A 57,671-nucleotide genomic window follows, 5' to 3' on the forward strand; every position below is an offset into this window, starting at 1 on the left:
GACTTTGACTTGAATGGTAATTGTTGACGCAATACTCTTTGGATACTCAGCAGTTTCTCAGAGCTTTCCGGGTCTTGTTGAGCATTACGCCATGCACTACGAATAAAGACAAAGAGCAATAGTAAAAATCCAACGGCCAAGGTTGTCACGACTGCTATCAGAGCTTTTTTAGGTTTAGCCTTGAGCTCTGGTATTTCCGCAACGTCAACCTGGGCTAAGAATGGGTTTTCTTTTTTTTCATCTAAGCGGGCTGTCTCATACTCGCGAATGAGTGACTGAATAATCGCTTCACGAATAATCGGACTTTGATAAGATTTCTGAGTCGCTTCTGTAATTTGCTTCTCTAATAACTCTCGCTTGCTTCTCGCTTCTTTGAGGGTCATCTCACCAATCATATGACTCAGTGCCGCCACATAGGCATTGGCTAGATTGGCCGCAAACTCAGGATCCTTATCGCTCACTTCAATCGCAATCAAACCACTCTTTTTATCGGCTGTGATTTTCACGTTTTCTTTTAGGACTTTACGAGTTGTATCTTGATACTTCTGTTTATACCGCTCACGTAACTTAAACTTCTCAATCAATTCATCTCTAAGCGTATTGCTTTCTAAATAAGCAATGTATTGATCGGTCGGGGTTTTAATCCCTGCTGCTCCACCGGCAATCCCTGCCAAACCACCCAATTGCCCCAATAGCGCCGCCGCTCCACCACCTTGGGATTGACTTGGGGGAATCACTGTAGTCTTTGCCGTAAATGTGGGCGTAATGACAAAAGAAATACCAAGAGCTACCAGTCCAGCTGCTAATGGCCCCAGAATTAAGAGCTTGAGATTTTCAACAATGACCTGCAAGAGGTCTAGGAGAGAAATCTCATCTTCTTCTATAAGTGTCGGGTTTTCGTTTTGCATCATTAATCCCGTAATACTTTGATTGCAGCAGCGCCTAAGCCCAACTGATAAATAATAGCCGTCCAGTCTCTGAGCTCTTTGGTGAAGGTGGTTTTTTGTAGATTTTCAGGTACAAAAATCGCATCCCCTGGCATCACTTCAATACTGCCTGTGCCACTGAACCAACCACTGGCTGAGACAAACTCCCCTGATGCGCGCATCACGTAGACGTTTCTTTGATCAGCCCCACGTGAGTACCCCCCCGCCAACTGAATATAGTCTCTGACTGATTTATTGTTGTTATAGGCAATACCTACCTGGCCACCATTGATACTTCCCAAAACAGTAACGCTGTTGGGTTTCATTGGAATGGTGAGCACATCACCTGACTCAACCAGAATGTCAGGTAATTTTTTAGCCTGAGGCTTCATCGATAAAGCCATACGACCATCGGGTTTGAGTTCTTGCAAACTTCTCAGCAATGTTTGACCTTGCTCTTGTCTAGCTTTACCCAAAGCCGCATCTTCTGCAGTTGTGGTTTTTACCGATGCGGCACCTTCCACATCACGCTTGAACTCACGAATAAAACGCTTCAGATTTTCCTCTTGGGTTGTTCTGACAGTTACGCGCTCGAGTCTTGAGCCATACAAATAAGCACTATCACTCAAGCCACCTGCTGCTTGAATAGCATCTTGTAATGTAGAACCTGCTTTAAGAACGTATACGCCAGGTTTATTCACTTGACCATCCACCTTGATCATACGCATCTGCTTATCAGCAGGTTGCTTCATGGCCACCCCACTGGTTGCCATATAGATATCGCCATCTTCTAGTAATTTCGAGGCAAAGGCAGCTTGCGGTAGTGTTTTAAAACCATCACGGCGACCATTTAAACCCATGAAGTTAATTGCATCCGTTTGTGCGCCCGATAAAAAGCCACCGGAATACTTCAAGGCATCTTGCAGGGTTTCGCCTTTTTTGATTTCAAAAATGGAAGGCTTGTTGACGGCGCCCACGACAGCCACTTGCGCTCCAGCAGGGCCCACATGAATAACATCCTCAGCAGTCACTGCACGATCTTGTGATTTATCACCTTTGAGTAACAAGTCATACAAATCGAACTGACTAATGACTTTGCCATTGCGCTTGAGTTGTATATCTCTATAACTACCTGCTGCGGATGGCCCACCTGCTGCCATCACTACGTTCACCAAAGAAGAAAGGTTATTCACTGTATAAGCACCAGGGACCAATGCATAACCTGTCACATAAACCCGAATACCACGCATTTGACCAATCGATGCTGCCACGTTGGCGCCTGAGTAAGTTTTGCCAATCGCAGCTTGTATCGTGCCACTGAGTTTTCCATGAGGCACACCTGCAACAACAATAGCGCCGACTTTTGGTATGGTGATTTGACCTTGACGATCAACAATCAAGCGTAGATCGGCATCGACACTGCCCCAGACTCTGACAAAGATTTCATCACCGATGGCAATCACATAATCATTCGGTACTGCAGCCGTCGAGGATGGGCTAAATGTATGCTCACCGTCTTTCATGAGCTCAGAGCCGTAACGAGTTAACTGCTCACCCACCATATTTGACACATAGATTTCAAATTCTGTAGGTCTTGGAGGCTGGGCAGGAAAAATCGGTTTTTGTTGAACATAGGCCCCAGGCATGGTGGGCTGATTCGGGTTACCACCGCGGGCCTGAATCGCCGCTATTTGCTCTGGCGTTAACTGTTGGGCATTGGCTAAATTAGGATTAGAACCTGCGGGCGGGGACTGAGTTTGTAACTGGCTCAAGAACGTGGTTTGCGCGACACCCATAGTACTGCTCATCAATAAAGAGCCCGCTGTGATGCTAGCGATGAGTTGGCGAAGGCTGAATCGAACAAGTCTACTCATAGTTTTGGTATCCGTTTTTTGCAGTTTTTGCTAAATATGGGCAATCATAACAGTAGCTTATGTCTTGATTGGCTTTGGTAATCGTGTTCAACATAGCCGATCTACTGACCGATCGGCATAAGGAAGGTCACACCACCACGTACATCGTTTTTCTTATTAGCGCCTATGGTTTGCCCGTCTGAAAGATGGGTGTACATCAACTCCGGCGTAATCTGAATCTTTTTCCACTGAAAGCTTTGGGCAATTGAGGCGGCTTTTAAATCTGCATGGGGGGCATTCAGATCAGGATCATAGGCCCCGATGGAGCGACCTACATGTCCTTTATGCAACTTGATAACTCGCTTGGCCTCTAAATCCATCCAACCGATCGATAAGACTCTGGAACTGCCTCCAAAGCTCGAACCAATCCAACGCCCACCATTGGTGTAACCTTGATTATAAAAACCACCTCCTGATGTATAACCTGGCCCTTTAAAAAACTGGGGATTGCCGTTACGATTCCAAGGTAAGCTGTGGGTAAAAGTCTGGGTGTATTCCATGAAAAGACGATGCCGTCCTTCAGCTAACCAATGCTCAGCACCTCCCAGGGTCATGAATTGGTTGGGTAAACCACTTTGCCCAGAGCTGTCTTCACCAATCCACTGATAATAGCCGGCACAACGCCAACGACTGGGGCAACTCAAACGAATGTCATAACCCGCAATTTGATTACCAGGATCTGTAGCGTTCTGATTGGTGTGAGAACCTTGGCTTGTAAAGGCTCTCATAAAATTATTCCAACCCCCTGGTCTGCCAGTACCCGATGTTTGGACACCTCTTGAGAGTCCGACTTCAAGATATTTTGCAGGCTTTAAGGTCAGGCGCGAGCCAATGAAGAGAAAACCATCCGGTTGATTGGCTACCACAATCGGGTCTTGCGCTTGGGCTACAAAGAATTCTAAGTTCCAGGGCCCCATCCAAGAGAGCCACTTAGACTCTGAGGGTTTGACAGCACTACGTTGTACTCCAAAGCCGTGCCATGGCGGCACGTTATTACTGCTAATAAGGCTAGATTGCCATCCAGGTCCCCACCAATTATTGTGGGCAAATGCTTGGAGGTTAAAACTCCAAGCTTGAGCGACTAAAGCCGTTCCATCGAGCTTAACCTGGGTGCGACCTTCTTTACCAATGCCGTCAAATCGGGTTTGTAGTGAGTTGGGGCTTTCCTCTACCCGAATACCCAGCTTTGCAGCCACCGGGAAATCATTGGGACCAAATTCTGTGGCATTGGTTGTGAGCTTGAGTGAACTGCCGGGAGTGTAGTTTTCGCCAAATCCTACCGGAGCATCCGCACGCTCACGCAATTGCAATTGCGCCTCACCCTGCCAACGATGACGTCTTAGTTCTTGTTGAACTACATCTTTGGAGTTTTCTAAATAAGGAGGCAAGTTCTTGGGTAAATCATCCAACGCCTCTTGAACTGCCGCTAGTGGCAATGGCCAGTGTGTAGTTGTAATAGCCATTTGGGCATGGTCAGCGAGTAACTGGATGTGATGGCGCGCTTGCCAGGTGGGCATATAAGGCACTGATGGACCCAGCGCCTGCGCTGAGGCGACCGGTAGAAAACACAGCCATGGCAATAAGTATCTCAGCAATAGATTTTGACGAAGCGCCGTCCGAGTGATTGAGCTCTGCTGACTTTTTATTTTCTGAGTATAGGGTGATGTGTTGAGTTGCATCATTGATTGAGTGATCGTTTCTTTATGCTTAAATTTAAGTATTACTTAGTGATATCGAGTTTGCGCAAAGCACGCTACCGCCCTTCGATTATGCGTTATCTCGAAAAACGCACCCAGCGTTGCGGGTTACCCCATCAAAGCAATCACTGATAATCGTCGATGATCGCTATACCAGGACCTTCAGCTGTTCGGGCTCTAACTCTAATAGCTGTTGTTTACCCAATAATTCAATCAAAACCATGGCTCTAGCTTCACCATTGGGCAAGCTTCTTAATTTCTGAAATACCCCAGACAAGCCCTGAAAAGGACCTTGCTGCACCAAGACAGCATCTCCAGTATGAAATGGGTTTTTCACCGGCAATGTGCGCATAAACTCGCGCAGTTGGGCAATCAATGCCTCTGTCAATTTGACCGGCTCGCCAGCAAAGCGCACGATTTGGCTAACGCCCTTGGTGGAACGAATGGGACTCCAGTTATGCGTTGTCTGGTTTAAATGAATGAATAAATAACGACTGAATAAAGGCTCAATGACCATTTCGGTGCGGTTGGCTTTGATTTTTTGCGCTTCAATCACGGGCAAAAATACTTCATAGCCCTGATTTTCTAATTCTTGCGCAGCTTTGAATTCTGATCTTGGTTTACTTTGTAAGAGATACCATGAAGCGTCGCATGCACCCAATTGTGATTGTTTTACTTCCATGACCTGTAATAAAAATAAACACAGAATATATATTAAAACTATAAGAATATATCATGACACCATCATGACATACAAGATTTTTTCCTCAATAAATCAATAAGTTATTGATTTATTGAGGGAATAGATAGATAGATAGATAGATAGATAGATAGATAGATAGATAGATAGATAGATAGAAAAATTATATTTTATCTATAGGCATATTTAAATATTTAATTAAAAACAATAACTTATCGCTTCGTTTTATTTTTTTCTTGGACTACCAGACGCGTTGATAGGAGAGCATGACGGACTTTTGCGCCGGGATAAGGGCCAAGCGTGACTGCTTAGACTCCGTGAAATAGTACGTTGAACCAATCCCTAATGCGGCTCCACCAATCACATCGCGCCAACGATGTTCATTGGCGTGGACCCGGCTATAAGCTGTGACCGATGCCAGTACATAAGCTGGAATACCGTAATCCGAACCATAACGTTGTTGCAAGAACTGAGCCGCTGAAAAGGTCACACTGGCGTGCCCCGATGGAAAAGAATCATCACCCCTTTGATTAGGTCTTTGTGAATGAATACCGGCTTTGAGACCTTCAGTAAGCAGCGCCGTGCTTACTTCAGATTTTGCAAGTTGCCAAAAACCTTCCCGATCATTTTCTACATAAGTGATTCCCGCGGCTGTGACTGGCATTAAAACTTGCATAGCACTACCGAATTTTTCAAGGCCACTGGCATTAGCGATATTCGAATAGACAATAAGAGCGAAGCTTGTCAGCACAATTTTGTTATGTAGTTTTATTAGGAACATGCTTACTTTCAGTTAATAGTGATTGGATTGAGTGTTAATAACGAATGTAGTACCAAAACTGACCCAAGATCTCATGCCAAATTTGTCGGGTCTTTTCAATACTGCCTGGATAAAAGTCTAGTGGTGTGTAATGTTTCACAGGATTAAATCCGTGAGGCGCTGCCAAGACTTGCAGGCCGTATTGTTCAAAGATTTTTTTGGCGCGGGGCATGTGCCAAAAGTGTGTGACGAGCAAAATCTTTTGCATCTGATCTTGCTGTAAGAGTTTGGCAGAATAGGCTGCATTTTCTTGCGTCGTTGCCGATTGTCCTTCGACCCAACGGGCTTCTAGGCCATATTCTTTTTGTAGTATTTTTGCCATGACCACAGCTTCTGCCAAATCAGTAGGCTCAGTGCGATCTGGTGCGCCACCTGTGACCAGTATGGGTAATTTAGTTTTTTTCGCAAGCGTTGCAGCGTAGCGCAAGCGCTCCATCGACTCTTTGCTTAAATCCTGCTGGTCATAGTCATAAGACTCTAAGGCAGCCTTACGGCGTCCGCCACCCAAAACCACAATGGCTTGCGCATCACTTGCCAGAATATCTTGCTCGCTCAATGCCTGGGGCCACTGCATAAGTGGCTGACTGATGCGAACCAGTGTTTGTGCAAAGTAATTCGTGCTTACCAACCATAAGGCGAGACAAGCAAGAATGATGAGGCTATTTTTTAGCTTCGTTCTTCGAGTCAAGAAGAGTACAACCAAGATGGCCGCCAGCAAAATGCCTGGTGGCATGAATAATTCTGCGATGAAGTTTCTAAACGCCCACGTAAAAGTCCAATCAGTCATATGCTGATTGTATCGAGATACGCGAGGTGAAAAACTTAATAGCCCAAAGAGGAAATGTAGCTACCGACAACGACGAGAGCAATAATGGCCCAACCCATAATATCTTTCTGTTTTTTATAAACAGATTCAAGACTAACATTATTTTTAGAATTTATTATTAAATTTTATTAATATTTACAATAATGAATATCGGTGGCTCTGGGCTCCTCTAGGCTCAGTTCCACCTGTTTTGATGGACTATCCTGCTTGTGCGAACTTGAGTCTAGCTAGCGACTAGAGACATGACTGCCATTCTGATGGCAATCCCAAAGGTCACTTGCTGAAGGATGACAGCCTGTTTACCATCTGCAACCTCGCTAGCAATCTCGACTTCACGATTCATGGGGCCGGGATGCATGACGATAGCATCGGGCTTGGCCAGTTGGAGTCTTTCTTGGGTCAGACCCCAGTGTTTGAAGAATTCATCTCCCTGAGGGATTTGATGAGCTTCCATTCTTTCTTTTTGGATTCTGAGGGTCATGACTACATCAACATCTCTTAGACCTTCTTCGATATTGTTGTAGATCTTCACACCCATGACATTCAAATCTTGGGGTAACAGACTTTCTGGACCAATCGCTCTGATCTCTTGGCAGCCGAGAGTTTTGAGTGCTGCAATATTGGATTTAGCCACACGGCTATGCACAATGTCGCCAATAATGGCGACTTTGATTTTCGTGAAATCCTGTTTGTAGTGCCGCATGGTGTACATATCCAAAAGCCCCTGCGTGGGGTGCTGATTCGTGCCGTCTCCGGCATTGATGATGTGTACATGCTTAGGAACGTGAGCTGCAATTTCTGCAGGTGCGCCTGATTGGCTGTGTCTAACTGTAAAGATATCTGCTTGCATCGCAACCAGGTTATCAATCGTATCTAAGACGGTTTCGCCCTTGGCCGTCGATGAAGTCTGAATATCTAAATTGATGACATCGGCCGAAAGACGCTTAGCAGCAATCTCAAAGGTAGTTCTAGTTCGGGTAGAGTTTTCAAAAAAGAGGTTAAAGACGTTCTTACCTCTGAGGAGTGGCACTTTTTTGATTTCTCGGTCAGAGTCACTCACAGCCACGAACTGGCCTGCTGTATCTAAGATTTTGAGAATATGCTCTTTAGGTAATCCATCTAGCGTCAACAAATGAATCAACTCACCGTGATCGTTGAGTTGCAGTTGGCTAGCAGTTTTAGTCATCTTAGAAACGTATTGTAAATCTTTTTATGCGCCCATCAATTGATTAATGGGATTCTTTTATTTCTGTACTGAAGGCAAATGTAGTATCTGGGTTTTGTTCAAGAACTAGGATTTGATTGGCAGGGATATCTACTTTAGCCCCTTTAAAGGTTGCATCCACAGGCAACTGTCTTCTGTGGCGATCGGCCAAGACTGCCAAGTCGACTTTTGCAGGTCTACCATAATCAAATAACTCATTGAGCGCTGCTCTCACGGTTCTGCCAGTATCTAAGACGTCATCCACCATCACAATGTTGGCACCATTGACGTCAAAGGGGATCTTTGTGGCCATGCCTTCGGCACTTTTAAATGCCCTCACACCTTTGTCTTGATAGTCGTCGCGATGAAAAGATACGTTGATTACACCAAAATCTTTATGCCCCATGTCTTTGGCTAGTCGCTCAGCAATCCATGCACCGCCACTGGCTAATCCTGCTAACTGAAAAGCTTCTTTTGAGTAGTGTTCTTTGAGTTTCTTGAGTAACTCTTGATAGAGGTTTTCAGCATTGGGTAGGGACATGAGTCTGTTCTCAGTAATGATCTATTCAATAGTCTAACGTAGTTACTTGTAACACTTACTTCTCTTTATTTGAACTCTTAAAGTATGTAGAGATTTCAGTTTCGTTTCATCCTACATCTCCTGAAAAAACTGTTCTAGTATGAGTTGTGCCGCCAGTGCATCATCTCCTTCTTCCACACTGACTGAGGTATAGCGCTCATCAACTAAGTGAACGCTTAATTGATAGCGTCCCTGTAATTGATTGGCAAAGCGCTTTGCTTTAGCTGTCATTGCGTGAGGCTGCCCATCAGGATGGGTGGGTAAGCCCACAACCAAAGCTTCGGGTTGCCATTCCGTGAGAAGCTTTTCAATCTTTTCAAATAACTGGTCTTTATTGTTATAAGTCAGTATGGTGAGTGCTTGGGCTGTTTTAGTGAGAGTATTGCCTGTAGCCACACCCACACGTTTTTCGCCAAAATCAAACGCCAATAAGGTGTGCATAAATTGCGCTTTAGGCATGCCCGGCTTCGCCGGACAGAAAATGAGGGTCGATGCCTAGCAAACCCATGACTTTGTCATACTTATCTACATCAGGGGTCTCAAAAATAATGTCAGCAATCTTCTCGCTACTGGCGGGTACATTGAGCCAACCATTCAGAGACAACTCTTCTTCAAGCTGCCCGGCACTCCAGCCGGCATAGCCCAAAGTCATAATAAAACGCTTTGGTCCCTGCCCATGCGCGACTTGCTCCAAAACATCTTTGGAGGTCGTCATCGCTAAACCATTGGGTATCTTGAGGCTTGAGCTGTAATGGGATGCTTCCGTTTGTTCATGCAGCACAAAACCTCGATCAGTTTGCACGGGCCCACCAAAATAAACCGGCTCCTCTTGGAGGGTCTGAATCTCCAACTTCAGATCAATTTTTTCAAATAGACTGGCTAAATCGATATCAGTCGGGCGATTAATGACTAGACCCATAGCCCCCTGTTCGCCATGCTCACAAAGATAGATGACGCTACCCGCAAAATTAGGGTCGGCCATCCCTGGCATAGCAATCAAAAACTGATTAGTGAGCCTCGTGGTGTCTTCCAATAAAGACTGTTCATTCTCTTGGCTTTTGATTTTTGGAGATTGTGAATCTGTCATAACTTGATTCTACTCCGAGAGCATGAGGCTGGCTTTAGCAAAAAAATGGCGTCTAGCTTATAGTGAGACATTAAACCAATAATCGGAGACCGCCATGTATCCCATGGCCACATTACAAAACAAAGGCTTAGTCTGGCTGCGCCGTGATTTAAGGGTGCATGATCACCATGCATTACGCATGGCGATCAAACACTGCAAAGCGGTATTTGTATGTTTTGTGTTTGATACGGATATCTTGTCAGCTCTTTTGGAGCGAGGCTTATCGCATGACCGACGCATTGATTTTATTTGGCAGTCTTTAGTAGAAATTGATACAGAGCTTCGCTCTCATGGCGGAGGCTTAATCGTGCGTCATGGTCGTGCCGTTGATCTAATTCCAAAACTGGCTCAAGAACTCGGTGTTGATCATGTCTACTGTAACAAGGACTATGAGCCAGCGGCTATTGAGCGAGATCTAGCGGTCAAGAAACAAATCGCCAGTCACAAAATTGAATTTTCATCTCTCAAAGATCAAGTCATTTTTGAAGAACGCGAAGTATTGACCGGTAGTGGTGGTGTTTTTTCAGTATTTACTCCCTATAAAAACGCTTGGCTTAAAAAACTGACGCCAGGTGATTTAGATGCTCATGCAGTAGATTTAGATAGCGGACGCCTAGAAAAGATTCCTTCTCAATTAGATACAGGAATCCCATCTTTAGAGTCGATGGGTTTTCAGAAAACGGGGATTGAATCTTATTTACCCACTGGCATGTCTGGCGCTTCTCATTTTTTTGAAGAGTTTTTACATCGTATCGATCAGTATCACGCCACGCGTGATTTTCCGGCTGTCAAAGGCCCCAGCTATTTATCAATGCACTCACGCTTTGGCACGATTTCTATTCGAGCTTTGGTACGCGAAGCCCATACACGAATGCTAGCTGGCAGTATGGGGGCTACGATTTGGCTCTCAGAACTGATTTGGCGTGATTTTTATTTCATGATCCTAGCGAATCACCCTCGCTTAGCACCTGCTAGATCTTCATCACACCCCACCTCAGGGCATGAGTCCTTTAAAGCAGATTACGACAATATTCGTTGGGAAAGTGGCCCCAATGCCGAAAAGTTATTTAAAGCTTGGCGTGAGGGTAAAACCGGTTACCCATTAGTGGATGCAGCCATGCATCAACTGAACTCGTCAGGCTATATGCACAATCGTTTGAGAATGGTGGTCGCTTCATTTTTAGTGAAAGATTTAGGCATTGATTGGCGCTGGGGTGAACAGTATTTTGCTGACCATCTCAATGACTTTGACTTTGCAGCCAACAATGGGGGTTGGCAATGGGCCTCTTCCTCAGGTTGCGATGCACAACCTTACTTCCGTATTTTTAACCCCATCACTCAATCAGAGAAATTCGACCCTGAAGGTAAGTTCATACGTAAGTATTGCCCAGAATTAGCCAAGTTATCAAATAAGGTAATTCATGCGCCCTGGTTAGCAGGTAGTATTGAGTTAGAGATAGCTGGCATCGTTTTAGGAAAGAACTACCCTCACCCCATTATTGATCACGGTGAGGCACGCAAAAATACTTTGATTCGCTATGCGGTGGTGAAAAAAGCCGATAGCTCAGCGAGTCAATAGCATTTTTGGATTTCAAAGCCTAACTGGGCTAGTAATACCAGGGGCTTGAATCATTTTTCCGGTCCCCAATGAATAGGCTGTGAGTTGACCGCCCCAAACACATCCCGTGTCCAAGCCAATCACATTCTTCTCTTTGACGAGCCCCAAGGTAGACCAGTGGCCAAAAATGATACGGGTGTCTTTGGTTTTTCTTTGCGGGACTTTGAACCAGGGCATATAGCCTTTGGGGGCACTCGCTAAACCTTCCTTAGTCTCAAAATCCATTACTCCTTGGGCAGTGCAAAAACGCAAGCGCGTGAGTGTATTGATGATGGCTCGCAGGCGCTCAGACCCCTTCAATTTGTCATGCCAAGTATTGGGTTGATTACCGTACATTTCTACAAGATGAGTCTTGTAGTTTTTACTTCTGAGCGCCTGCTCTACTTCATGCGCCAGCTCTAATGTTTTTCCAACACTCCACTGGGGTAAAACACCAGCGTGTACTATAAGTGTGTTGCCATTCTCCTTACCACTGAATAAGGCTAAGGGTCGATGGCGTAACCAATGAATCAGTTCTTTTCTATCTCTGGCCTGCAAGATGTCATCGATTGTGTCGAGTGATTTGGGACCTCGAATATTAGCGTCTCTTGCAAGCAGATGTAAATCATGATTACCTAAGATACATTCAGCACGACCGGCCTCTTGCAGCTTTTTGAGTAGTCTTAATGTTTTTAGTGAATCCGGTCCACGGTTAACTAGATCACCGACACAAATAATCTTTGCTTTATTGGGTAATTTAGCTATGAGTTGCTGCAAGGGTGCATAGCACCCTTGTACATCACCGATCGCATAGATGTGATTATTCATGAGCACTAAACCCTAAAATTTTCCAAGATTGGATAGCTCATTAACATTTTGGCCAATCCTTTTTTTAATCGACCACTCCAACCCGGCCCTCTGACAATAGCATCTTCCCAAGCTTGATATAACTGATCTTCTTTATTCGATTGTAGGTAATACATAAAAAGTGCTGCTGCCTGCGCTATATCTTTATTTGATTTAACTACCTCATTGACTGGGCGCTCTCCAGCAACAATCAGCTTATGAATAGCATATCTCTCAGGAAGAGGAATATTTACCAGGCATGCTCCCTCATTGGAAATCAAAGCAAGCTCTAAAGAACTCTCTAGGGAGTACTCCATAAACTTCATAGGTTGTAGACTCAAGCCTAAATCTGGCATTGTGACTACTTCACCAGATCTATTTAAGCTAGTTAAAAAGTCTAGACGTAACTCTGGGTCACTGGGGTTTCTGTATTGAGCACCTGTCTTGCCCGAGAATTCAGTGATGGGTAATAGTCCCATTTCTAAAGATGTCAGAGCATCATGAACGGATAGTTTCATATTAGCGCCTAGAGCCAATGAAACATTTTTACCTGCATGTGCAAAATCAATGTCGTTAGTTCTATGAGCGGATGACCAAGCCACACCCAAAGCATTACCCATGCCTAAAAATGCATGGGTTCCAATTAATGTTGCACCCGCCATAAAAAAACCATACTGATTCAGGCGGTTAACCACACGGAAATGCTTCGATAGTGTTGATAAACATCCAAGTGCTATACAGGCTTTTGCTTGCGATCTGATGATATCTAAAGCAGGATTATTTTTCTCTTTTTGGACTTTTTGAATCAAGCGCTCTACTCGATCGCTCTCAGGCCCCACATAAGCCATTCTTTGGCTACCATCCATATCCCTGTAGTTGTAATACACATAGCGTCTACCTCTTTTGGTCATTCGCTGAAATGACCCCGGTAAATGACCGAGTAAATTAATTTTTTGTGCCGATAACTGATCGCACAACTCTGCATATGCAGTTTGTGCTGACAACGATAAGGAATTAAATAATCTGGGTGAATTCACCCAAGGAATGTTACTAGACAAAAAATATTTTGTCTAGTAACAGTATTACCGGTTTCAAGAACCCATAACTTGGAAGGACTGCTCGGCTGCCAACAGCATTTCATTCACCACCTGATCATCATGTGCGATCGATATAAAGCCAGCCTCATAGGCTGAAGGTGCGAGATAGACACCGCGATCTAACATCAGATGGAAGAATTTCTTAAAAGCTTCAATATCACTGGCTGTGACATCGGCGTATGTATGAGGAACTTCTTTAGAGAAATAAAAACCAAACATACCCCCAACACTATCTACAGAGAATGCAATGCCTGCTTGATCGGCTTTCTGTTTAAGCCCTGCCATGAGTTTTTGTGTTTGAGTACTTAAGCACTCATAAAAACCATTTTGCGTAATGATGTCGAGATTCGCCATACCGGCAGCCACTGCCAGCGGGTTCCCTGAGAGAGTGCCCGCTTGGTAAACATTACCGAGTGGGGCTAATTTAGCCATCACATCTTTTCTGCCACCAAAAGCAGCGATGGGCATACCGCCACCTAAGACTTTACCCAAGCAAGTCAGGTCAGGCTGAATCTGATGAATACTTTGTGCACCCCCTAAAGCAACTCTAAAACCTGTCATCACTTCGTCGTAGATCAAGAGTGCACCATCGGCTTGCGTGAGTTCACGCATGGCTCTAACAAACTCTTGGCTAGGCTGAATCAAGTTCATATTGCCAGCAATCGGTTCTACAATCACACAGGCAATCTTGTCTGCATGCTGTTCAAAGGCAACTTTCAGTGCTTCAGGATCGTTATAGGGTAAAACTAAGGTGTGCTTCACCAAGTCTTGAGGTACACCCCCTGACGAAGGTGCATTTTGGGTATTATCAGCAAAGGTCAACATGCCTGAACCCGCCTTCACTAAGAGGCTATCGGCGTGCCCATGGTAACAACCTTCGAATTTAATAATCATGTCACGACCCGTAAAACCTCGGGCGAGTCTTAAGGCACTCATCGTCGCTTCTGTACCGCTGGAGACTAAGCGTACTTGTTCAATGCTCGGTACTAGTTGGCAGATACGCTCTGCCATCTGAATTTCACCTTCGGTAGGTGCACCGTAACTGAAACTGTTTTCCGCAGCCTTCTGAATCGCTTGAACGACTTGTGGATGGGCATGCCCCACAATCATAGGACCCCAAGAACCGATGCAGTCGATGTAACGCTTATCATCGGCATCCCAGAAATAAGCACCCTTGGCTCTTTTAACAAAACGTGGAATGCCACCAACTTGGCGAAAGGCTCTCACCGGCGAATTCACGCCACCAGGGGTGGTGATTTGAGCGCGTTCAAATAGTTCTTGGTTTTTACTCATAGCGATCTTTAGATAGAAAAAGCCACCCTGCGGTGGCTTTAGTTATTTGGGGTGACTTAGATCACAGTTAATTCAAAGTCTTCTTTACGTGCACCGCACTCAGGGCATGTCCAGTTCATGGGCACATCAGCCCATAAAGTACCCGGTGCAATACCTTCATCGGGCAGGCCTGCCTCCTCATCGTAGACCCAACCACAAATTAGACACATATAAGTTTTGTATTCCATGATTTTTTCCTCGTTTTTGTCTATTTTACTGTGCGAAAGCTTTAAAAGTATTGAAGTGGGTCAAATACCATCATGGAGCCTCATAAGCCGCACCCAAGTGTAAAAATAACAAATGTTCAATGCATAAATTACTCAGGCAATATGAAAAATGCATTTTTTAGAATAGACTTAGTCCCATGACCGAATTTCAAAAAAATTTTGATGAAAATAAAGTTACTAATGAGACTTTTTTCACTCTTACTGAAAAAGAATTGACTGAATTTATCGAGGTAAAGCTCCCGGAAATTAAGCACGTACTTGACTACCTACGTGATCAATAAGTCTGAAGCTTATACCTTGTCTTGCTCTGCCCGTATTTCAAATCGAAACAAACGACACTCTAAGGGGCCGTTGAAGAGTGGCGTACGCTTAGACTCTTTCATACGTAACTGCCCTGGTAAACCCATATCGGCTGTGAGCACATCGATTTGCCAACCGGGGTAGTTATCTTTGAGGTGCTTACCAAATTGGTTTAAGAACTCAATAAATTCTGGTGCATTGTTGTTTTTGGGTAAGGCATCTCGAGCACCACGTTTATTGCCACCCTTGATATCAATACGCTCACCATAGGGCGGGTTAAAGAGCATAACCCCCGCTTGATTAAATAGGTTCTTGGCTTCTAAGGCATCGATTTGGCGCACATTGGAGAGCACCCCTGATTGGGCAGGCAGTCCTGCACGCTTCCAATTATTTTTTGTCGCTTGCACCATTTTTTCATTGATGTCACAGGCTGCAATTTTGAGCTCTTTGTGGCGCGCAAGACCCGATTTAATATCTTGCTTCGCTTGTTCTTTGAGATCCTGCCATTGCTTTTGTACTTCCGTCTTCTGAAACGGCTTTAAGCGCTCAAACCCAAAACCTTGGTCATCACGCACCATATCGACGCGTGTGGGTCTGTAACGAATAAACCTAGGCTTCTCTTCTGAAGGATTGTTTGAGATTTGCTCTTGACTTGCATTATTGGATTCATCAGTTGATGTAGCCTCAGGCTTTAACAACCCCGCTCTTATGGCGCCACTAGGGATATTGAGAGCTTTATAAGCCGCCTCAATCACAAAGGTGCCACTACCGCACATGGGGTCCATGAGAGGTTGCTCTATGCTCCATTGAGTTAATGCCAAGATGCCGGCAGCTAAGTTTTCTTTAAGAGGTGCAGCCCCCTTTTCATCACGCCAACCTCGCTTAAAGAGAGATTGGCCACTGGTATCTAGATAGATCGTGACATGGGTCGCTGTGAGATGAGCGTAGACGCGCACATCTGGCACGTCGGTATCAATGCTGGGGCGCTCGCCTTTGACTTCTCGAAGTCGATCGCATACTGCGTCTTTGATTCTGAGGGTGACAAAATTAAGGCTTGTGAGCGGTGAGCGGTGCGCAGTGACATCAACTCTTAATGTTTGCTTAGGCTCAAACCATTCCTCCCATGCGAGTGCGCGAGCGGCTTTATAGACATCGTCTTCTTTACGATATGTCGTATGTGTCAATTGCAAAATACAACGACTTGCAATTCTGGAATGTAGATTAATCGCCAGTGCCACTGCGAGCGGTCCTGCGACGGCTATACCGCCACTCGCATGATTAGGCACAGGATCAATCACCCAATCACCCTGGCTTTTGACTTCAGGCCTTGCTGCGATGGCTTGCAACTCAGCGACCAAAGGGGCTTCTAAGCCCCTTGGACAAATAACAAAAAATTTCATTCAGTACTTTGAAAATTAGAAGAACTTACCCACCACCAAGATGGCAATGATGGCGAAAACCACCACAGGGATTTCATTAAACCAGCGGTACCAAACATGAGAGCGTTGGTTTCTGCCTTCTTTGAACTTCGTCAAGATGATGGCTAGTGAATGGTGATAACCAATCAAGAAAACGATGAGCGCTAACTTCGCGTGCATCCAGCCGGAACCTGGCCCACGACCAATACCGTAGTAGATCCAAAGAATCATGCCCAACACAATCGCTGGAATCATCAAAATGCCAGAGAAACGATATAAACGCTGCGCCATACCAATGAGACGTTCGGTGGCTGCAGGATTCGTTTCTTCAGCGAGGTTCACGAAGATGCGAGGGATATAAAACAAACCCGCAAACCATGAGGCGACAAACAAAATATGAAAGGCCTTGATATAAGGAAACAAGGTAGACATCAATGGGCTAATTTCGTGTTGCATTTCTCAACCATCCTTTTCGGTTTAAAACAGTTCTTAGATCCTAATTTGACCAGAACCGAGCACAATGTACTTTTGTGAGGTTAATCCCTCGAGGCCAACAGGGCCTCTAGCGTGTAGTTTGTCATTCGAGATACCAATTTCGGCACCTAGACCATATTCAAAGCCATCGGCAAAGCGGGTACTCGCGTTAATCATGACACTGGCACTATCAACTTCTCTTAAAAAACGCATACCGGCTGAATAGTCTTCAGTGATGATGGCATCCGTGTGATGACTGCCATATTCATTGATATGAGTAATTGCTTCAGTCATATCTTGCACAGTCTTGATCGACAAAATAGGGGCCAGATATTCTGTAAGCCAATCTTCTTCCGTGGCATCGACAAGATTTTGAATACCCTGCTTTTCTAGCGCCGCTTTCGTGGTTTTACAAACACGCAGCTCGACCCCTTTGTCTTGGTAGATCTTCACCAAAGGCATCAGGCATGTGTCAATCACACTCTGGTGAACCAGGAGCGTTTCCATAGTGTTGCATGGCGCATAGCGCTGCGTCTTAGCGTTATCACAGACCTTGATGGCCTTCGCTGGATCGGCCTGCACATCAATATAGGTATGGCAAATACCATCTAGGTGTTTAATCATGGGCACACGAGCTTCGGCCATCAAGCGCTCGATTAGGCTCTTTCCACCCCTGGGCACAATCACATCAATATATTGGTTCATCGTGATCATAGCGCCCACTGCGGCGCGATCGGTCGTCTGTACAACCTGAACGGCATCAGACGGTAAACAGGCTGCTTGTAAACTTTCTTGAATGAGTTTAGCGAGCGCCGTATTGGAATCAATAGCTTCTGAGCCACCACGCAAGATGGTGGCATTACCCGATTTCAGGCAAAGGGCTGCGGCATCAATGGTCACATTAGGGCGTGACTCATAGATGATGCCAATCACACCTAAAGGCACTCTCATTTGCCCCACCTGAATGCCGCTTGGCATCGTTCTGATATTGGTCATCTCGCCAATCGGATCTGCTAATTTAGCAATTTGCTCTAAACCCTCTGCCATGGTGGCAATGGTTTTATCAGTCAGCGTTAAACGATCGATAAAGGCTGCATCTTGGCCATTAGTCTTGGCTCTGGCCACATCTTGTTGATTAATCTTTTTGAGAGATTCAGCGTTTTTACGGATCAGATCAGCCAAATGTAATAAAGCTTGATTTTTGAGAGCAGTACTAGCGCGAGCCATCTCACGAGAGGCTACCCTGGCTTTTTGACCAATCTGGGTCATTTGTTCGATAGGAGACATATTCTGTTGTGCTGTCATAAACAGTACTTTAACTGATTCGAACTCAATCTATCTAAATAAAAGTAGCTAGTATTTGAATCATTTAGGCAAATAAGCGGCCGAGCATCCGCAAGCTCTCCCATACATCGTGAGGTAGCTTCTCGGCAACCGGACCATCACTTTTTCTGGGGTGAAGCCCTTTGGATTGCTTATCCAATGCCGCAGTCACTTGAGTTGCTTTCTCAAGTCGATCTTGATTGAGTCGTTGCAGAGCTTGAGGAATGAGTTTTTCGCGATTACCCCAAATCCGATTCATCTTCATGAGCATGCCTAGGTTTTGACCTTGATTCATCTCATGCCTTAAGCGATTGAGTAATCTAACCTCTTCTGTGACGGTCCAGGCAATGAGAACAATCGGCTCACCCTCACCTTTGAGACCATCAATCATGCGGTTGTATCTTGCTAAATCACCAGCAAGCAGTGCTTCAGTGAGCTGAAAAACATCATATCGCGCTACATTCAGGACTGACTCTCGAATATTGTCTTCGGTGAGCGTGCCCGCTGGGTACAGTAGGGCTAGTTTTTGGATCTCTTGGTGGGCAGCAATCAAGTTACCTTCAACTTGATTGGCCATGAACTGCAAAGCCCTTTGCCCCGCTTCACCAGCTTCCACTTGTTGTTGGTTCTTCTTTAATCTTGCTGCTATCCATTGAGGCAGTAAAGATCGATCAATACTATCTACCTTGACCGCAACTCCTGTCTGATCGAGCGCTGTAAACCAAGCTGATTTTTGTGTTGCACCATCCAGTCTTGGCAAAAGAATACAAGTGACTGTGTCGACAGGGTCTTGATTCTTTTTTTGTTCAACGATTTGGTTACAAAATTGCTTGATCGCATCTGCCCCATCTCGACCTGGCTTACCCGTGGGAATCTTGAGTTCGACATAACGCTTATCACCAAACAAAGACATAGTTTGCCCAGCATTCATGAGCGCTGACCAGTCAAAGCCCTTCTCATGCATCATGATTTCTCGCTCAGTGTGGCCGTGAGCCATGACCATGGCTCTGAGCTGATCTTGTAACTCAATGACTAAAAGGGGTTCATCTCCGGTGATGATGTATAGCGGTTCAGGCCCATTTTTTTGAGCTTGCGCCAATTGCGCAGCAAAGGCATCCGCTTTGAGCATAGCTTATTTTGATGGACTAGTCGTGCCGTTATTCGGGCTGGTACTGGGTTTAATTGTGCGCGAATAACCCTGAGTATTCGTATTTGTGGGTTTTTCAATCGTTTTAATAGAAGACATGCGCCGCAACATTTGCACCACAATATCAGCGCGCATATTCTTCACCACCTCATTGACCATGTAGTCAAAGGATTGAATGTTGGCCGGGTTAAAGTCCAGATCACGAGTCAGGAAAATATCGGACTCAGGGAAAATTTCAATACCATTGGTGTTGAAAACTTTAAATGCAACTCTAGAGATAATTCGATAGGCTGTGATTTGCCCCGAAGCGTTATAAGAAAGTACTTGCTTGGCATTTTGCTCCGTGATGATCTCCAGCACTACTTCAGCATCTTTGACTTGATTGACGATCTGAACATCATTCGCCTTCAAAACCAATTGCAGATCATTCTTAAACTCTGGCGTCATCACGCCACTAATTAAAAGTTTGGAGTATGGCAAATCGACCTTACCACGCATACGCCAACCACAAGCCGATAGAAGACTTATGACTGTGAGGCCGGCAGTAGCCTGAATAAGTCTTCTTCTCTTGGTGTTAGCAATGGTCATGTGCGGATTCTACGCTAGGATCTAAGCAACAATATTAACTAAGCGACCAGGTACAACAACGATCTTTTTAGGCGTCGCACCTGCCAGTGCTTTTTGTGCTGCATCACTGTCTTTAGCCAATTGCTCAATCTGCTCTTTGCTAGCATCACTGGGCACCTGAATTTGACCTCTTAATTTGCCATTGACTTGCAACATGAGGGTGATCTCATTTTGCACCAAGGCTGTTTCATCAACTTCTGGCCAGTCTGTATCGAGTATAGGTCCTTGTGCTTTGCTGTAGCCCAACTCTTCCCATAACTGGTAAGTGATGTGAGGCACTACTGGATAAAGCACTCTTACAAGAATGCCAAAACATTCTTGCTTAGCTTTAGGGCTCGCCGTTTTGGCTTGCTCGATGGCGTTGAGCATTTTCATGGCGGCTGAGACCACCGTGTTGAATTGCTTTCTTTGATAGTCAAAGTTAGCTTGCTTCAAAATGGTATGAATTTCTCTTCTGATCTCAGCATCTTGCTCTTGTACCGTTGCTTGATGCCCCGCTTGAATAGCTTCAGCCTGCTGAGCGCCATAAGCCCATAGACGCCTTAAGAAGCGTGCTGCCCCCTCAACGCCTGAACCCGACCACTCTAGCTGCTGCTCAGGAGGAGCAGCAAACATCGTAAAGAGTCGGGCAGTATCTGCGCCATATTGATCAATCAAGGATTGTGGGTCGATACCATTGTTTTTACTCTTGGCCATCTTTTCCACACCACCAATTTGCACTTCTTGACCGGTAGCTTTGAGTTTGGCTTTGAGAGGTCTTCCTTTATCGTCTGTTTCTACCTCAACGTCTGCCGGATTGACCCAAGTTTTTCTGCCATTGGGCTCATCGATGTAGTAGGTGTCATTCAGCACCATACCCTGCGTGAGCAAGTTCTTAAAGGGCTCATCAAACTTAACTAAACCTAAGTCACGCATAACTTTAGTCCAGAATCGGGCATAGAGTAAATGCAAGATGGCATGCTCGATACCGCCAATGTACTGATCCATGGGCATCCAGTAGTCATTGCGGCTATCGACCATTTGACTACCATCTGCACAGGTATAGCGCATGAAATACCAACTCGAATCGACAAAGGTATCCATGGTATCGGTTTCGCGTTTGGCGGGTTTGCCACAAGTCGGGCAGGTGCACTTTAAAAAGTCTTCGCGCTTATTGAGCGGGTTGCCTGAACCATCCGGTACACAATCTTCAGGCAGCACCACCGGCAGATCTTTTTCTGGCACCGGTACTTCACCACAGCTCTCACAATGGATAATCGGTATCGGGGTTCCCCAATAACGCTGCCTTGAAATACCCCAATCTCTTAAGCGATAGGTGGTTTTCTTCTCACCCACACCCAGGTCTTGTAATTGCTGAGCTACCGCATCAACCGCTTGACTATGTGTCATACCATTGAAGGCTTGGCTATTGATCACCGTGACTTTTTCTTTATCGGCATACCAATCTTGCCACTGGGTGGGATCAAAGGTTTCACCATCGATATGCATCACAGGCTTAATCGGTAGTTGGTATTTGAGTGCAAAGGCAAAGTCACGCTCATCATGCGCCGGCACACCCATCACAGCTCCGTCACCATAGCTCATTAAGACATAGTTACCGACCCAGACCGGCACTGCTTCACCAGTGAGTGGGTGCTTGACCGTCAGACCCGTTGGCATACCCTCTTTTTCTTGGGTAGCTAAATCCGCTTCAATGACGCTACCTTGCTTACATTTTTCAATGAAGGCTTGTAGCTCAGGATTGTTTTGGGCAGCCGCTTGCGCTAAGGGATGCTCAGCAGCCACTGCACAGTAGGTCACCCCCATGATGGTATCAGCACGGGTCGTGAAGACATACAACTTGCCATCACCGATCAGAGTGTTTGTCTCATCTTTGATCGTGTGGCTAAATGCAAAACGTACCCCAAAGCTCTTACCAATCCAGTTTTGTTGCATGAGCTTGACGCGCTCAGGCCAACCCAAACCTTCTAAACCTGAAAGTAACTCATCTGCATAGGCAGTGATGTTGAGGTAGTAGCCAGGAATCTCGCGCTTTTCAACCAAGGCGCCCGAGCGCCAACCTCGACCATCGATGACCTGCTCATTAGCTAGAACCGTTTGATCAATCGGGTCCCAGTTGACCACTTGAGTTTTACGGTAGGCAATGCCCTTTTCCAGCATCTTGAGAAATAACCACTGGTTCCAGCGGTAGTAGTCCGGCTTACAGGTGGTAACTTCTCTAGACCAATCAATGGCCAGCCCCATCGCTTCCATCTGTTTTTTCATGTAAGCGATGTTGTCGTAAGTCCACTGCGCGGGTGGCACTTTGTTGTTCAGTGCAGCGTTCTCTGCAGGCATACCAAACGCATCCCAACCCATGGGCATGAGCACGTTATAGCCTTGCATACGCAATTGGCGCGTCATCACGTCATTGATAGTGTAGTTACGCACATGGCCCATGTGCAACTTACCTGAAGGGTAAGGCAACATCGAGCAAGCATAAAACTTGGGCTTAACTTGCCCGGCTTTATTTTTTGCGTTTTCAGTGACACGATAAACGTCTTGTGCTTGCCATGCACTTTGCGCACGTGCTTCGACCTGTTTTGGATCGTATTCTTTTGAAATAGAACTACCTGCTGAACTCAAAGCAAACCCTTTGTTATTTTTATTGAATCAATTAAATTTTGAGAGTCTTTAAACCTAAGACGTCTTGCATATCAAAGAGGCCCCTGCTTTGAGCCTCCAAAAAGCGTGCTGCTCTCACAGAGCCTTGGGCGTATGACATGCGACTGGCTGATTTGTGACTGATCTCAATGCGCTCACCATCCCCACAGAACATGACAGTGTGGTCTCCCACAATATCACCACCACGAATGGTGGCAAAGCCAATCGTGCCAGGCTTACGCTCACCGGTATGACCTTCTCTGGCATACACGGCGACATCTTGCAGGTTTTGACCTAAAGCTTTGGTAATGGCTTCGCCCATACCTAAGGCGGTGCCTGATGGTGCATCGACTTTATGTTTGTGGTGCGCTTCGACAATCTCAATGTCATAACCGCTATTGAGAATTTTGGCAGCCACTTCCAAAAGCTTGAAAGTAGCGTTCACACCGACGCTCATATTGGGCGCAAAAACGATGGCAATCTTCTCGCTGGCTTTTTTCAGTTCTTGCTTTTGCGCTTCAGTAAAGCCAGTAGTACCAATAATCATTTTGACACCCAACTCTTGAGCCATCTTCAAATGCTCTAAGGTTCCTTCAGGGCGTGTGAAATCAATCAAATAGTCCGCGTCTTGCATACCCGCTTTGAGATCGGCTGTAATCTTGATACCGGTTTGCTGACCTAAAAAAGCACCAGGGTCTTGGCCTATTTGGCTGCTGCTTGGCAGATCGAGTGCGCCAACGAGCTTGGCATCGGGTGTGGCCAATACCGTTTCTATCAACATGCGACCCATGCGACCGGAGGCTCCAGCAATCGCGAATTTCAATGTCATACGCTTCTTTCTTTTTATCTATTTCTGTTCTATCTTTTTAATTCCGTTGATCACCGGGTGGTATGCCAACACCTGAAGTCGGATTGGGAATCGTCTGTACAGTCGGTGCTCTATGATCACTTTCTAACTCTTTAGTCACAGCTTTGACATTCACCTGACGTTTTTGTGCACGAATACCATCGATCTCAGCGATTAACTCGTATTCGCTCGGTAGGTTATCGGCCTGAATCTTAGTGACCTTATCGTTTTCAAAGTAAATGGTCACCTGACGTTGCTCAATGGCTTGAGTAGCCCCACGTTTAAAAGCAAAGACATAATCCCAACGATTACTATGCATCGCACTGGTTAGCAATGGAGTTCCCAGTAAGACTCTCACTTCATCGCGATCCATGCCTGCTTGTATACGAGCGGCTTGTTCTCTAGAAATGAAGTTACCTTGCACCATATCAGGACGATAGGGTTTAAAGACAACGGGCAGTTTCGCCTTGACGGGATCAACGACGCTTGAGCAAGCAACTAAGCTCAGTGGCAAGCACAGCCCCAGGGTGATGCGCCCAAGAATCTGGGGCCATTGAATTTTTGTGGTTTTTGAGCAATTTTGCATAGTTAGCCGTATCATGTCGGAAATAGGATTTTAGCGCTATGCCAAACACTATATCGCCAAATAATTTAAGAGACATGGGTTTGAAGGTGACAGGCCCCAGAATGAAGATTCTGGAGTTCTTCCACCAGAACCGCCACAAGCACTTCAGCGCTGAGGATGTCTATTTGGCCATGGTCGCAGAGGGCATGGATGTGGGTCTGGCCACGGTTTACCGGGTTTTGACCCAATTTGAGCAAGCTGGCCTCTTATTACGTAATCATTTTGAGTCTGGCAAGGCTGAAGGTAAAGCGATTTTTGAGCTCAATGAAGGCGATCATCATGACCATTTGGTCTGTGTGGATTGCGGCCACGTTGAAGAATTTGTCGATACAGCCATTGAAAAACGCCAAACCGAGATTGCTAAAAACCTCGGTTTTGAGATTGCTGACCACTCTTTAGCGATTTACGGGACCTGCAGCAAGAAAAACTGCTCTCGCAAGAAAAAAGCTTCAAAATAAAGTCCTGGCTACGGCTGTTTTAGTTTGTTTTTGCAGTTAAATAAGCCTGACGCGATAGACGAATAATGTAAAGATGAATAAAAAAGCTCAGCCTAGGCTGAGCTTTTTGACTTCTGAGTAGCTCTTGATTACTTGGCAGCCATCAATGCTTTGGTTGCGTTCAACATCTGGCAGCTGTAACCCCATTCGTTGTCATACCAGGCCAAAATCTTGACGAGTTTGCCGTCTTTCGAGACACGAGTCTGGGTGCTATCAAAGATACTCGGTAATGGGTTGTGGTTAAAGTCGATCGAAACCAATGGCAGAGTGTTGTAGCCCAAGATTCCTTTGAGTGGACCTTCACTGGCTTTTTTAACGATCTCATTAACTTCTTCGAGGCTAGTGGCTTTGGTCGGTGTGAATGTCAAATCGACAACCGAGACGTTAATGGTAGGCACGCGCATCGCAAAACCATCAAACTTACCCTGTAACTCTGGCAAGACGAGGCCCACGGCCTTCGCTGCACCCGTTTTGGTTGGGATCATACTCATGGTCGCTGATCTCGCACGACGCATATCTTTGTGATAAACATCGGTCAGCACCTGATCGTTGGTGTAAGCGTGAATGGTAGTCATAAGACCTGATTCAATACCAATGCTCTCCAGAATCGGTTTGACTGCAGGCGCTAAGCAGTTCGTTGTGCAACTAGCGTTAGATACGACGAGGTCAGTCGCTTTAAGAATCTGGTGATTGACGCCATAAACAATGGTGGCATCTACATCTTTTTCACCGGGGGCAGAAATCAATACTTTTTTGGCGCCCTGCTGAATATGCACCATGGCTTTTTCTTTGGAAGTAAAAGCACCAGAACATTCGAGCACGACATCGACACCCAAATCACCCCACTTAGTCTCTAAAGGGTTACGGGTGGAGAACATTTTGATACGGTCACCGTTGATGACCATATAGTCACCATCTACCGTCACAGTACCTGGAAAACGACCATGGGCTGAATCATATTGAGTGAGGTGTGCATTGATATCAATACCTCCCAAACCGTTGATAGCGACGACTTGAATATCGTCACGCTTCTCTTCGTAAATCGCACGTACGACCATACGACCAATACGACCATAACCGTTGATTGCTACTTTAATTGCCATGATGCTTTCCCTTTAATTCAATAAGTATTCTTAATCTATTTCTTTATGTCTTAGATGCACTGACGCACGGTCTTGGCAATCTGATCCGCCGTTAAACCAAAGTGTTTGTAGAGCACACCGGCAGGGGCAGATTCCCCAAAAGTGTCTACGCCATGTACCGCTGCACAACCATACTTCCACCAGTAATCGGTGACACCCGCTTCAATCGCAATGCGTGGCAAGCCCGTAGGTAGAACGCTCGCTTTATATGCAGGACTTTGCTGATCAAAGGTGGTGGTTGATGGCATAGAGACAATACGAACTGCAATGCCTTGCTCTTTGAGTTGTTGTGCTGCATCAAGTGCCAGCGCCACTTCAGAGCCGGTGGCGATCAAAACCGCCTGAGCTGTAGGATCATCGCGCAAGACATAGCCACCCTTTTGAATATCAGCGACTTGCTTATCCGTTCTGGATACGAAAGGACAGTTCTGACGGCTAAAAATCAAACTACTTGGCCCATTTTTTCTCTGAATCGCTGCACCCCAAGCCACCGCAGATTCTGTGGTGTCACAGGGACGCCAGACTTGCATATTTGGTATCAAGCGTAAGCTCGCTACGTGTTCTACAGATTGGTGTGTGGGCCCATCTTCACCCAAACCAATTGAGTCATGGGTAAAGACAAAGATACTACGAATTCTCATGAGAGCGGCCATACGCAAGGCATTGCGGCTGTAATCTGAGAAAGTTAAGAAGGTGGCACCAAAGGGAATATAGCCCCCATGTAGTGCAATACCATTCATGATGGCGCTCATACCAAACTCGCGCACACCATAATTGATATGGTTACCCCATTGGTTGGCTCTAACTGCTTGGCAAGCTTTCCAATTAGTGAGGTTCGAACCAGTTAAGTCTGCTGAACCTCCCAAGAACTCAGGCAAAGCAGGTGCCAAGGCTTCAATAGCGTTTTGACTAGCTTTACGAGTCGCAATCGTTTCTGCTTTGTCGCTGCAGGTTTTTAAATAAGCTTTGAGCGTTGTCTCAAACTGGGGGGATAGCTCACCAGCCATACGACGCTCGAGTTCTTGGGCTTCCTGGGGATAGACAGCACGATAGGCGCCAAATTTCGAGTTCCAATCTGCTTCTTGTTGACTGCCGACTTTATGAGCATTCCAAGCCTTATAAACGTCTTGGGGAATCTCAAAGGGTGCGTGAGTCCAACCGAGTGCTGCGCGAGTCTTAGCAATTTCCTCAGCACCCAATGGTGCGCCGTGGACTTTATCGGTACCGGCTAGATTGGGCGAGCCTTGACCGATTGAGGTCTTGCAACAAATGAGTGTGGGCTTATCGGATTGTTTAGCTTTTGCAATCGCTTGTGAGACCGCTTCGACATTGTGCCCATCGACTTTACGAATCACATTCCAGCCATAAGCTTCAAAACGCTTGGCAGTATCTTCACTGAACCAAGGATCGACTTTGCCGTCAATGGAAATACCGTTGTCATCCCACAGTGCAATCAATTTGTTCAGTTTGAGTGTGCCCGCCAATGAGCAGGCTTCATGACTCACGCCCTCCATCAAACAGCCATCACCCATGAAGACGTAGGTATAGTGGTCAATGATGTCAAATTGAGGTTTATTGAATTCTTGTGCGAGTAATTTTTCTGCCAAGGCCATACCAACGGCATTGGTGATGCCTTGACCTAAGGGGCCGGTGGTAGTTTCAACACCGGGTGTAATCGCGTACTCAGGGTGGCCTGGGGTTTTGCTATGGAGTTGTCTAAAGTTTTTCAACTCAGACATGGGTAAGTCGTAACCAGTCAAATGCAAGAGCGCGTAGAGCAACATCGAGCCATGACCGTTTGATAAAACAAAACGGTCACGATCAAGCCATTGAGGATTTTGTGGGTTGTGCTTGAGATGCTGGCTCCAAAGCGCTACTGCGATTTCTGCCATACCCATCGGCATGCCCGGATGACCAGAATTGGCTTGTTGAACTGCGTCCATTGCCAAAGCGCGGATCGCATTGGCCATTGTGGTGTGCATTGACGACATTGATAGTTTTCCTGCGGCAAATTTGAACAAGCCCTGCGCCACTTGAGGCCTGTTTATCAAAAACGCTATTTTATCACCCGCCATTTGCTTGGCTTATGATTGTGCTATGTCACACTTTTACCTCCCCGGACCCTGGCCTGATGGCAACTCTTCTTTGTCTGATGAGTTCGTGATTGACACTAAAGTGGCCCATCATTTGAGAGTGCGCCGCATTGCGATTGGGGAGACTTTTAAAGTCTTTGACGGGCAAGGTTTAAGCGCGAATGCCACCCTCCTGGCACTGGATAAAAAACAGGCTGTGGTGCGTTTGGGAGATATTCAGCATTTTGTGCGTACCGAAACAAAATCACCCATTGTTCTCGCCCAAGGTATTGCTGGTGGCGACAAGATGGATTGGTTGATTGAAAAATGTGTTGAGTTAGGCGTAGCGCAGATACAGCCTTTACAAAGTGAACGCTCAGTAGTGCGCCTAGATGGTGAGCGCGCTCTCAAAAAGCGGGAGCATTGGCAAAATATAGCGATTGCAGCCTGTGAGCAGTCCGGTCGTACCGTCATTCCAGAAGTTTCTGGCACCCTGAACTTACCCCTCTGGTTAGCAAGTATTGATCCTAAGGCTGAGGCCCTCAAACTCATGCTGTCTCCACGCGCTGACTTAAGTCTTTTAAGTATTGCCAAGCGCAGCACGCCACAAAAGACAGTTCTTTTAATTGGCCCTGAAGGGGGCTTGAGCGATACAGAGGAAGAGCAGGCTATGCGGGCAGGCTTTGTATCAGTGTCAATGGGTCAACGCATTTTAAGAACAGAAACTGCCGGTATCGTTGCTTTGAGTGTGATTCATACGGCTTGGAATCAACTCTAGGGTTCTAGATAGCAAAACAGCCACTAAGTGGCTGTTGTTTAGATCAATAGAGATTTGTTCAATCTCTGAGCGACTGTTTATGCAAATGAATAGAACACGCGGCATGGCACGCGACGATCTGCCCAGAACTCTACTGCGTCGCGGAATACGTCGAGGAATGTCTCACGCACTTCTTTGTCAAATTTGTGTGTGCAAGGTAAACCTTCCAACACAATCACAAAGCCAGGTTGTGGACCTGCGCGATCGACTAAGGTTGTGAGCGAATCGAGCAAGTAATCAAAATTCTTTGCCTGTTGTCTTGGGAAGTGAAAACCATGAGCAATCGATTCCAAAACTTCAGACTTCGTTTGTGCATGCGCACAATTGGCGTAAATAAAGTGCTGACCAAGTTCAGTGGCCGCTTGTAGCAAATCATCCGTACGGAAAGCACGAATCGATTGCACGATATTGGAACGTACCGCGCGCAATGCAGCCGTAGGGCCTGCTTCGCGGGCCGCCAAGGCATCGCGCCAAGTGGATGTTGCTTTGGCGCTAACAGCTGTATTAGCGGCGAGTGATGCAGACGATGCGCCCAGAACTGACTGACCGTAGAGGTTGTTTTCTGAAATATTTATCGTCATGATGGGGTGTAGAGTACCTTTTTTACCCTAACGTGACAAGTATTCTCAGAGTACTTTATTGATAAGTTATTGTTTTTAAATGAAATAAAAATATGTGAGCACACGCTCACTAACTTATTTTATGGTCATTCAGGAGGTCTTTTGCACCATCATGGGGCCAAAATGAGCCTTCAGTTACGCTCAGTCATCTCTCAATGTCATCTCAACCTTGCATCCCTCAGCATCTCTGGCGATGAGCTGATTGTGCACTTGCAATAAAAAATCCCGACCTTTTTGAGAGATCGGGATTATTTTTGATGGGTAGCTGATACTAATCTTTGATCCTCGCTACCTTACTTTTGCTGACCCGCTTCTACCACTGCCAAGGTGGTCATGTTCACAATACGACGTGGGGTGGCTGATGGGGTCAGGATGTGCACAGGTTTAGCTGCGCCTAAAAGAATCGGTCCAATCGCAATACCATTACCCGCTGCTGTCTTGAGTAGGTTATAGGCAATATTTGCTGCATCGATATTAGGCATGACTAAGAGGTTGGCATCCCCAGTGAGTGTTGAATCAGGCATGATGCTCTTTCTGAGAGACTCATCCAAAGCACAATCTCCGTGCATCTCACCATCAACTTTCAATTCTGGTGCGCACTCGCGCAGTATCGCTAAGGTGTCGCGCATTTTTTGTGCCGAAGGAGCTTGGCTTGAACCAAAGTTAGAGTGCGAGAGCAAAGCCACTTTGGGTTCGATACCTAGAGCTCTGAGTTCTTTAGCGGCCAAGATCGTAATCTCAGCGAGCTCTTGGGCGCTTGGATCAATATTGATATGCGTATCGACAATAAAGACCTGACGACCAGGTAGTACGAGAGCATTCATAGCGCCATAAGTTTTGGCACCTGGCTCATGACCAATCACTTGATTGAGATAGTGTAAGTGCGCGCCTGTTTGTCCGATGGTGCCGCAAATCAAGCCATCTGCTTGACCTTTATGTACCATCAAAGCACCAATCAAGGTGTTACGACGTCTGACTTCTAGACGGGCGTAGGACTCAGTGACGCCTTTACGCTCGGTGAGCTTGTGATAAGTGGACCAATAGTCACGATAGCGCTCATCAAACTCTGGGTTACAGATCTCAATATCAACACCAGGGTTCATACGCAGACCAAAACGCTCAATGCGTCGTGCAATGACAGCGGGGCGACCAATCAAAATGGGATTGGCTAACTTCTCATCCATGATGACTTGTACCGCACGCAGTACGCGCTCGTCTTCACCTTCGCAGAAGACAATGCGTTTTTTAGCCATGGGCACTTTTTTAGCCACAGCAAAGAGCGGCTTCATCAATGTACCTGAGTGGTACACGAACTGCTGTAACTGATCCTTGTAGGCCACAAAGTCTTTAATCGGGCGCGTTGCCACCCCTGAATCCATCGCTGCTTTAGCCACAGCTGGCGCAATGATGGCAATCAAGCGCGGGTCAAAGGGTTTTGGAATGAGGTACTCTGGGCCAAAGGATAGATTGCTTGCACCATAGGCAGACGCCACCACATCACTTTGCTCAACCCGTGCAAGTTCTGCAACGGCATTAACCGCAGCGATTTCCATCTCACGAGTGATAGTCGTTGCCCCGACATCCAAAGCACCGCGGAAGATAAATGGGAAGCACAGTACGTTATTGACCTGATTGGGGTAGTCTGTGCGACCGGTTGCGATGATGGCATCATCACGCACGGCTTTAACTTCTTCTGGCAGAATTTCTGGGGTGGGGTTAGCTAGCGCAAAAACCAATGGCTTAGCGCTCATCTTCACAACCATCTCAGGCTTGAGCACACCACCGGCTGATAATCCTAAGAAGATATCTGCACCTTCAATCACCTCTGCCAGAGTACGCATTGGCGTATCTTTAGCAAAGGGCTCTTTATCTGGATCCATCAACTCTTTACGACCCTTGTAGACCACACCTGCAAGATCTGTGACCCAGATATTTTCAATAGGCATCCCCAAATCAACGAGGAGGTCTAAGCAAGCTAGGGCCGCAGCACCCGCGCCTGAGGTCACCAGCTTTACTTTTTTCAGATCCTTACCAACCACCTTCAGACCATTCATGATCGCTGCACCCACCACGATGGCAGTTCCATGCTGATCATCGTGGAAGACTGGAATCTTCATGCGCTCACGAAGTTTGCGCTCAATATAAAAACAGTCTGGTGCTTTAATGTCCTCGAGGTTAATGCCCCCAAAGGTAGGCTCCATGGAAGCAATGATCTCGATGAGCTTATCTGGGTCTTTTTCATTGATCTCAATGTCAAAGACATCAATACCCGCGAATTTCTTAAATAGGACTCCCTTACCTTCCATAACAGGCTTACTGGCCAAGGGACCGATATCGCCTAAGCCTAGTACAGCAGTACCGTTAGTGACAACACCCACCAGATTGCCGCGCGATGTATATCGCACTGCATTGGCTGGGTCTTTAACGATCTCTTCACAAGCCGCAGCCACACCTGGTGAATAGGCTAAAGCCAAGTCACGCTGATTGGTGAGTTGCTTAGTCGGTGTAACTGCAATCTTGCCCGGGGTGGGAAACTCGTGATACTCCAGGGCGGCTTTACGTAGGGCTTCTTTTTGTTTTTCTTGTTGGGTTTTTTGATCTGCACTCATTGAATAGGTCTCTAATTGTTCTTTTCAGATGAAATTGATTTGTCTCGTTATTCGTTATTAATTAATAGCTTTATTGTTAGTACCCCCGAAAATAGAATCTATTTATTGAGGGGTTTTGATAATTCTATTCCTCTTAGGGCTTAAGGGTGCAAATTTAGAAAAATCAGCAATAGCCCTACCCACCTCGCATATAAACGCATAGAATCTTCTTACTACGACACAGCTTAAGCTTTTATGAACAAATCTGAGCCTTTAGGCGAATTTGATTTAATTCGGAAATTCTTCGATCGCCCTAATCTACATAGGCAAACAGGTTCAGTCCTAAGTCCTATCAGCCCTAAGCATCAAGATCTTTTGCAACTCGGTATTGGTGATGATTGCGCCTTGCTAGATGCTGGTGATGGCTCGTCGTGGGCAATCAGTTCAGATATGTTGGTGGAAGGACGGCATTTTCTACGGAATGTTCATCCGGCTGATTTGGGTCACAAATCATTAGCAGTCAATCTTTCTGATTTAGCAGCCATGGGAGCCACCCCCGTAGGGTTTACCTTGTCACTGGCCCTCCCATCAGCCCAGGATGAATGGTTAGCAGAATTCTCAACAGGTCTTTTTACCCTAGCGGATGCACATCATTGTCAATTGATTGGTGGTGATACAACGGCTGGGCCACTGACGATTTCAATTACGATCTTTGGCAAAATCAATCCACAATTGGCACTCAAGCGCTCGAATGCGCAAGTCGGTGACGATATTTGGGTTTCGCATGTGGTGGGTGATGCACGCCTAGCCTTGGGCGGCTATCGTCATGAATGGCCGATGAGTTCCGCTGAGATGCAAATGGTTGCACCCCGTATGCATACACCCACGCCACGCGTCGCTTTAGGTGAAAAATTACTGGACATTGCGCACGCAGCGATTGATGTATCAGACGGCCTATTAGGTGATTTAAGACATATTCTGCAGCGCTCTCATGTCAATGCAGAAATCTGGATTGATGCAGTGCCTGCTTCAGCCACCCTTAGAGAAAAGTCATTAGAGTTACGTCGCTTATGTACCCTTTGCGGTGGCGATGATTATGAGCTGTGTTTTACTGCTCCTGTATCAAAGCGCGAAACAATACTGGCTATCGGTGCTAATCTTGGCTTACAAGTCACGCGTATTGGGCGCACGCTAGAGCGAAGTGCAGAACTAGAGATTCAACTACTCGATGCAGATTCGAGGCGCCTACCAGAGAATCTGGAGCAGCAATACCTGAAATCTTTTGACCACTTTAAGTAATCAAAAGATTTATTTCATATAGCCTTTTTTGCGGAAATACACGAGCGGTATCAAGGCGGATATCAACATAGCAGCAATGGCAATGGGGTAACCAATTTCTGAACGTAACTCCGGCATAAACTCAAAGTTCATACCCCAAATGCTCGCTAAGAGGGTGGGTGGCATTAAAGCCACAGAAACCACAGAGAAGATCTTGATGATCTTGTTCTGGTTAATGTTAATGAAACCCACCGTCGCATCCATTAAGAAGTTGATCTTATCGAATAAGAAAGCGGTATGGTTTTCTAATGAGTCGATATCACGCAGAATCTGGCGCGCTTCTTCTTGTTGCTCGTCAGATAGTAATTTGCTGCGCATCAAAAATGAAAGTGCTCTGCGAGTATCCATCACGTTACGACGAATACGACCATTCAAGTCTTCTTCTCGCGCTATGGTTTCCAAGACATCTGCCGCATCAGAATCTGAGACGTTGTCCGACAAGACGCGCTTACCGGCTTGTTCTAGGTTTTCATAAACCTCTTCTAGGGCATCAGCAGAGTACTCAGCATCCGTGGCGTAGAGATCCAATAGAACATCTTTAGCATTTCTGACAGATCCAGGGCGCAGGCGAGCTCTGAGTCTCACTAAGCGGAAAACTGGTAAATCTTGTTCGTGGATGGAAAAGAGAATGTTGTCAGTCAGCACGAACGCTACCCTGACGTTACGAGTATTCTCATCGTCATCCAAAATAAAATCAGTACGAATATGTAAATGACCATCATCGGCCTCGAAATAACGGGCAGATGCTTCTAAGTCACCTAAATCTTCTAGCTCGGGCAGCGAGACACCAAAAGCCTCTTTAATCCACTGAAGTTCTTCTTCCTCAGGGTCAACAACATCAATCCAAATGGGGTTGTGGTGTTCTAAAAGTTCTTTGCGGTCATCCACCTGCTCCTGGGCTAGGCGACCTTTTTGTAATACGAATAGGTTGATCATGCCAAGCCTCCAATCTTTATTTCAACATTTTCAGTTGAGGAGTTAGCCACAGGGGGTGGCGAGAGTTTATCCTATGGTCTGAAAAAACTAAAGCTTTAGATGCAATTTTGTCTTGAAAACATGAAAGTTCAGTGAAACGGATATGAAAAAACGCCCTTCTTTTACCGATCAGTTGGCTTACGCCTGGAAAACTCAAGACAGTATGCTGTGTGTGGGGCTTGATCCAGACCCGCAAAAGTTTCCTGCTTCCTTAAAGGCCAAGGGCGGCGCTATCCTGGCTTTTTGCCGAGAAATTGTGGATGCGACTGCTGATGTTGTATGTAGCTATAAGCCTCAGATCGCTTACTTCGCAGCCCATGGTGCTGAAGATCAATTGGAACAATTGATTGACTATATCCATAGCCAGTATCCCAATATTCCAGTGATTCTAGATGCCAAGCGAGGGGATATTGGCAGCACCGCTGAGCAATATGCCAAGGAAGCCTTTGAGCGTTATCAAGCGGATGCTATCACCGTCAATCCTTATATGGGCTTTGACTCGATAGAGCCTTATCTGAAGTACTCAGGACGAGGGGTGATTGTTTTGTGTCGCACCTCCAACCCTGGCGGCTCAGATTTACAGTTCTTACCTGTAAATGCCAGCTCCGAGAAATTATTTGAACATGTCGCCCGTATGGCTGCTACTTCTTGGAATCAGTCAGGTCAGATTGGTTTAGTGGTTGGCGCCACCTTCCCTGCTGAAATCGCTAAGGTGAGAGAACTCGTGGGTGATATGCCTCTACTCATCCCTGGGATTGGTGCCCAAGGCGGAGATATCGAAGCAACAGTGGCAGCAGGTCAAATCAAAGGCGCACCGGGTACGGGCATGATCATTAACTCATCACGCGCAATTTTGTATGCCAGCAAAGAAGGTGACTTTCAGCAAGCTGCGCGCCAAGCGGCGCTTCAGACGCGCGATGCGATTCGTGAAGCTGTGAAAAAGGCGCGGGCATGATCATACCCACCAAAGCTTGGGTGTGGTCACATCCTGCAAGGATTTTGGCTTTCGGTTTTGGCTCAGGCCTCTCACCTCGCGCTCCCGGCACAGTAGGCACTCTGTATGCTTGGGCAATCTATTTGGTGATGGATCTATTTCTAGATAGCACAGGTATTGCGTTAGTGGTCTCTCTGGGGGCTGTACTGGGTTGCTGGATTTGTGGCAAGGTCGGTGAAGAATTAGGAGTGCCGGATCATGGCGGCATTGTCTGGGATGAGTTCATCGCTTTTTGGCTCATTCTCTTGTTATGTATGCCGATGAGTGTTTGGGGGCAGCTTGGTACCTTTGCTCTGTTTCGTTTTTTTGATGCCGTAAAACCGGGCCCCATCAAAATGATTGATCAATACTTCAAGAACTACAACTTAGTCGATCGCATGGATCAACCCACACGCCTGCCACTGTGGTTCATCAAAGGTTTTGGCGTGATGATTGATGACTTAGCAGCAGCATTTGCCACACTGTTGGTAATTACGATCTTGGTAAGAATTTGGTAATTTCTATTGATCATGTCGTTGCTCGAAGATCTCGCTCAAATTTGTCTTCATCAACACTACAAGTTAGTGACCGTAGAGTCGTGCACTGGTGGGCTGGTAGCAGCAGCCATCACCAGCCTGGCAGGCAGTAGCCAGTGGTTTGAACGTGGTTATGTGACATACAGCAATGAAGCTAAGCATCAAGACCTAGGAGTCCCTCTGGAGCTGATTGAGCAATATGGAGCTGTGAGTCGTGAAGTTGCCTATGCCATGGCTAGCGGTGCTAAAGAAAAAGCACCGGCTCAGTTATCTTTAGCCATTACTGGTATTGCGGGCCCTGAGGGTGGCAGCACTGATAAACCTGTGGGTACAGTGTGGTTTGCCTGGGGTTTGGCTGATGGCTCGATACAGACTGAAAAAGCACTCTTTACTGGTGATCGTCAGAGTGTACGTACACAGGCAGTAAATTTTTCTCTCAGTCGACTTTTAAATCATCTTAATTAATTCTCAGACTCTTCTTCAATCAGAATCCTCTCATCTAACTCCACTGGTGCAGAGTTCTTTTGATTCTGACGGGCGAGCCATTCGAGAATGAATTCAATACGATTGGGGAAGTTAATTCTTGCTTTTGCGCAATACCGTTGTTGATCAAAACATTTTGGTGCCGGTAATGCAGCCGCTAGAGCGGCTGATTCTTGAACACCCAATTGATTCGGTTTGACGGCATAGTAGTATTGGCTTGCAGCGCCAATCCCAAAAATACCTTCACCCCACTCTACATGATTAAGATAAATTTCAAAGATACGGTCTTTACTCAGTAGTAATTCAAGCATGCCGGTGATGATGAACTCTTGACCCTTACGAATATAGTTTTTTTCGCCCGATAAAAAGAGATTTTTAGCAAGCTGTTGGGTAATGGTTGAACCACCTCTCAAGTGTTTACCCTTCTGTTGATTTCTTTGCCATGCCTCTTTCATGGCTTTGAGCTCAAAGCCATGGTGTCGATAAAAGTCACTATCTTCACTAATCATGACAGCTCTTCTTAGAGTCGGTGATATTTGCTTGAGCGGCACCCATTCTTTTTTAAGCTTGCAAACTTTAGAGGTGGTGCATAAGCGTTGTAGTTCAGCTCTCTGAAAAGCGGTGTTATCAGGATTGATCCAGCGCCAAGCCAAAATTTGTAGAAAGAAATACCCCTGCAAAATCAGAACGCTAGCCAGCAGCGTCCATAAGAGGTACTTCAGATATTTCATGACTGCAGGAGAGCTTGGCGCACGAGTTGTATGGCGCCTTGTTTTTGGTGACTCGTCAAATGAATACCACGCCATATCGCAAAAGCAGCTGCCGCTTGCTCAACCAACATCCCCAAACCATCTGCCACCTTGAGTCCTAACTCTTGACCATCTTGCATGAATTGCGTGTCTTTGCCGTAGACCATGTCATAAATGAGGGTCTGTGGGTGAGTGATTTTTTCTAATGTTTTCTTTTGCAGCGGCGAATTATTTTGTAGACCTGCGGCAGTGGCATTGACAATCAAATCATAAGACTCAGACTTCGCGAGATCATCAATGGCATGCACCTGTAAGCTTGGGAAAATCCGCTTTAGATCCAGTGCTTTTTGTAGGGTGCGATTGACTAGCGATAGTTGTGCACCGGCAGCTTGCAAAGGTTGAATGACACCTTGCGCAGCACCGCCTGCGCCGATGATCAATATTTTCTTTTGTTGGAGCAATGAACCCAGAATACGTTCCAGATCATTTTTAAGACCTAGCCCATCCGTATTATCAGCATGCAATCGACCGTCCTGCATCCAAAGGGTGTTCACCGCTTGCGCTTCTTGGGCCGCTACAGAATGTACTTCTGCCATCTCATAAGCTAAAAGCTTATGAGGCACAGTAACATTAAGGCCCTTACCTCCGGCCGCAAAGAAATCACTCACCACTTTTTTAAAGGTTTCAGGTGGTGTATCAATACGGCCATAAAACATGGCTTGGCCCGTTTCTTTGGCAAAGTACTCATGAATCATAGGTGAGCGGCTATGCGCGATCGGATGTCCAACAACTGCGTAGACATCAATATCTGGATGATCTTGGGGGCAAATAATATCGCTCATGATTTATCTTACTGCTTCATCACTGTTTGAGGTCAAGTCTTTGCTCGCCATCAGTGCGAGTGAAGTCAAAAGTAGAGACCCAATCTAAGACATCAATATTTTGTTTCATGGCCTCATTAAATCGCCCAAAGGGTGCTGCCGCACGAATAATGGCTTGAGCCTGTCGGTCTAACTCAGAGTTACCCGACGACTTGAGTAAGGTAATGCCATCTTTGATGACTTTTCCTTGCGCGTCCACACTGACCATCAAGACCAAACTACCATACAAGGGACGACCATTGGCACGGGGGAAATGGGTCGTGCCATAGGCCTCAATTTGTTTGCGCATGGCATCGTAGTATTGCGCAAATACGACCGCTTTAGCGCTAGTGGCAGTGAGTGCCATACGCCTTGGCTGCATACCCATCTCCTGAATTCTTTTGGCTAATTCGGCTTCGAGCGAATCTTTTTTACTTTGAGTTTGTGTTTGTTGTCCACGGGAAGTGGTCGATGCATTTTTTTTGCCATCTTGTAATTGCGACAGAAGACGTTGTTGCTCGACTTGCATTTTTTCAAGTTGCTCAGCCAACTGTGGATCGGCTCTACGAATCGCACTGGCATAAGTATTGGTAGACTGGCCACCGCCATTGAGGTCAGCTTGCGCAAGGCGCTTTGGATCGGCGGGGGCCTCCTGAGTTCTGGCATTGACTAATACAACACTCAAAGGGGTTTTGAGTCGTCGTTGCTCTTCAGTTTCATCATGCCAGCGAATCGCTAGAAAAATGATATGGCCAATGATAGATAGCACCAAGGTATAAAAAAGCGGTCTACGCCATGCGTGGGGCAAACGCTTTTCTATGCTCCGGGCAATCGGTTCATTGATACGCACAAAGCCATCCATCAGGTAAGTAAAGAGTTGGCGATTCCAATCGCTGACTCGATCCAAGATGCTGATGGGCTGTAAAGTCATAGGAGTCTATTTAAGGATTCGTGGTCTGAGAAGTTTTTACTGGCTCTTCGCTTACCGCTTCCTGATCTAAGGTAACTGTCAAATTGACTTCTACCTCATCTTCAATACCCACATCTTCGGTCGCAGCCTCACTCTCAATCAAGCCAAGATAACGGACGCTAGCTGTGAGCATAAGACCATCAATAGCCAAAATTTCGATTTCAGCACGTGCGCCACGCGCTTGGGTTAGCAACTCTGGTATCTGCAAATAAAGAGGAATCGATTCCACTCTGGCTCTGCCATCTTTTAAGTGACGCACATTTGTCTTCCAAGGCAAGCCCTGTTGCTGTGCATATTGCAAACACCAGTATTGCTCCAATCGCGCTTGATACTCGTTATAGGCTCCGTAAGTGGCATCAAAGTCAGCAGCAATTGCCATGAGTTGCGCATCTTTAGGTTTAAAGGGTGCCACTAATTTAGCCGTAACCCCATTTTTCACCATGGCAATCAATTGCCATTGATTCACTAAATCTGCGTAACGTCGCAAAGGTGAAGTACACCAGGTGTAGTCGTTAATCCCCAAACCCTCATGCGGTCCAGGCTGGGTCTGCATACGAGTTCGCTGCGGACCCCAGCCTTTTTGCACACGATAGATTGCGGGCACATCATGCACGGCCAACCATGCGCCCCAAGTGCTATTGGTATGAATCATCCACTCAGCCACAATCGTATCCAAAATAGAGCCGCGTTGTCGTGCACCAATGGTCACTACACCATCTTCGACTTTAAAACTAAAGTCACGCAAGAGTGCTTTTGCATCTTGTATACCCAGTACTTCACGCTTCAGACCATTTTGCTCACGAGCATCTTGGCGCCGTGCATGTAATGCCTGAGCACTTAGCCATAGCAAACGCAACTCATCCCGATAGGGTAAGTCGTCAGAGGTATCGAGTGACTCTTGTGTCACGCGTTCTTCAAGATCATCTAACCTTAAGTTATGTGCCATTGGCACTAACTCTATGACTGTTTTAGACGGTAGATCGAGTAACTGCCCTGCAGGATCGACTGTGACATATAAAGAGAGTGCCGGTCTGGGCGATGCAGTCTCTTTCTGCCCCTCATCTAGCGAGAAAATACTCACTAACTCATGTGGCAGCATAGTGATCTTGCCACCCGGGTAATACACGGTAGATAGTCGCTCGCGAGCAATCTGATCACACGCATCCTGCGGCTGAATCAATAGCCCAGGAGCAGCGATGTGCACGCCAACCTGGTAATTACCATCATCTTGTAAGGTGACCGAGAAAGCATCATCAATTTCTGTAGTGCTCGCATCATCAATCGAAAAAGCTTTGACCTGTGCAGTGGGTAAGCCCTCAAGAATCTGTTGGGCTTGCCGAGTCAAAATCTCATAATCGAGTGCGTAGTGCGCAAAATCAATGCCTTTTGGAAAATGCTCTTTATAAAAACGTCCCTCATGAAAATCTAGCGAACTCTCAATAGCCTGGCAACGAATAAATAGTTCTGGGATACCACCGGGTAAACCGTGAGCGGCTGCATGTACCGCTTTATAGGCCGCTGAGTTTTTATCTGGATGAAAGAGCAATGCCTTCACTTGTGGCTTCAGAGCTTCTGGGCAACGACCCTCTTTGAGTTCAGCAATCCACTGTTCCTGCAAAATAAGTTCTTGCTTTTTTCGCTCAACCGCTAGGAGTGCAGCTTTAAGTTGTTCAGCCGGCGCTCTTAAGAATTGCCCACGACCTTTGCGTCTAAAGTAAATAGGGGCTGCTTGTATACCGATGGCAAGCGCCATTTTTTGTAGATCGCTCGCAGCATCACCGTAATACTCTTTGGCTAAATCTAAAAAATGAAACTCCACCTCACCAGCGCACTCCCAAAGAAAATCTAGATCAAGGGTTTGAGCTTCGTCTTGTGCGCCTTTCAACAACTCTGGCAGTGCTTGAGTCACGTGAGCGAGCTGCAACCAAACATCTTTACTTTTAAGTTTGGCGCGCTTACCACTCATGGTCTCAATCGGCATAGGGTCTGCAGGCGCAGCCCCTGAAGCCGACATCAGAGTGGCTAACTTCAGATCACCTGACTCTTCATATAGAAAATGCATTAAAGCGACATCCCGCCACTCGCCTCTAGGGCAATACCATTGATGTAACTCGACTCATCACTGGCAAGAAATGCATAAATATTAGCCATCTCTTCTGGCTGCCCTAAACGTCTTAACCAAGAACGTTCACGCATGCCTTTGAGAACCTCTTCTGGGATGGTCGACAAAATACTCGTCTCCACAAAACCAGGGCATACAGCATTCACCCGAATACCTTTAGGACCCAACTCCCTAGCCCACGTTTTTGTAAAGCCAATCACCCCAAATTTAGTCGCTGCATAATTGGTTTGACCAAAGTTACCGTAGAGTCCCACCACACTCGAGGCCGTCACGATCGAACCTTTACCGGCTTTGAGCATATGCGGCACGACCGCTTGCGTGCAATTGAAAACCCCTTTGAGGTTGACATCAATCACGGCATCAAACTGCTCTTCAGTCATATTGACCAAACGTGCATCTTTAGTAATACCTGCATTATTGATGAGCACATCAATACGTCCGTATTGCGCAATCACTTGCTCAACGACTTGATCAATCGATGCTCGGTCGGTGACATTGAGTGCGTACCCTTCGGCTTGGCCGCTATTTTTTTTAATATCCGCCACCGCTTGGTTGACCGCATCGATTTTCATATCTGTGACGATAGCAATACCACCTTCTTTGGCAAATTTATGCGCTGTCGCTAAACCGATGCCATTAGCGGCGCCCGTAATGATGCAAACCTTATCTTTGAGTCGCTGGCTCATACATACCCCCTCATATTTTTTATGTTCTGCATGATGACTACTGCTTCGATTGAAGACGTTCGAGTAGTTTGCGATGCACACCACCAAAACCACCATTACTCATTACCAAGATGTGATCATGGGGTTGAGCTTCTTGAATAATCGCATCCATCAATTGCTCCAAATCATCAAATGCCTGTGCTTTAGATCCCATTGGACTGAGAGCCTCTTGTAAATCCCAACCCAAAGCATCCTTACCCGCGCGAGCACCATAAGCAAACACTCGATCAGCTTGTACTAAGCTGGCGGGTAACTGGGCTTTCATGACCCCTAACTTCATGGTGTTCGAACGTGGCTCGAGCACTGCCAATATGCGGCCGGCTTGATTCGCTAAACGTCTTTTTAAACCATCGACGGTTGTCGTGATCGCTGTTGGATGATGCGCAAAATCATCATAGATCGTAATATCGTTCACACGTCCCACAATCTCTAAACGGCGCTTCACGTTTTTAAAACGTCCCAGCGCTGCAGCAGCGTCTTTCGGATCGATGCCAATATGATGAGCTGCGGCAATGGCTGCTAATGCATTTTGCTGATTATGGCGCCCAGCCACTGATGCATCTGGATGCCAACTCACCTCTGCGACAGTTTGACCTTGATAGATGACCTCAAAACCATCATCTTGCGTATCTTTTAAATCCCAAATCTGTTGTGGCCCAAATTTTTCTACACTTGACCAAGCACCTCTTTGTAAGACGCGTTCCAAACTATCTTCCATACCATTAACAATCAGGCGCCCTGATTGCGGCACGGTTCTCACTAAGTGATGAAACTGGGTCTCAATCGCCTTGAGATCTGCAAAAATATCAGCGTGATCAAACTCGAGATTATTCAAAATCGCGGTCTTTGGGCGGTAGTGCACAAACTTACTACGCTTATCAAAAAAGGCTGTGTCGTATTCATCGGCTTCAATCACAAAATAATGAGCCGATTTTTCTTTTTGCGGATCTTGATAGGGTGAGCCTAAGCGTGCTGATACATCAAAGTTATTTGGCACCCCACCAATCAAATAACCGGGCTCTCTGTGGTTGTCTTGCAAGATCCAGGTGAGCATCGCGGTGGTCGTGGTCTTACCATGGGTGCCGGCAATCGCGAGTATATGCTTACCTTGCAAGACTTGCTCGCCCAACCATTGCGGACCTGACTGGTAAGGCAGACCAGCATCCAAAATAGCTTCCATCAGCGGGTTTCCACGAGAAACCACATTACCGATGATGAATAAATCCGGTTGAAGAGCGAGCTGCTCAGGACCAAAACCTTCAATCAGATCAATGCCCTGGGCTTCTAATTGAGTACTCATGGGAGGATAGACATTAGCGTCACAGCCCGTGACGCGGTGGCCCGCTTGCCTTGCGATGGCGGCAATACCGCCCATAAAGGTACCGCAAATACCTAGGATATGAAGATGCATGCCAAGATTTTATCCAAACATCAGTGCACAATAAGCTGAATTTCTAACTCTTCATGAAACTTCTATGCAAAAGAACCGCTCGTCTTGGATATTGATTTTGGCTGCCGCCGTGATTGCCACCGGTCTCGGGGCTGCATTGTCCTTATACACATTTAGGACCACCCCAGCGGCCGATGGAGCAGTGGAAGCTTTATGGACCAGCGAGTTACGCAGCCCCAGCGGTGAAATACACGCAACGGATGCCTGGCGGGGCAAAATCGTGGTAATTAACTTCTGGGCCTCTTGGTGCCCCCCTTGCGTAGAAGAAATGCCCGATTTGAACCGATCCTACGAGAAATATCGCTCTAAAAATGTGGTATTTGTTGGCATCGGCGTTGATTCCCCATCGAATATACGTGAATTTCTGTCAAAAACACCCGTTAGCTACCCCATCGCCCTAGGTGGTCTAGAGGGTGGAAATTGGGCAAAAAGTTTAGGAAATCCTAGTGGCGGACTACCTTTTACCGTCTTGATCGATGAAAAAGGCAGCATAAAAAAGACAAAATTAGGAAAAATAGACGAAGTTGAGCTCAATAGCTGGATAGATAGCGCTATACTCCCTGCTAAATAGAAAAAAGTACTTTTGAAAGGGAAATATGGATCTTCGCAAGCTAAAAACACTCATTGACCTCGTTGCTGAATCTGGCGTATCTGAACTAGAAGTCACTGAAGGCGAAGACAAAGTCCGAATTGTTAAGAATCCTGCTCCCGTCGCTGCCCAAACCCAAACCGTTTACGCACCCGCTCCTGTAGCTGCTGCCCCAGTTGCTCCCGCACCAGCGGCAGCACCCGCCCCTGCGGCAGAAGAAGTGCCGGCCGGTCATATTGTGAAATCCCCGATGGTGGGTACTTTCTACCGCTCACCGACGCCTGGCGCCGAATCTTTTGTGAAGATTGGCGACACCGTCAAAGAAGGTCAAACCCTGTGCATTATCGAAGCGATGAAGTTATTGAACGAAATCGAGTCTGATAAGTCAGGCGTTGTTAAAGAAATCCTCTGCGAAAACGGCCAAGGCGTTGAATTTGGTCAGCCTTTGTTTGTTATCGCTTAATTCCTCACCGATAAGAGTTCAATCATGTTTGAAAAAGTACTGATCGCGAACCGCGGTGAAATCGCCCTGCGTATTCAGCGAGCCTGTCGTGAAATGGGTATTAAAACTGTGGTGGTTTTCTCAGAAGCCGATCGCGAAGCGAAATATGTGAAGTTAGCCGACGAAGCGGTCTGTATTGGCCCTGCACCTTCGGCGCAAAGTTATTTGAATATGCCCGCCATTATTTCTGCGGCTGAAGTAACCGATGCCCAAGCGATTCATCCGGGTTATGGCTTCTTGTCAGAAAATGCCGATTTTGCAGAACGCGTTGAAAAATCTGGTTTTGCTTTTATTGGCCCCACCGCAGAATCTATTCGCTTAATGGGTGATAAGGTATCGGCCAAGCAAGCGATGATTCGCTCAGGGGTGCCTTGTGTTCCCGGTTCCGAAGGGGCTTTGCCAGACAATCCCAAAGAAATTATTGCGATTGCCAAGAAGATTGGCTATCCGGTGATTATCAAAGCCGCAGGTGGCGGTGGTGGTCGCGGCATGCGTGTTGTGCATACTGAAGCGCACCTTATCAATGCGGTGAATATGACGCGCGAAGAAGCGGGCCGTGCTTTTGGTAATCCTGAAGTCTATATGGAGAAGTTCTTGGAGAACCCACGCCACGTAGAAATTCAGGTACTGGCGGATACTTTTAAGAATGCAGTGTATTTAGGTGAGCGTGACTGCTCTATGCAGCGTCGCCACCAAAAAGTGATTGAAGAAGCCCCTGCACCAGGTATTGATCGGCGCCTGATCGCCAAGATTGGTGAGCGTTGTGCAGAAGCCTGTCGCAAGATTGGCTATCGTGGTGCGGGTACTTTTGAGTTCTTATACGAAGACGGTGAGTTCTACTTCATCGAGATGAATACGCGCGTTCAGGTCGAACACCCCGTAACAGAAATGATCACAGGCATTGATATCGTGCAGCAACAAATCCGTATTGCTGCCGGTGAAAAATTACCGTTTAAGCAAAAAGATATTGAATTCCGCGGTCATGCCATTGAATGCCGTATCAATGCAGAAGATCCCGTGAAGTTTATTCCTAGCCCAGGACGTATTCAGTCATGGCATGTACCAGGCGGTCCAGGCGTACGGGTTGATTCACATGCCTATGCCGGTTATTTAGTACCACCGACTTACGACTCGATGATTGGTAAATTGATTACCTACGGCACCACCCGTGAACAAGCGATGCGCAGAATGCGTATTGCACTCTCAGAGATGGTGGTCGACGGCATCCAAACCAATATTCCCCTGCATCGTGAACTGATGATTGACCCCAAGTTTGCTCAAGGTGGCACTAGTATTCATTACCTCGAACACCGCTTAGAAGAGCAGGCAGCGTCTCGGGGTGACTCACGTAAAGCTAAGTAAGTCTTTATCCGATGACTTATCGCGAGCTGGTTTTTCTAGTCAGTGAAGCAGAAGCGGATGCTGTCGGTGATGCTCTCATGGATATGGGGGCTTTATCGATCACTGTCAATGATGCAGCCGCTGATACCGAAGATGAAAAACCTCTTTATGGTGAGCCTGGCTTGGTTCCAGAAAAAAATGCCTGGGAAGAGTCTGAGCTGATAGCTTTATTCAATGAGCAAGGTCTGAGTACCGAGTACATCACTCAAAGTTTGCAAGATAGTGGCTTTAAGGTTCAAGCACCGCTTGAGCGCTATGTCGCTGAGCAAGATTGGGTACGCCTAACCCAGTCCCAATTTGATCCGATTCAAGTCGGTCAACGTTTATGGGTCGTACCCTCATGGCATGAAAGCCCACCTCAAGCCGATGCAGTCTGCTTAGCTGTCGATCCTGGTTTGGCTTTTGGTACTGGCAGCCACCCAACCACGAAGTTATGCATGCAATGGCTCGAGTCTTTTGCAGATGCGGGTCAATTACGCGACAAAACACTGCTTGATTACGGTTGTGGCTCGGGTATTTTGGCGATTGCCGCAAAAAAATTAGGCTGTGGCCCAGCCTTAGGCGTTGATATTGATGAGCAGGCTGTGATTTCGGCCAAAGACAACGCTCTGCGTAACGAAGTCGTGATTGACTTTCACTTACCTGAATCCGATCCGATTCATGAGCGCTATGACATTGTGGTTGCCAATATCTTGGCCAACCCCCTACAAGTCTTAGCCCCGGCTTTAGTCCAAAGAATGGTGATTGGCGGTCATATTGTTTTATCTGGCATCTTGGCTCGCCAAGCGGATGATGTGATCAAAACCTATAGCCCCTGGTTAGAACTATCGATTTGGGGTGAGGAAGATGGTTGGGTGTGTCTCACTGGGCAACTCAAACAAGCCGTCGCCGAGTCTCAAAAAAAAACACCTGAATCTTCAGCCGGGGACATTCAAGCTCAAGATCTGAGAAGTGAGCGAGGATGGCTAGCTTGCCCACCTTGGCTAGCGATTGTGCTGATTAGTACTTTGAGCCTAGTCTTTGTTGTACAAGTCCTATTTTTAGCTCGCAATACGATCTATCACCAACTTGCCAAACTACCAGAACCTTCACAAAAGACTTTTTTATCGACTTTTGCTCAAGTAGATAGCTGGATTTGCCAAGTTTTGCCCTGCCAGAATATTCCTTTAGCAGATTTCAGTGCCTGGGCCATTGAATATGCCCAGTTAGACATGGCACGTGGTCAGGGTCAACTCAAATTACAAATTCGCAATAAGCTTGCGGTGCCTGTGCAATGGCCAGACTTGGAATTAGTTTTAAGCAATGCAGAAAATCAAGATTTAGAAACGATTTACTTAAAACCGAGCCAATGGCTACCCCCGGGCTACCCTCTCTTAGAGAGCGGTCGCTTTGCTTCTCCCCGCGAAGAAGTGGCAAGTGACTTATCATTGCCAGTGCCGCGTGAAGCAGCCGGTTATCGGATTCGGGTTCTTTATCTAGAGAATCCTGCATCTCAACCATAATTTTTTACTTTTACTTTTTTAGGAATACTCATGGCCAGCCTGATTTGCGGTTCAATTGCTTATGACACCATCATGTCTTTTGAAGGACGTTTTCAGGATCAAATCCTGGCTGACCAGATTCATATTCTGAATGTAGCTTTCTTAGTTCCCAGTATGCGTCGCGAGTTTGGCGGCTGTGCCGGCAATATTGCCTACAATTTGCGCCTCTTAGGCGGTGAGCCTGTGATTATGGCTACTGTCGGTGGCGATGCGGGTCCTTACTATGACCAGTTGGCTAAATACCAAATTAGTGCAGATCATGTGCGCGAGATCCCGAATGCCTTCACAGCGCAAGCCATGATCACCACAGACCGTGACAATAATCAGATTACTGCCTTCCATCCTGGTGCGATGGGTGAATCCCACCTCAATCGTGTGGCTGATGTTTTAGAAAGTCGCGCTCAAAAGAAATTCAATCAACCTCAATTAGCGATCGTCGCTCCTGATGGTCGCCAAGGCATGGTTGAGCATTGCCAACAGTTAGCAGAAGCAGGTATCCCCTTTATCTTCGATCCAGGCCAAGGCTTACCGATGTTTAACGGTGAGGAACTGTTACGTTTTGTAGAGCAAGCTACTTATCTGGCCGTCAATGACTATGAAGGCGAAATGCTTAGCCAGAGAACTGGGCTGAGTTTGGAAAAAATCAGTGAGTCTGTAAAAGCACTGATTATGACGAAAGGGGCGCAAGGCGCCGAAATCCACACTGCCGGTAAAAAAATTGAGATACCTGTTGTTCCTACGCAACAGGCGATTGACCCCACCGGTTGCGGCGATGCCTTCCGTGGCGGTTTGCTGTTTGGTTTAGAGCAAGGTTTTGATTGGGAAACTACAGGACGTCTTGCGAGCTTGATGGGCTCCATCAAAATTGCCAGCCAAGGTCCACAAAATCACGAACCCTCTGCCGCTGAAATCGCTGAACGCTTCAAATCTGCGTTTGGCTATAGCTACTAACAAGCGCTACTAACAAGCTGTTCTGAGCTAGTTTAAAAATTCAGATCTCAAAAAGAAAAAACCCGCGAAGACCGAAGTCTTGGCGGGTTTGATTCCTTCTCAGGAACCAGTCCCGAATCTAAGATTAAGGACGAGATCCTGTTGGGAAAGGCCAAGCAGCTGCTGGATTCAAAGCTGTCTTTGCTGATGCAGCAGGGGCAGCTTTAGCGGCTGGCTTTTTTGCAGCTGGTTTCTTAGCTGCAGCCTTTTTAACTACTTTTTTTTTTGCAGCTGGCTTTTTGGCCGCTGCTTTTTTAGCTGGCTTCTTAGCCGCTGCTTTTTTAGCAGCAGGCTTTTTAGCAGCTGGTTTCTTCTTCGCTACTTTCTTAGCAGCTGGCTTTTTAGCAGCAGCTTTTTTAGCGGCTGGCTTCTTAGCAGCTGGCTTTTTCTTAGCAGCAGGCTTCTTAGCTGCAGCTTTCTTAGCAGCTGGTTTCTTAGCAGCTACTTTTTTAGCAGCTGGTTTCTTAGCGGCCGGTTTTTTGGCAGCTGGCTTCTTTGCAGCAGGTTTCTTCTTGGCTGTTGCCATATTAATCTCCTTCACGTGAGAATGATTTACTAAAACTACTGATTAAAGAGACCCGACCACCCCAACTACTGGCGAGCGAGCCATTCATCGGCGCACTACTCACTTCACGTCGCGCGCTAATGAATCCTGGAAAAAAAGCCGTGGCCCCTAGAGGCGACGGCTTTTTAAATAGAGACACGGAGTTCGTTGAATCATTTCGTAAGAGAGAAAATCGCTCTCTCTGACTACTCAGAATTTCGGTGTGCAACTGATATTGTTCGCAACTACCTATCAAACGTTTTTACTCCTATGTTTTGTAACTTTTCGTGATACTACAACTTCGGAGTTGAGTTGTCATCAAAAATTTGCAAAAAATGTCACTCCCAATTCAATGCTCCACCAGTTTGATATTCGATGACGCGTGTTTCGAAGAAGTTTCTCTCCTTCTTCAAGTCGATCATCTCACTCATCCAAGGGAACGGATTCTCTTCATTCGGGAATAGTTGTTCTAAACCAATCTGCATACAACGGCGGTTACAGATGTAACGCAAATAGCTCTTGAACATCGGCGCATTCAAGCCCAGCACGCCTCGCGGCATGGTGTCTTCAGCATAGCGATACTCCAACTCCACCGCTTTTTCAAACAAAGAACGAATCTCTTGCTTGAACTCTGGTGTCCACAAATGTGGATTCTCGAGCTTGATTTGGTTAATCATGTCGATACCAAAGTTGCAATGCAAGGATTCATCACGCAAGATGTACTGATACTGCTCAGCAGCACCGGTCATCTTGTTTTGGCGACCCATCGCCAAAATTTGGGTAAACCCTACGTAGAAGAACAAACCTTCCATGATGCAGGCAAACACAATCAAAGAACGCAAGAGCTTCTGATCATTCTCCATCGTGCCTGTTTCGAAAGAAGGATCTGTCAAAACGTCGATGAAAGGAATCAGGAACTCGTCTTTGTCACGAATCGATGGCACTTCGTGATAGGCATTGAAGATTTCTGCCTGGTCTAAGCCCAAAGATTCGACGATGTACTGGTAAGCGTGGGTATGAATCGCCTCTTCGAAGGCCTGACGCAATAAATATTGGCGGCATTCTGGGGCGGTAATCTGACGATAAGTACCCAAAACGATATTATTGGCCGCCAATGAGTCGGCCGTTACAAAGAAACCCAAGTTACGCTTAATGATGCGACGCTCATCTTCCGTAAGACCATTAGGGTCTTTCCAAAGCGCGATGTCGCGGTTCATATTGATCTCTTGTGGCATCCAGTGGTTAGCACAACCAGCGAGATACTTTTCCCAAGCCCACTTGTACTTAAAAGGCACGAGCTGGTTCACATCGGTCTGACCATTGATGATGCGCTTATCAGCGACGTTCACACGTCGCGCAGTCGCATCTTCTGGAATCTCAGCCGATGGGGCTGAAGCAGACGAGGTTGGCATGGGCATTGGGCGGTTAGGCAACAAACTGTTTTCCATGCTGTTCGCTGGGTTCATGGCAGGCACCGGTTTACTTTGTGGGGCTGCCGCTGCTTCTTCTTCCCAATTCAACATAATGATCTCCGTTTTTATCTGTAATACAACTTATCTTTAACAATCCAACTATACGACTTATTGGCAAGCTTCGCACTCATCAAAACCTGGATCACCGGGTCTCATGGTGCACACGGGGCCATCCGCTGCCGGAGCTGCGCTCACCGCTGGGGCATCACTCGATACAGCATTGAGTGAACCACTCTTCACTGTGGATTTCTCCACATGGGTCGCAGAAATCGTGCGCAGATAGTAAGTGGTCTTCAAACCACGCAACCAGGCCAACTTGTAGGTGTCGTCCAACTTCTTACCTGAAGCGCCAGCCATATAGATATTCAATGACTGGGCTTGGTCAATCCACTTTTGACGACGTGAAGCAGCTTCGACCAACCACTTAGGCTCAACTTCGAAGGCGGTGGCGTACAAATCTCTCAAATCTTGTGGAATACGATCGATTTTTGACAAAGAGCCATCGAAATACTTCAAATCGGCAATCATGACTTCATCCCACAGACCGCGAGCCTTCAAATCACGTACCAAGTAGTCATTCACGACAGTGAACTCGCCAGAGAGGTTCGATTTAACAAACAAGTTCTGGTAAGTCGGCTCAATACAGGCTGAAACACCAATGATGTTTGAAATCGTGGCTGTTGGCGCAATAGCGATACAGTTGGAATTACGCATACCAAACTGCTTAATACGCTCACGTAATGGCGTCCAATCCAACTTGGCTGATAAATCGACTTCCACATAGCCGCCACGTTGCTCAGCCAACATCTTGATAGTGTCTTGTGGCAGGATGCCACGATCCCACAGAGAACCTTTGTATGAGCTGTAGGTACCACGCTCTTCAGCCAACTCTGTAGAAGCCAAGTATGCGTAGTAGCAAACCGCTTCCATAGACTCATCTGCAAACTGCACTGCAGCATCACTTGCGTATGGAATACGCAACATGTGCAAGCAATCCTGGAAGCCCATGATGCCCATACCGACTGGACGATGCTTCAAGTTAGAGTTACGTGCCTTAGCAACTGCGTAATAGTTGATGTCAATCACGTTATCCAACATACGCATCGCTGTGCGAACAGTTCTTTGGAGTTTTTCATGATCCAAGACCAATTGACCATTGGCATCGGTCTTCATATGCGCTGCCATATTCACAGAACCGAGGTTACATACCGCGATTTCTGAATCGTTGGTATTCAAAGTAATCTCAGTACAGAGATTCGATGAGTGCACTACGCCAACGTGTTGCTGTGGGCTACGAATATTGCAAGGATCCTTGAATGTGATCCATGGATGGCCTGTTTCAAACAACATACCTAGCATCTTGCGCCAGAGTTGGAGTGCATTGACCTTCTTGAATGGCTTGATTTCGCCATTGGCTGCTTTTTGTTCGTAGGCCAAATAGGCTTTTTCAAACTCGCTACCAAACTTGTCATGCAAATCAGGGCATGTGGATGGTGTAAAGAGTGTCCACTCTGCGTTTTCCATGACACGCTTCATGAATAAGTCTGGAATCCAGTTCGCGGTGTTCATATCGTGCGTACGGCGACGATCGTCACCCGTGTTCTTGCGCAACTCCAAGAACTCTTCGACGTCTAAGTGCCATGTTTCCAAGTAAGCACATACGGCGCCCTTACGCTTACCACCTTGGTTAACGGCGACAGCGGTATCGTTGACGACTTTTAAGAATGGCACAACACCTTGTGATTTACCGTTGGTACCTTTGATATGGCTACCCAAGGCACGCACATTGGTCCAGTCATTGCCCAAACCACCGGCAAACTTAGATAAGAGAGCGTTTTCTTTTAAACCTTCGTAAATACCATCTAAGTCATCTGGAATCGTCGTCAAGTAGCAGCTAGAGAGCTGTGAACGAATCGTGCCAGAGTTAAAGAGTGTGGGCGTGCTGGACATGAAATCAAACGTAGAGAGGATTTCATAGAACTGGATCGCGCGCTCTTCACGATTAACTTCATTCAAAGCCAAGCCCATCGCCACGCGCATGAAGAATGCCTGCGGCATCTCAATGCGGTGATCTTCAATGTGCAAGAAATAACGGTCATACAAAGTCTGCAAACCGAGGTAATTGAACTGCAAGTCACGCTCAGCCTTGAGTGCTTTGGCCAATTTAGCCAAGTCAAAACCTAAGAGTTTCTGGTCTAGCAAATCCGCCTCAACACCTTGCTTGATGAACTGTGGGAAGTAGTTCACGTATTCAGCAGGCATCGCTGCTTGTGGTACTTCACGACCCAAGATCTCTTTACGAATCACGTGCATCAAAATACGAGCAGTCACTTGGCTGTACGCAGGATCTTTTTCGATCAAGGTACGTGAGGCCAAAATGGCAGAGTCGTATACCTGAGCCAAAGGCACACCTTCGTACAGGTTCTTGATGGTTTCTTTAATGATAGGCTCGGCATTGACTGCATTACCCAATCCTTCACAAGCAGACTGAATCACAGTTTGCAATGCAGCCATATCCAAAGGCTTCGTTACACCGTTATCAGTGACATTCAGACCAGGATGATCAATGGCCACTACAGGAGCGACTGCTTGAGTCGCTGCTTGTGCAGCACGCTCTTGATTACGCTTTTCACGATAAAGCACATAAGCACGAGCCACATTGTGCTCACCACTGCGCATCAAAGCCAATTCAACTTGGTCTTGCACATCTTCAATATGGAACGTGCCACCATTAGGGCGGCTACGCAAAAGTGCGCGCACCACGGTTTGTGTCAATTGCTCAACTTGTTCGCGCACGCGTGCTGATGCTGCGCCTTGTCCACCATTGACCGCCAAGAATGCCTTTGTCACCGCGATCGCAATTTTGGATGGCTCAAATGCCACCACTGAACCATTACGACGAATAATTTTGTAATCCGATAACTGAACCGCTTGCGCTGAACCAACACCGCCCGCTGTAAATGTTTGCGATGGACTTTGGCTCACTTGGCCAAGACTTTGGCCAGCAAAGGGTTGAGAAGCTTGGCCAGTAGCTTGTGGGTCGGCAAAGGTCATTGATTCTCCTAACTAATATATATGTTGTGACTTGTTGTTAATCTAAAAATGCTTAATTTTCTTGTAGTTATTGCTCTTTATTAAACCCCTCCCTAAACACTAGATATAGGACAAATCAAGAGCGATGGAACTAAGTATAGGGTATTGAAGTTACTTTTGATACATTTTTTTGCAGAAAAATGCTTATCGAAATCCCTAACTTTTACCTATTGTTTGCCCAGAATTGGGGCATATGAGATCGGGGCTAAAATACCCTATAAGTTAGTAAGCACCAACAAACCCTAAGGTCTTTTGACTAACAAGAATATGTGATTTTTGGCTTTTTGACGTTGAGCGTTATGGGTTTAGCGTTTCGTTAAACCATAGGGCAGTTGGCGTTCAGGAATACCGGCCATACGGGCAAACAATTCCCAATCGAAGTGAATTCCGGGATCTGTTTTTCTACCTGGTGCCACATCACTATGCCCCGCGTAAGCCGCAATTGGATATTTTGCTGACAGTGCACTCACTAAATCTTTGAGGCTAGCGTATTGCGCAGGCTGAAAAGGTAAATCATCAGTTCCTTCTAGCTCGATACCAATCGAAAAATCATTGCAACGTTCACGCCCAAAGAAATCAGAAACGCCCGCGTGCCAAGCTCTGTGCTCTGTAGAAACAAATTGCTGCACGCGGCCATCACGATAAATTAAAAAATGACTAGAAACCTCTCGATTGGCGATCTCTTTAAAGTAAGGGTGAGCATTAGGATCTAGGCGATTTTGGAAAAAATCAGCAATGTAGCCATGACCGAACTGGCCAGGAGGCAAGCTAATGTGATGAATCAAGACTAGCTCAACGGGCATATGCTCAGGACGCGCATCGAAGTTCGGAGATGAAACATGCTCTGCCATGCCCCACCAGCCCTTGGGGTCAATGGCTTGACGATGAGCTTTTGAGCAATAGGCCCCATCCCCTGAACCTTCTTCAAAACGAACTTGGCAATAAGGACATTGGATCATCGCCTTAGGTGATTGGGCTGCCTGTGTGGTTGAAGGATGGTTATTTGTCCCTGTGCTAGGACGATGACCCTGCTGGGTAGGATTCTTTTTCGGCTGAACTTGTTTTTTTATTTGGGTATGACGCCACCAAATGATGAGCCCAATCATGATGAGGGCAAACAGTAACCATTTCATCGTGCGATCAAGACCTCGAGAACAAAACGGCTACCTACATAAGCTAATAAGAGCACTCCAAATGAACCTAAGACCCAACGAATGGCACTCAAACCCCGTAGACCAATACGCCAACGGGCAATCAATAGACCGGCAAACATCAACCAAGACAAAATGCCAAAGACAGTTTTATGGTCCCAACGCAATGGCTGTCCGAATAAGGTCTGGCTAAAGAACACCCCAGAAAATACGGTGAGTGTGAGTAAGACAAAGCCGGCTATCAAGATACGGAACAAGATATGTTCCATACTGAGTAAGGGTGGCAAGCGGTCTACCCAACGTGTAAAGAAATTCGCTTGTCCTTGCATACGTAAATGCAAACGACGATCTTGCCAATGCATCAAGATCGCGTGTAGCGCCGCAAGGCTGAGTAGACCATAAGCAATATTCGCGACAATGAAATGCGCCCTAAACCAAGGATCGTGTACAGCACGCTCTGACAATAAATGCCCCTCAAAAAGACCGGGCAGCAGGCTACAGACAGCGGCAGCCAAAAGAATCAGAACACGCAGACCTTTCATTGGCAGATACCAACTCTCAAACCAGAAGAAAGTCACACCAATCCAAGCCATGGCCGATAAAGCTTGGGCAAAACCAAATATAAATCCTGCGGAAGTGAAAATAGATTCATGCAGAATGTAGCCATGCAAGAGAATCAGAGGCAATAAAACCCATTGTGAGAAACCTGCCGTAGCAGTCGTTGCGCCCACTGGCCCCTCGGTCTGACTTGCATAGATACGGGTTTCTTTCCAGAAAAACAGGAAATAAAGTAAAGCAGGTAACCAAGCGGCTCCGGAGTGGCCTAAAATATTCATATTCACAGTTTAATACCCCTATGTTCCAAAATCTAACAGATCGTTTAGGCCGCGTCATAAAAACCATGCGGGGTCAGGCCAGATTGACCGAAAGCAACACCGCAGAAATGTTGCGTGAGGTCCGCCTCGCTTTGCTCGAAGCCGATGTGGCCCTACCCGTTATCAAAGAACTGATTGGCCGTATTAAAGATAAAGCCCTCGGTGAGGAAGTGGTTGGCAGCCTCACACCAGGTCAAGCCTTGGTCGGTGTCGTACAAAAAGAACTGTGCGCCATCATGGGCGAAGGGGTGCAAGGACAGCTGAATCTCGCTGCGCAACCGCCTGCAGTGATTTTGATGGCTGGTCTTCAGGGTGCGGGTAAAACCACATCGGTCGCCAAACTGGCGAAGTGGTTAAAAGATACGCAAAAGAAAAAAGTGCTCACAGTGTCCTGTGACGTCTATCGTCCAGCGGCGATCGCTCAGCTCAAAACCGTTTCCGAACAAGTCGGGGTTGATTTTTTCCCCAGCTCAGAAAATGATCAGCCAACAGCCATTGCTCAAGGCGCTCTTGATTGGGCCAAACGCCACTACCACGATGTCCTGATCGTCGATACCGCGGGTCGTCTCGGTATAGACGAGGCGATGATGCAAGAAATTGCTCAACTGCATAAAACTCTCACACCGATTGAAACACTATTTGTAGTCGATGCCATGTTGGGTCAAGATGCCGTGAATACGGCAAAGGCTTTCCATGAAACCTTGCCATTGACCGGTGTGATTCTGACCAAGCTGGATGGCGATGCGCGTGGTGGTGCTGCTCTATCCGTGAAACACATCACGGGTGTACCGATTAAATTTGCTGGTGTTGCCGAAAAGCTCGATGGCCTAGAACCCTTTGATCCAGAACGGATGGCCAATCGCATCTTGGGCATGGGCGATATTCTGGCCTTGGTTGAGCAAGCACAAAAAACAGTAGATATCGAACAAGCTCAAAAGCTTGCCGAAAAAGTTAAAAAAGGTGGTTTTGATCTCAATGACTACCGCATGCAGATCAGTCAAATGCGCCAGATGGGTGGTTTAAGTAACCTCATTGATAAGCTACCCGCGCAAATGGCACAAGCCGCACAAAAAGCCGATATGGGTCTTGCTGAAAAACAAGTCCGTCGCACCCAAGGCATCATCGATAGCATGACACCAGAAGAGCGTCGTAAACCTGAACTCCTCAAAGCAAGCCGCAAGCGTCGCATCGCAGCGGGTGCCGGTGTACAAGTTCAAGAAGTCAATCGCATGTTGGCGCAATTTGAACAAATGCAAGGCATGATGAAACAGTTTAAAGGTGGCAAGATGGCTCGTATGATGAGTGGTTTTGCTGCCAAAGGCATGGGCGGGATGTTCAAGAAATAATCCCTGCAACTTATGCAGGGATTATTGAGTTTTTACTTCTGCGCTGAAGTAATCGTTGCTGTAATGATTTTGATTGCATCTGCAAGTGCAATACTTTGGGCCTCACTCGCCGTGCGTGCTTGGAATTCAATTTGCCCGTCTTTCAAGCCACGCTCACCCACCACGACTCGGTAAGGTACGCCAATCAGTTCCCAATCAGCAAACATCGCACCGGGTCGTAAATTACGATCATCCACAATCACTTCAATACCAGCCGCTGTTAGCTGATCATGTAATTGATCGACGGTTTTCTTGACTTCTTCGGAACGGTCGTAGGCCATGGGGCAGATAACCACTTGGAATGGCGCAATCGAGAGTGGCCAAATAATGCCCTTCTCATCAAAACATTGCTCAATCGCAGCACCCAATAAACGCGTCACACCAATTCCGTAACAACCCATCACCATCGGCTGGGTTTGGCCTTTTTCATCCAAGAAGACGCAGTTCATCGCCTCCGAATAACGTGTGCCCAACTGGAACACGTGACCGACTTCGATACCGCGACAGATTTCTAAAGTCCCTTGACCATCCGGCGAAGCATCCCCTGAAATCACATTACGAATATCCGCGACCAGTGGTTCTGGTAAATCACGTCCCCAGTTCACTCCCGTTATGTGATGGCCTTCTTGATTCGCACCACAGACAAAATCATGCATATTAGCCACAGTTCGATCAGCCACTACCGTGACTGGTTTTTTCAGATGAATCGGTCCAAGATAGCCAGGGGGCGTGCCAAAATGCTCAATGATTTCGGCTTCGGTCGCAAATCTGAATTCTGTAAGGCCGGGTACTTTTGAAGCTTTCACTTCATTGAGATCATGATCGCCTCTGACTAAGAGCAAGAAAATTTTCACACCAGCTTCTGACTCAACAGCCAAAACAATCGATTTAACTGTTTGTGTGAGCGACAGGCCCA

The 57,671-nt window shown here is 46.5% G+C and carries 52 protein-coding genes and 1 pseudogene (2 of these 53 cut by a window edge); 14 read left to right on the forward strand and 39 right to left on the reverse strand.

Going from position 1 to position 57,671, the window contains the following annotated elements:
* The 10 genes from ICE94_RS02900 to ICE94_RS02945 form a co-directional block, all read right to left on the reverse strand.
* Nucleotides 1-908, reverse strand: partial view of a Wzz/FepE/Etk N-terminal domain-containing protein gene (locus tag ICE94_RS02900; protein WP_216148595.1) — the 5' portion only. 4 nt of this gene lie to the left of the window's left edge; only the first 908 of its 912 coding nucleotides appear in the window; the start codon lies at nucleotides 906-908; its stop codon lies off the left edge, out of view.
* Between the two features lie 2 nt (nucleotides 909-910).
* Complete coding sequence (locus tag ICE94_RS02905) at nucleotides 911-2,800, reverse strand: SLBB domain-containing protein (protein WP_216148598.1); 1,890 nt, start codon at nucleotides 2,798-2,800, stop codon at nucleotides 911-913.
* 101 nt (nucleotides 2,801-2,901) lie between these two features.
* Nucleotides 2,902-4,521, reverse strand: coding sequence for a capsule assembly Wzi family protein (locus tag ICE94_RS02910; RefSeq protein ID WP_216148601.1), 1,620 nt, complete (start codon nucleotides 4,519-4,521; stop codon nucleotides 2,902-2,904).
* Between the two features lie 163 nt (nucleotides 4,522-4,684).
* Nucleotides 4,685-5,218, reverse strand: coding sequence for a transcription/translation regulatory transformer protein RfaH (rfaH, locus tag ICE94_RS02915; RefSeq protein ID WP_216148604.1), 534 nt, complete (start codon nucleotides 5,216-5,218; stop codon nucleotides 4,685-4,687).
* Between the two features lie 259 nt (nucleotides 5,219-5,477).
* On the reverse strand, nucleotides 5,478-5,987 hold the full coding sequence (locus ICE94_RS02920; protein ID WP_216148606.1) for a phosphatase PAP2 family protein: 510 nt from the start codon (nucleotides 5,985-5,987) through the stop codon (nucleotides 5,478-5,480).
* Between the two features lie 64 nt (nucleotides 5,988-6,051).
* Nucleotides 6,052-6,843 (reverse strand): YdcF family protein, encoded by a 792-nt coding sequence (locus tag ICE94_RS02925; RefSeq protein ID WP_216148608.1) that lies wholly within the window; start codon nucleotides 6,841-6,843, stop codon nucleotides 6,052-6,054.
* 262 nt (nucleotides 6,844-7,105) lie between these two features.
* The gene (locus ICE94_RS02930; RefSeq protein ID WP_216148611.1) at nucleotides 7,106-8,068 is read right to left on the reverse strand and encodes an aspartate carbamoyltransferase catalytic subunit; all 963 of its coding nucleotides are present in this window, start codon (nucleotides 8,066-8,068) and stop codon (nucleotides 7,106-7,108) included.
* 43 nt (nucleotides 8,069-8,111) lie between these two features.
* Nucleotides 8,112-8,627 carry a bifunctional pyr operon transcriptional regulator/uracil phosphoribosyltransferase PyrR gene (gene pyrR / locus ICE94_RS02935; protein ID WP_216148614.1) on the reverse strand — a complete coding sequence of 172 codons (516 nt, stop codon included), beginning with the start codon at nucleotides 8,625-8,627 and terminating at the stop codon, nucleotides 8,112-8,114.
* Between the two features lie 111 nt (nucleotides 8,628-8,738).
* Complete coding sequence (gene ruvX / locus ICE94_RS02940) at nucleotides 8,739-9,125, reverse strand: Holliday junction resolvase RuvX (protein ID WP_216148617.1); 387 nt, start codon at nucleotides 9,123-9,125, stop codon at nucleotides 8,739-8,741.
* On the reverse strand, nucleotides 9,118-9,657 hold the full coding sequence (locus ICE94_RS02945; RefSeq protein WP_255539130.1) for a YqgE/AlgH family protein: 540 nt from the start codon (nucleotides 9,655-9,657) through the stop codon (nucleotides 9,118-9,120). Before ICE94_RS02945 ends, ruvX begins: the two co-directional genes overlap by 8 nt.
* 199 nt (nucleotides 9,658-9,856) lie before the next feature.
* Between ICE94_RS02945 and ICE94_RS02950 the strand changes: the two genes are divergently transcribed.
* Nucleotides 9,857-11,371 (forward strand): deoxyribodipyrimidine photo-lyase, encoded by a 1,515-nt coding sequence (locus ICE94_RS02950; protein ID WP_216150868.1) that lies wholly within the window; start codon nucleotides 9,857-9,859, stop codon nucleotides 11,369-11,371.
* A 12-nt stretch (nucleotides 11,372-11,383) separates the two neighbouring features.
* Here ICE94_RS02950 and ICE94_RS02955 read toward each other — a convergent pair whose 3' ends face one another.
* The 12 genes from ICE94_RS02955 to ICE94_RS03010 all read right to left on the reverse strand — a co-directional run bounded on the left by ICE94_RS02955 (nucleotide 11,384) and on the right by ICE94_RS03010 (nucleotide 24,256).
* Entirely contained in the window at nucleotides 11,384-12,217 is an 834-nt protein-coding gene (locus ICE94_RS02955; RefSeq protein ID WP_216148622.1) for a symmetrical bis(5'-nucleosyl)-tetraphosphatase, read from the reverse strand.
* 5 nt (nucleotides 12,218-12,222) lie between these two features.
* Nucleotides 12,223-13,239 (reverse strand): nucleotidyltransferase domain-containing protein, encoded by a 1,017-nt coding sequence (locus ICE94_RS02960; RefSeq protein ID WP_255539066.1) that lies wholly within the window; start codon nucleotides 13,237-13,239, stop codon nucleotides 12,223-12,225.
* A gap of 87 nt (nucleotides 13,240-13,326) precedes the next feature.
* A complete protein-coding gene (gene hemL / locus ICE94_RS02965) occupies nucleotides 13,327-14,625 on the reverse strand; it encodes a glutamate-1-semialdehyde 2,1-aminomutase (RefSeq protein ID WP_216148627.1) in 1,299 nt (432 codons plus the stop codon).
* Between the two features lie 56 nt (nucleotides 14,626-14,681).
* Nucleotides 14,682-14,852: a rubredoxin gene (locus ICE94_RS02970; protein WP_216148630.1), complete on the reverse strand. Its 171-nt coding sequence runs from the start codon at nucleotides 14,850-14,852 to the stop codon at nucleotides 14,682-14,684.
* Nucleotides 14,853-15,181: 329 nt separating this feature from the next.
* Nucleotides 15,182-16,591 carry a class I SAM-dependent RNA methyltransferase gene (locus tag ICE94_RS02975; RefSeq protein ID WP_216148633.1) on the reverse strand — a complete coding sequence of 470 codons (1,410 nt, stop codon included), beginning with the start codon at nucleotides 16,589-16,591 and terminating at the stop codon, nucleotides 15,182-15,184.
* Between the two features lie 15 nt (nucleotides 16,592-16,606).
* Nucleotides 16,607-17,065, reverse strand: coding sequence for a CopD family protein (locus ICE94_RS02980; protein WP_255539067.1), 459 nt, complete (start codon nucleotides 17,063-17,065; stop codon nucleotides 16,607-16,609).
* Nucleotides 17,066-17,098: 33 nt separating this feature from the next.
* Nucleotides 17,099-18,388, reverse strand: a complete 1,290-nt coding sequence (locus ICE94_RS02985) for a glutamate-5-semialdehyde dehydrogenase (protein ID WP_370623769.1) — start codon at nucleotides 18,386-18,388, stop codon at nucleotides 17,099-17,101.
* Between the two features lie 64 nt (nucleotides 18,389-18,452).
* A complete protein-coding gene (gene holA, locus ICE94_RS02990) occupies nucleotides 18,453-19,535 on the reverse strand; it encodes a DNA polymerase III subunit delta (protein WP_216148636.1) in 1,083 nt (360 codons plus the stop codon).
* A gap of 3 nt (nucleotides 19,536-19,538) precedes the next feature.
* Entirely contained in the window at nucleotides 19,539-20,141 is a 603-nt protein-coding gene (lptE, locus tag ICE94_RS02995) for an LPS assembly lipoprotein LptE (protein ID WP_216148639.1), read from the reverse strand.
* Between the two features lie 21 nt (nucleotides 20,142-20,162).
* A complete protein-coding gene (gene leuS / locus ICE94_RS03000) occupies nucleotides 20,163-22,784 on the reverse strand; it encodes a leucine--tRNA ligase (RefSeq protein ID WP_216150874.1) in 2,622 nt (873 codons plus the stop codon).
* Nucleotides 22,785-22,836: 52 nt separating this feature from the next.
* The gene (gene dapB / locus ICE94_RS03005; protein ID WP_216150881.1) at nucleotides 22,837-23,646 is read right to left on the reverse strand and encodes a 4-hydroxy-tetrahydrodipicolinate reductase; all 810 of its coding nucleotides are present in this window, start codon (nucleotides 23,644-23,646) and stop codon (nucleotides 22,837-22,839) included.
* 43 nt (nucleotides 23,647-23,689) lie between these two features.
* Nucleotides 23,690-24,256: an outer membrane protein assembly factor BamE gene (locus ICE94_RS03010; RefSeq protein ID WP_216148642.1), complete on the reverse strand. Its 567-nt coding sequence runs from the start codon at nucleotides 24,254-24,256 to the stop codon at nucleotides 23,690-23,692.
* Between the two features lie 38 nt (nucleotides 24,257-24,294).
* On the opposite strand from ICE94_RS03010, the gene fur reads away from it, so the two are divergent.
* The gene (gene fur / locus ICE94_RS03015) at nucleotides 24,295-24,753 is read left to right on the forward strand and encodes a ferric iron uptake transcriptional regulator (RefSeq protein WP_216148646.1); all 459 of its coding nucleotides are present in this window, start codon (nucleotides 24,295-24,297) and stop codon (nucleotides 24,751-24,753) included.
* Nucleotides 24,754-24,881: 128 nt separating this feature from the next.
* Here fur and gap read toward each other — a convergent pair whose 3' ends face one another.
* Nucleotides 24,882-25,895 carry a type I glyceraldehyde-3-phosphate dehydrogenase gene (gene gap / locus ICE94_RS03020; protein ID WP_216148649.1) on the reverse strand — a complete coding sequence of 338 codons (1,014 nt, stop codon included), beginning with the start codon at nucleotides 25,893-25,895 and terminating at the stop codon, nucleotides 24,882-24,884.
* A 50-nt stretch (nucleotides 25,896-25,945) separates the two neighbouring features.
* Nucleotides 25,946-27,904: a transketolase gene (gene tkt, locus ICE94_RS03025; RefSeq protein WP_216150883.1), complete on the reverse strand. Its 1,959-nt coding sequence runs from the start codon at nucleotides 27,902-27,904 to the stop codon at nucleotides 25,946-25,948.
* Nucleotides 27,905-28,031: 127 nt separating this feature from the next.
* On the opposite strand from tkt, the gene ICE94_RS03030 reads away from it, so the two are divergent.
* Nucleotides 28,032-28,784, forward strand: coding sequence for a 16S rRNA (uracil(1498)-N(3))-methyltransferase (locus ICE94_RS03030; RefSeq protein WP_216148652.1), 753 nt, complete (start codon nucleotides 28,032-28,034; stop codon nucleotides 28,782-28,784).
* Nucleotides 28,785-28,861: 77 nt separating this feature from the next.
* On the opposite strand, the gene ICE94_RS03035 is transcribed toward ICE94_RS03030, so the two are convergent.
* Together ICE94_RS03035 and ICE94_RS03040 are read right to left on the reverse strand one after the other, a co-directional pair.
* Nucleotides 28,862-29,404, reverse strand: a complete 543-nt coding sequence (locus ICE94_RS03035) for a barstar family protein (RefSeq protein ID WP_216148655.1) — start codon at nucleotides 29,402-29,404, stop codon at nucleotides 28,862-28,864.
* Nucleotides 29,405-29,736: 332 nt separating this feature from the next.
* On the reverse strand, nucleotides 29,737-32,052 hold the full coding sequence (locus tag ICE94_RS03040; protein ID WP_216148657.1) for an NADP-dependent malic enzyme: 2,316 nt from the start codon (nucleotides 32,050-32,052) through the stop codon (nucleotides 29,737-29,739).
* Between the two features lie 234 nt (nucleotides 32,053-32,286).
* On the opposite strand from ICE94_RS03040, the gene thiL reads away from it, so the two are divergent.
* On the forward strand, nucleotides 32,287-33,330 hold the full coding sequence (thiL, locus tag ICE94_RS03045; RefSeq protein WP_216148660.1) for a thiamine-phosphate kinase: 1,044 nt from the start codon (nucleotides 32,287-32,289) through the stop codon (nucleotides 33,328-33,330).
* Between the two features lie 9 nt (nucleotides 33,331-33,339).
* Here the strand turns inward: thiL and corA are convergent, their stop codons facing one another.
* On the reverse strand, nucleotides 33,340-34,305 hold the full coding sequence (gene corA / locus ICE94_RS03050; RefSeq protein ID WP_216148663.1) for a magnesium/cobalt transporter CorA: 966 nt from the start codon (nucleotides 34,303-34,305) through the stop codon (nucleotides 33,340-33,342).
* 142 nt (nucleotides 34,306-34,447) lie between these two features.
* Here corA and pyrF point away from each other — a divergent pair, with 142 nt between their 5' ends.
* From pyrF to ICE94_RS03065, 3 genes are read left to right on the forward strand one after another with little or no spacing between them, the layout of a single operon-like run.
* Nucleotides 34,448-35,299: an orotidine-5'-phosphate decarboxylase gene (pyrF, locus tag ICE94_RS03055; RefSeq protein WP_216148665.1), complete on the forward strand. Its 852-nt coding sequence runs from the start codon at nucleotides 34,448-34,450 to the stop codon at nucleotides 35,297-35,299.
* A complete protein-coding gene (locus ICE94_RS03060) occupies nucleotides 35,296-35,835 on the forward strand; it encodes a phosphatidylglycerophosphatase A (RefSeq protein WP_216148668.1) in 540 nt (179 codons plus the stop codon). The genes pyrF and ICE94_RS03060 overlap by 4 nt, the downstream gene beginning before the upstream one ends.
* Nucleotides 35,836-35,847: 12 nt before the next feature.
* Nucleotides 35,848-36,318: a CinA family protein gene (locus tag ICE94_RS03065; protein WP_216148671.1), complete on the forward strand. Its 471-nt coding sequence runs from the start codon at nucleotides 35,848-35,850 to the stop codon at nucleotides 36,316-36,318.
* Here ICE94_RS03065 and mtgA read toward each other — a convergent pair.
* The 6 genes from mtgA to mpl are packed head-to-tail and all read right to left on the reverse strand — an operon-like array spanning nucleotide 36,315 to nucleotide 43,173.
* Nucleotides 36,315-37,067: a monofunctional biosynthetic peptidoglycan transglycosylase gene (gene mtgA / locus ICE94_RS03070; RefSeq protein WP_216148675.1), complete on the reverse strand. Its 753-nt coding sequence runs from the start codon at nucleotides 37,065-37,067 to the stop codon at nucleotides 36,315-36,317. The two genes, ICE94_RS03065 and mtgA, sit on opposite strands and share 4 nt — an antisense overlap.
* Nucleotides 37,064-37,927, reverse strand: a complete 864-nt coding sequence (gene aroE, locus ICE94_RS03075; protein ID WP_216148678.1) for a shikimate dehydrogenase — start codon at nucleotides 37,925-37,927, stop codon at nucleotides 37,064-37,066. The genes mtgA and aroE overlap by 4 nt, the downstream gene beginning before the upstream one ends.
* A 19-nt stretch (nucleotides 37,928-37,946) precedes the next feature.
* The gene (locus tag ICE94_RS03080; RefSeq protein ID WP_255539068.1) at nucleotides 37,947-38,876 is read right to left on the reverse strand and encodes an energy transducer TonB; all 930 of its coding nucleotides are present in this window, start codon (nucleotides 38,874-38,876) and stop codon (nucleotides 37,947-37,949) included.
* Between the two features lie 10 nt (nucleotides 38,877-38,886).
* Nucleotides 38,887-40,977 (reverse strand): ribonuclease catalytic domain-containing protein, encoded by a 2,091-nt coding sequence (locus tag ICE94_RS03085; protein ID WP_216148681.1) that lies wholly within the window; start codon nucleotides 40,975-40,977, stop codon nucleotides 38,887-38,889.
* A complete protein-coding gene (locus ICE94_RS03090; RefSeq protein WP_216148683.1) occupies nucleotides 40,977-41,723 on the reverse strand; it encodes a beta-ketoacyl-ACP reductase in 747 nt (248 codons plus the stop codon). The genes ICE94_RS03085 and ICE94_RS03090 overlap by 1 nt, the downstream gene beginning before the upstream one ends.
* Nucleotides 41,724-41,760: 37 nt before the next feature.
* On the reverse strand, nucleotides 41,761-43,173 hold the full coding sequence (gene mpl / locus ICE94_RS03095) for a UDP-N-acetylmuramate:L-alanyl-gamma-D-glutamyl-meso-diaminopimelate ligase (protein WP_216148686.1): 1,413 nt from the start codon (nucleotides 43,171-43,173) through the stop codon (nucleotides 41,761-41,763).
* A gap of 64 nt (nucleotides 43,174-43,237) precedes the next feature.
* Here mpl and ICE94_RS03100 point away from each other — a divergent pair, with 64 nt between their 5' ends.
* From ICE94_RS03100 to ICE94_RS03120, 6 genes and pseudogenes are all read left to right on the forward strand, one after another.
* Complete coding sequence (locus ICE94_RS03100; RefSeq protein WP_216148690.1) at nucleotides 43,238-43,783, forward strand: TlpA disulfide reductase family protein; 546 nt, start codon at nucleotides 43,238-43,240, stop codon at nucleotides 43,781-43,783.
* A 25-nt stretch (nucleotides 43,784-43,808) separates the two neighbouring features.
* Nucleotides 43,809-44,264, forward strand: a complete 456-nt coding sequence (accB, locus tag ICE94_RS03105) for an acetyl-CoA carboxylase biotin carboxyl carrier protein (RefSeq protein ID WP_216148693.1) — start codon at nucleotides 43,809-43,811, stop codon at nucleotides 44,262-44,264.
* A 24-nt stretch (nucleotides 44,265-44,288) separates the two neighbouring features.
* Nucleotides 44,289-45,665, forward strand: a complete 1,377-nt coding sequence (accC, locus tag ICE94_RS03110; RefSeq protein ID WP_216148696.1) for an acetyl-CoA carboxylase biotin carboxylase subunit — start codon at nucleotides 44,289-44,291, stop codon at nucleotides 45,663-45,665.
* A gap of 11 nt (nucleotides 45,666-45,676) precedes the next feature.
* Nucleotides 45,677-46,588 (forward strand): annotated as a pseudogene (gene prmA, locus ICE94_RS08470) (50S ribosomal protein L11 methyltransferase); the annotation flags it as partial.
* Between the two features lie 108 nt (nucleotides 46,589-46,696).
* The gene (locus ICE94_RS08475) at nucleotides 46,697-47,206 is read left to right on the forward strand and encodes a DUF3426 domain-containing protein (protein WP_370623793.1); all 510 of its coding nucleotides are present in this window, start codon (nucleotides 46,697-46,699) and stop codon (nucleotides 47,204-47,206) included.
* Nucleotides 47,207-47,236: 30 nt separating this feature from the next.
* Nucleotides 47,237-48,196 carry a carbohydrate kinase family protein gene (locus tag ICE94_RS03120; protein WP_216148702.1) on the forward strand — a complete coding sequence of 320 codons (960 nt, stop codon included), beginning with the start codon at nucleotides 47,237-47,239 and terminating at the stop codon, nucleotides 48,194-48,196.
* A gap of 124 nt (nucleotides 48,197-48,320) precedes the next feature.
* Here ICE94_RS03120 and ICE94_RS03125 read toward each other — a convergent pair whose 3' ends face one another.
* The 5 genes from ICE94_RS03125 to ICE94_RS03145 form a co-directional block, all read right to left on the reverse strand.
* Entirely contained in the window at nucleotides 48,321-48,761 is a 441-nt protein-coding gene (locus tag ICE94_RS03125) for a histone H1-like DNA-binding protein (RefSeq protein ID WP_216148705.1), read from the reverse strand.
* Between the two features lie 356 nt (nucleotides 48,762-49,117).
* A complete protein-coding gene (locus tag ICE94_RS03130; protein WP_216148708.1) occupies nucleotides 49,118-50,302 on the reverse strand; it encodes a ribonucleotide-diphosphate reductase subunit beta in 1,185 nt (394 codons plus the stop codon).
* Between the two features lie 57 nt (nucleotides 50,303-50,359).
* Nucleotides 50,360-53,305 carry a ribonucleoside-diphosphate reductase subunit alpha gene (locus ICE94_RS03135; protein WP_216148711.1) on the reverse strand — a complete coding sequence of 982 codons (2,946 nt, stop codon included), beginning with the start codon at nucleotides 53,303-53,305 and terminating at the stop codon, nucleotides 50,360-50,362.
* Nucleotides 53,306-53,649: 344 nt separating this feature from the next.
* On the reverse strand, nucleotides 53,650-54,477 hold the full coding sequence (gene ampD, locus ICE94_RS03140) for a 1,6-anhydro-N-acetylmuramyl-L-alanine amidase AmpD (RefSeq protein WP_370623770.1): 828 nt from the start codon (nucleotides 54,475-54,477) through the stop codon (nucleotides 53,650-53,652).
* Nucleotides 54,474-55,331, reverse strand: coding sequence for an inner membrane protein YpjD (locus tag ICE94_RS03145; RefSeq protein ID WP_216148714.1), 858 nt, complete (start codon nucleotides 55,329-55,331; stop codon nucleotides 54,474-54,476). The genes ampD and ICE94_RS03145 overlap by 4 nt, the downstream gene beginning before the upstream one ends.
* Before the next feature lie 20 nt (nucleotides 55,332-55,351).
* On the opposite strand from ICE94_RS03145, the gene ffh reads away from it, so the two are divergent.
* Nucleotides 55,352-56,716: a signal recognition particle protein gene (gene ffh / locus ICE94_RS03150; RefSeq protein WP_216148717.1), complete on the forward strand. Its 1,365-nt coding sequence runs from the start codon at nucleotides 55,352-55,354 to the stop codon at nucleotides 56,714-56,716.
* Between the two features lie 32 nt (nucleotides 56,717-56,748).
* On the opposite strand, the gene ICE94_RS03155 is transcribed toward ffh, so the two are convergent.
* Nucleotides 56,749-57,671, reverse strand: partial view of a proline--tRNA ligase gene (locus ICE94_RS03155; RefSeq protein WP_216148720.1) — the 3' portion only. 808 nt of this gene lie beyond the right edge of the window; the window shows 923 of its 1,731 coding nt (coding positions 809-1,731); its start codon lies beyond the right edge, outside the window — the gene reads right to left on this strand; its stop codon occupies nucleotides 56,749-56,751.

Source organism: Polynucleobacter sp. MWH-Loch1C5 (assembly GCF_018881775.1).
Taxonomy (GTDB): domain Bacteria; phylum Pseudomonadota; class Gammaproteobacteria; order Burkholderiales; family Burkholderiaceae; genus Polynucleobacter.

Coding starts and splice junctions, on each gene's coding strand:
- ICE94_RS02905 (WP_216148598.1), bottom strand. CDS start 2,800: ATGAGTAGACTTGTTCGATTCAGCCTTCGCCAACTCATCGCTAGCATC.
- ICE94_RS02910 (WP_216148601.1), bottom strand. CDS start 4,521: ATGATGCAACTCAACACATCACCCTATACTCAGAAAATAAAAAGTCAG.
- rfaH (WP_216148604.1), bottom strand. CDS start 5,218: ATGGAAGTAAAACAATCACAATTGGGTGCATGCGACGCTTCATGGTAT.
- ICE94_RS02925 (WP_216148608.1), bottom strand. CDS start 6,843: ATGACTGATTGGACTTTTACGTGGGCGTTTAGAAACTTCATCGCAGAA.
- ICE94_RS02930 (WP_216148611.1), bottom strand. CDS start 8,068: ATGACTAAAACTGCTAGCCAACTGCAACTCAACGATCACGGTGAGTTG.
- pyrR (WP_216148614.1), bottom strand. CDS start 8,627: ATGTCCCTACCCAATGCTGAAAACCTCTATCAAGAGTTACTCAAGAAA.
- ruvX (WP_216148617.1), bottom strand. CDS start 9,125: ATGCCTAAAGCGCAATTTATGCACACCTTATTGGCGTTTGATTTTGGC.
- ICE94_RS02945 (WP_255539130.1), bottom strand. CDS start 9,657: ATGCCAGGGATGGCCGACCCTAATTTTGCGGGTAGCGTCATCTATCTT.
- ICE94_RS02950 (WP_216150868.1), top strand. CDS start 9,857: ATGGCCACATTACAAAACAAAGGCTTAGTCTGGCTGCGCCGTGATTTA.
- ICE94_RS02955 (WP_216148622.1), bottom strand. CDS start 12,217: ATGAATAATCACATCTATGCGATCGGTGATGTACAAGGGTGCTATGCA.
- hemL (WP_216148627.1), bottom strand. CDS start 14,625: ATGAGTAAAAACCAAGAACTATTTGAACGCGCTCAAATCACCACCCCT.
- ICE94_RS02970 (WP_216148630.1), bottom strand. CDS start 14,852: ATGGAATACAAAACTTATATGTGTCTAATTTGTGGTTGGGTCTACGAT.
- ICE94_RS02975 (WP_216148633.1), bottom strand. CDS start 16,591: ATGAAATTTTTTGTTATTTGTCCAAGGGGCTTAGAAGCCCCTTTGGTC.
- ICE94_RS02980 (WP_255539067.1), bottom strand. CDS start 17,065: ATGCAACACGAAATTAGCCCATTGATGTCTACCTTGTTTCCTTATATC.
- ICE94_RS02985 (WP_370623769.1), bottom strand. CDS start 18,388: ATGACAGCACAACAGAATATGTCTCCTATCGAACAAATGACCCAGATT.
- holA (WP_216148636.1), bottom strand. CDS start 19,535: ATGCTCAAAGCGGATGCCTTTGCTGCGCAATTGGCGCAAGCTCAAAAA.
- lptE (WP_216148639.1), bottom strand. CDS start 20,141: ATGACCATTGCTAACACCAAGAGAAGAAGACTTATTCAGGCTACTGCC.
- ICE94_RS03010 (WP_216148642.1), bottom strand. CDS start 24,256: ATGCAAAATTGCTCAAAAACCACAAAAATTCAATGGCCCCAGATTCTT.
- fur (WP_216148646.1), top strand. CDS start 24,295: ATGCCAAACACTATATCGCCAAATAATTTAAGAGACATGGGTTTGAAG.
- gap (WP_216148649.1), bottom strand. CDS start 25,895: ATGGCAATTAAAGTAGCAATCAACGGTTATGGTCGTATTGGTCGTATG.
- tkt (WP_216150883.1), bottom strand. CDS start 27,904: ATGGCCAATGCGATCCGCGCTTTGGCAATGGACGCAGTTCAACAAGCC.
- ICE94_RS03030 (WP_216148652.1), top strand. CDS start 28,032: ATGTCACACTTTTACCTCCCCGGACCCTGGCCTGATGGCAACTCTTCT.
- ICE94_RS03035 (WP_216148655.1), bottom strand. CDS start 29,404: ATGACGATAAATATTTCAGAAAACAACCTCTACGGTCAGTCAGTTCTG.
- ICE94_RS03040 (WP_216148657.1), bottom strand. CDS start 32,052: ATGAGTGCAGATCAAAAAACCCAACAAGAAAAACAAAAAGAAGCCCTA.
- thiL (WP_216148660.1), top strand. CDS start 32,287: ATGAACAAATCTGAGCCTTTAGGCGAATTTGATTTAATTCGGAAATTC.
- corA (WP_216148663.1), bottom strand. CDS start 34,305: ATGATCAACCTATTCGTATTACAAAAAGGTCGCCTAGCCCAGGAGCAG.
- pyrF (WP_216148665.1), top strand. CDS start 34,448: ATGAAAAAACGCCCTTCTTTTACCGATCAGTTGGCTTACGCCTGGAAA.
- ICE94_RS03060 (WP_216148668.1), top strand. CDS start 35,296: ATGATCATACCCACCAAAGCTTGGGTGTGGTCACATCCTGCAAGGATT.
- ICE94_RS03065 (WP_216148671.1), top strand. CDS start 35,848: ATGTCGTTGCTCGAAGATCTCGCTCAAATTTGTCTTCATCAACACTAC.
- mtgA (WP_216148675.1), bottom strand. CDS start 37,067: ATGAAATATCTGAAGTACCTCTTATGGACGCTGCTGGCTAGCGTTCTG.
- aroE (WP_216148678.1), bottom strand. CDS start 37,927: ATGAGCGATATTATTTGCCCCCAAGATCATCCAGATATTGATGTCTAC.
- ICE94_RS03080 (WP_255539068.1), bottom strand. CDS start 38,876: ATGACTTTACAGCCCATCAGCATCTTGGATCGAGTCAGCGATTGGAAT.
- ICE94_RS03085 (WP_216148681.1), bottom strand. CDS start 40,977: ATGCATTTTCTATATGAAGAGTCAGGTGATCTGAAGTTAGCCACTCTG.
- ICE94_RS03090 (WP_216148683.1), bottom strand. CDS start 41,723: ATGAGCCAGCGACTCAAAGATAAGGTTTGCATCATTACGGGCGCCGCT.
- mpl (WP_216148686.1), bottom strand. CDS start 43,173: ATGCATCTTCATATCCTAGGTATTTGCGGTACCTTTATGGGCGGTATT.
- ICE94_RS03100 (WP_216148690.1), top strand. CDS start 43,238: ATGCAAAAGAACCGCTCGTCTTGGATATTGATTTTGGCTGCCGCCGTG.
- accB (WP_216148693.1), top strand. CDS start 43,809: ATGGATCTTCGCAAGCTAAAAACACTCATTGACCTCGTTGCTGAATCT.
- accC (WP_216148696.1), top strand. CDS start 44,289: ATGTTTGAAAAAGTACTGATCGCGAACCGCGGTGAAATCGCCCTGCGT.
- ICE94_RS03120 (WP_216148702.1), top strand. CDS start 47,237: ATGGCCAGCCTGATTTGCGGTTCAATTGCTTATGACACCATCATGTCT.
- ICE94_RS03125 (WP_216148705.1), bottom strand. CDS start 48,761: ATGGCAACAGCCAAGAAGAAACCTGCTGCAAAGAAGCCAGCTGCCAAA.
- ICE94_RS03130 (WP_216148708.1), bottom strand. CDS start 50,302: ATGTTGAATTGGGAAGAAGAAGCAGCGGCAGCCCCACAAAGTAAACCG.
- ICE94_RS03135 (WP_216148711.1), bottom strand. CDS start 53,305: ATGACCTTTGCCGACCCACAAGCTACTGGCCAAGCTTCTCAACCCTTT.
- ampD (WP_370623770.1), bottom strand. CDS start 54,477: ATGAAATGGTTACTGTTTGCCCTCATCATGATTGGGCTCATCATTTGG.
- ICE94_RS03145 (WP_216148714.1), bottom strand. CDS start 55,331: ATGAATATTTTAGGCCACTCCGGAGCCGCTTGGTTACCTGCTTTACTT.
- ffh (WP_216148717.1), top strand. CDS start 55,352: ATGTTCCAAAATCTAACAGATCGTTTAGGCCGCGTCATAAAAACCATG.